Raw genomic sequence first — 57,671 nt, 5'->3', positions numbered from 1 at the left:
GGAGTCCGCCCGGACCGAGTAACGCACCAGGTTGCGCACCCGGGGCAGCAGCTGCGCCACCAGGGCCTCGGCGTCTTCTCGCCGTCCTTCCATCACCGCGCGGAGGCGAGGCTCCTCCACATGGACCATCACCGGACGACGACCAGGGACATTGGCTCTCATCATTTGCATGGCGGGAACAGGACGGTGGGGGGTGGGGGTCTTGAACTGAAAACCTACGACGAAGGCCGGTGAGGGCATTCATCCCCCCACCGGCCAGTGACAGACATTCAAGGGAGCGCGAGGCGCTCCTACTTCAGCTTCTGGTACAGCGTGTCGAGCAGCGTGCCGTCATCCGAGCTCAGCTCCCAGGCCATCGCGCCGCCCAACCCCTTGCTCAGGATGTAGTCCGCCTTGGCCGACATGGACTGCGCGTCGTCGTAGGCGATCCAGATCTTCGTGTTGGGGTTGTAGACGTAGGCCTCCTTGGCCTCCGCGTGGAAGTACTTGGTGTAGCCGTTCTTGCCCTCGTACTTGTTCTTGATGTCCTTGAAGTCGAACACGCCCGTCGGCCCGGAGGTGCCATCATCCCAGGTGCCCACGGTCGGGGTGCCGCTCTGGAAGAGGCCGTTGTTCGTGGAGGGCACGTTGCCCCAGCCGCGGCCGTAGAAGGGCACGCCCACGACGATCTTGTTGGCCGGCACGCCCAGCTCGAGCATCTTCGCCACGGAGCCATCGGTGTAGAAGCCGGAGCTCGCCGCGGGGTCACCCGTGACGCGGTTGAGCGCGGACTGGAAGTTCGTCGAGCTCTCGAAGGCCCCGTGGTAGTCGTAGGACATGACGTTGATCCAGTCGAGCACGTTGGCCAGGTTCTTCGTCTCCTGCTTGTTGGCGAGCAGGTCCGGCGAGGCGCCCGAGGCGATCGTGAGCAGGTACGACTTGCCCGTCTGCGAGGAGACGGCGTTGAGCTGGTTGCGGAACTCCTGCATCAGCAGCGTGTAGTTCTGCTTGTCCGCGGGGCTGGTGATGTTGCCGGGCAACCCGCCGCCCACCGGGTACTCCCAGTCGATGTCGATACCGTCGAAGACGCCCGCGCCGTTGGCCGCGTCGACCCCGGGGAACTGGCCCTTGATGTACAGGTCCACGCAGGACTTCACGAAGGCCGAGCGGGAGGCCGAGGTGGCCGCCACCTTGGAGAAGTACGTGGACCAGCTCCAGCCACCCACGGAGATGAGCAGCTTGAGGTTGGGGTAGCTCTTCTTCATCTCCTTGAAGGCGCGGAAGTTGCCGCGCAGCTGGCCGGGGTCCCACTCGTTCGGGTAGCCGCCGCCCTTGTCGATGTCGGCGTAGGAGTCACCGAGGATGCACTTGCCGTCCGCGGAGATGTTGGAGAAGGCGTAGTTGAGGTGCGTCAGCTTGCCGGCGGGGACCTGGGACGGCTGGTAGTTGCGGCCGTAGATGCCCCACGCGGTGAAGTAGGCCACGATGCGCTTGCCGCCAGGAGGAGGGGGCGGCGTGGTGCCGATCGCCACGGTGACGGTGACGGTCTGGGTGCCCACGTTGCCCGCGGCGTCATAGGCCTTCACCGTATAGGTGTACGTGCCATTCTGGCCCGAGGCGAAGGTGCGGCTGTAGGTCTTGCTCGAGGAGACCACGGCGCCGTTCTGGAGGATCTCCACCTTCGTCACGCCCACGTTGTCCGTGGCGGTGGCCGTCAGGTTCAGCGTGCCCGCGGCCGTGAAGTACGTGGAGCTGGCGCTCAGGCTCGTCGTGGGGGCCGTCGTGTCGCCGCCCGTCGGGGGAGGATCGGTGGGACCCGTGGAGACCGCCAGCCAGAGCGCCGGGACCGCCGGGGGCTCCCAGCCCAGCAGCGAGGTATGGGCCTGACGGCACTCATAGGAGCTGCCACCGTAGGAGACCCGCGCGCCCTGCGCGTAGGCCACACCCGGCGCCCAGGCCGGATCCGCGAGCGGGGCCTTCATCACACTGCCGACGCCCCCCTCCACCGCCGACGACACTTCCGAACCACATCCCGCGGACAGCGCGGAAAAGACCAGACCCACGGCCCATTTGTTGAGACGCATGTTCGAACTCCTGGTTGCTTGGAATGAAGCGGGGCGAAGCGCGCGTCCACCGCGCGCTCGCGATGCCCCGCGCCGGAATCGCGCGGGTTCATCTTGATAGAGTGGGCATTCTATAAATCCGGGTCAACACGTCCAAAACCCAGATTCATTTTTTTCTCACTCTTCCCAGTCCAGCAGTTCTGTCGGGTCTGGATATTCGATTGTTACTTCAGCGTGGCGACGCGGCTCGTGCGGCCGTCGCTCGCGCGGGCCCGGACGGAAACCGCGCCCGAGACGGCGACGGGCTCCTTGTATTCCTTCCAGGTGGCGCCCGCGTCCGTGGAGTACTCGATGACCAGGCCGGGAAAGAGAACGTTTGCATTCAGCTTTCCGTCGATGAGCTTCGCGCCCGGCAGCGGGATGCGGTAGTTCACGCCCACGCGGCTCGGAAACTCCGAGCGCAGGTCCACCGCGCGGTAGCCGTCCAGACGCGGCAGTACGAACTGGCCCAGACTGTTGGTGAAGTGGGCCCAGAGGGCGGGCATCTCACTCACGTCGGGGAGCTCCGGGTTCCAGGCCCGCTCGGCCACGCCGAGCATCTTCGGGAACGCGAAGTACTCCAGGAGGGCGGGGCTCTTCTGGTTCTCGGCCCAGAGCAGGCCGTGCATGCCGAGGATGTTCTTCTTGCCCTCGGCCGTCAGGCGAACCTTGTCCTTCCAGGTCGACGCGTCGAGGGCGTTACCCATCCGGTCCTGGGTGGCGATGGCGTAGACGTCGAAGGGCCGGTACTCGAACGTCTTCTTCGTGTCGACGAAGTTGGCCCAGTAGTAGCCGGGCTCGTCCGGATCCTTGTTGTACGCCAGGTCCAGGTAGAGGTTGGTCGAGTGGGAGAGGATGACCTTGTAGCCCTGGTTGGCGAACTTGTAGGCATCATCCTCGCGGCCCCAGCCCCACACGTTGCTCCAGGGCATGGGGAGGAAGCCGGGGAGATCCTGACCGTTGTGGATGATGTCATCCCAGCCCGTCATCTGCGTGCCGCCCGTGGTGGCGATGATGCCCTGCCACTTCTTGAAGAAGTGGTTGAAGAGCTGGATGTCGGTCAGCTCGCGCGTCTCGGGGTTCTGCTTGCACAGCGGCGAGCCCTGCCACCACACGTGACCGTTGTTCAAGGAGGGCAGCTCGTCACCGCCGCCGTGGATGGCGTAGAGCGGGGCGCCCACCGCGTCGAAGCGCGCCTTGATCTCCTGGACGACCTTGGTCAGGAAGGCATACGACGTGTCCAGGCAGGGGTTGATGAAGTTGTCCGTGTACATCTGGACGCTCTCGTGCTTGGACGTGTCCGCCGGGTCCACCAGCCGGTAGGCGGCGGCCTGCGCGGGGTCCGAGTCCTTGAGCTTGCGGTAGCGGTACTCCATGGCCTTCACGGCGGCGCGCGAGTGGCCGGGGACGTCGACCTCGGGGATCACGTCGATGTGCCGCTCCTTGGCATAGACGAGGATCTCCTCGAAGTCCTTGACCGTGTAGTACCCGCTGCCCTTGCCCAGGAAGTTGACCGTCTCGGGAATGTAGCCCTGCGGGGCGTCCTTCACCGGATCCGCGTTGGAGGGCGCGGGCGGCTTGAGCGAGATGCGATCGCCCTCGGCGAGATCGTTGGACGAGCCAAACCCGGAGTGGAGCATCTCCTCCTCGGTCGGGTCGAAGCCGCGGCGGGAGCCGTAGCTCGTCAGCTCCGGGATGCCCGGGATTTCCAGGCGCCACCCCTCGTCATCGGTCAGGTGGAAGTGGAACTTGTTGATCTTGTAGTGCGCCAGCACGTCCAGCAGCCGCTTGACGGTGTCCTTCGTCTGGAAGTGACGCCCCACGTCCAAAGCCATACCGCGGTAGGTGAAGCCCGGAGCATCGGCGATGTGCACCCCGGGCAGGATGATCTCCTGGGGACGCGCGCCCTTCTTCGCGGCGGTATAGACCTCCGTGGGGATGAGCTGCCGGAGCGTCTGGATGCCATAGAAGACCCCCGCGGCGTCCTTGCCGCGAATGGTCACCGAGCCATCCTTCACGTCGAGCTCATAGCCCTCGGCCGTGGCCAGGTCGGGCTTGAACTCCAGGCGGATCTGCTCGCCGCCCCCCGTCGCCCGCGAGGTGATGTTCGCCGCCAGCACGTCCTTCAGCGCGGCGGCCAGGTAGGAGGCCTCGTCCTTCAACCCCTCGACGAAGCCGATGGCGAGGTCGCCCTTGAGCGACACCTGACCTGCGACCGCCTCGATGGTGCGAGGAGCGGGCAGCAGCCGCGCCTTGAGGTCCAGCGTCTGGCGGGCCGGGTTCTCGTCGTAGCGCAGCCCGGGCGTCTGCACGGGCATCACGTCGCCCTCGAAGCGCGTGGTCTGCTTCGGGTCGTTCGCGTCCAGCTTGACCGTCAAGGGGACGGCGAACGCGGTCTTGTCGGAGAACTTCTCCCCGGTGAAGACGATGTGGAAGCCCGCCGGCGCGTCCGTCTTGAGGATGGCCCAATCACTGGCGAGCACGTCGATCGCGCGCCGCTCGCCCGGGGCGATGGGCTTGAAGTCCGGGAGGGGCTCGATGACGTAGTAGTCGCCACTGGCCGGCTTGGAGATCTTCACCCCCTGCTTCGCGAGGGCCTGCACGCCCGTCGCGTCACCCTCGCCCTCGTTCAGGATGCGCCGCACGAAGTTGAAGTAGAGCTTCCAGCCCTGGTTGCCCAGCTCACCGGGGCCCTTGTTCTCCAGGGTGAAGGTGGAGCGGAAGAACTTCCAGCTTCCCACCGAGTTGTCCGTGGGCTCCCACTCCACCGCGAGCGCGGCCGGAACCTTCGTGGTCGGCTCCGTGGGGGGAGGGTTGCCCGGCCCAGGCGCCGGCGGATCATTGGGGTCGGTGCATCCCGAAGAGAGAATCGCCATGAGAGGAAGAGACGTCAGCAAACGTTTCATGTTGCCTCCGAAAGGAAAACCCACCCGTGGGTGGTACTCGAGACAGCCCTCCCCCTACCCCGGGGAAATGGCTGGCGCCAATTTCCCCAGGACACCTGGACGGAGTGCTGTGAAAGAAGGGGCCGTGCGTCAGCGCAGCAGCGCACGCAGCTCATCGGCCACGCGTTCCGCCGTGGGTCCGATGATCACCTGGATGGAACCCGCGGAGGGCTTGGCCACCCCCCGCGTTCCGAGCCCCTTCAGGGCCGTGTCGTTGACGCGCTGATCATCGACGACGATCAGCCGCAGGCGGGTGGAGCAGCAGCCCACCTCACGCACGTTGGAGGCCCCTCCCAACGCCTGGAGCACCCCCCGGGCCAGCACCTGTTCGGCGCTGCCGGAAACCGGGGCGCCCTCCCGGGCACCGCCGCCGCGCAGGACCTCCTGAATCTCGGAGGAGACCTGATCCGCTTGCGGCCCGATGATGACCTGGACGCTGCCGGGCGACGGACGGATGACGCCTCGCGAGCCAAGCGACTTGAGCGCCGGCTCGTCGATGCGAGCGTTGTCCGCCACGGTCAAGCGCAACCGCGTGGTGCAGGCGTCGACGGTCTGGATGTTGCTCGCGCCGCCCAGCGCCTTGAGCCAGGCCTCGCCCCGGGTCAGGGCGGGAGCCGACAAGCCGCCATCGAGGGAGGCGGCGCCAGCGGCCGGAGCCGGAGCCTCGTCCTCCCGGCCCAGGGTCTTCAGGTCGAAGCGCGAGATGCAGACGCTGAACAGCCCGTAGTAGAGGGCGAAGTACGCCGCACCCACCGGCAGGAGCAGCCAGGGCTGGGTGGACTGCTTGAAGTTGAGCACGTAGTCGAACAGACCCGCCGAGAAGCCGAAGCCGAGCTTCACCCCCAGGATGTCCATGGCCACGAGCGCCACGCCCGTGAGCACCGCGTGCAGCAGGTACAGCGGCGGCGCGAGGAACATGAAGGCGAACTCGATGGGCTCGGTGACGCCGGTGAGGAAGGACGTCAGCGCCATGGACGTGAGCAGGCCGCCCACCTTGGCCCGGTTGTGCGCGGGCGCCGCCCGGTACATGGCCAGACACGCCGCGGGCAGGCCGAACATCATCACCGGGAAGAAGCCCGTCATCATCGCGCCCGCGGTGGGATCACCCGCGAAGAAGCGCTTCAGGTCTCCCGTCACGCCGTTGTAGTCGCCCAGGAGGAACCAGGCGACGTTGTTGAGGATGTGGTGCAGGCCCGTGACGAGCAGCAGGCGGTTGAAGAAGCCATACAGGAACAGCCCGAACCGGCCCGCGCTGAACACCGAGCGGGTCACCGCGTCCAGAGCGCCCTCGATCACCGGCCAGCCAAACCCGAACACCAGCGCGAGCACCAGACAGGCCAGGCCCGTGATGATGGGGATGAAGCGGCGCCCGCCGAAGAACGCCAGGTACTCCGGCAGCTTGATGTCCTTGTAGCGGTTGTACAGCATGCCCGCGAACAGGCCGGACAGGATGCCGGCCGGCATGCTGATCTTCGACTCCAGGCGCGCCTTGTAGCCCGACACCGCCAGGTCCCGGGCCGCTCCCACCAGCCCCTCGAGCACCGCCGGAGGCACCTGGACGAGCGCCTTCGTGCCCTCGATGGTGATGAAGAAGCCGACGGCGCCCGCGAGCCCCGCCGCGCCATGGTTCTCCCGGGCGAAGCCCACCGCCACACCCACCGCGAACAGCAGGCCGAGGTGGTCGAAGATGGCGCCGCCGGCGGCCGCCATGAAGCTGATACCCAGCAGGTCTGGCTGTCCCAGACGCAGCAGGAGTCCCGCGATGGGCAGCACCGCAATGGGCAACATCAGGGCGCGCCCTAGCTGTTGGACTCCCGCGAACTTGTTGCTCACCATGCTTCTCTCTCCGTTGAGGCAATGCGACCGGTCACAGGCCCGGCCAGGTATTCGTCACGAGGGCACGCACTTCGTCACCGCTCTCCAGCTCCAGGGCCTTGCGCGCGACTTCCGCGCACGCGGAGAGCGACAGGGTGCGGATGAGGGCCTTGTGACTGGGAATCACCGAGGGAGCCACCGACAGCTCGGTGACACCCAGGCCGATGAGCAGGGGCGCCGCGCGCGCGTCCGACGCGATGCCGCCGCACACCGCCACCGGGCGGGAGTGCTTGCGCGCGCCCTCCACCGTCTGCGCCACCAGCCGCAGCACGCCCGGGTGCAGGCCGTCGAGCTGCGCCGCCACGTGCGGATTGCCCCGGTCCATGGCGAGCCCGTACTGCGTCAGGTCATTGGTGCCGATGGAGAGGAAGTCCGCCTCGGCCGCCAGGCGCTCGGAGAGCACCGCGGCCACGGGCACCTCGATCATCGCGCCGAGCTGCACCGGCGTGGAGACCCCCAGCGCCCGGCGCTCGTCCTCCAGCATGGCGCGCACCGCGCGCAGCTCGTGCGCGGAGGTGACCATGGGCACCAGCACGCGGCAGACGCCCTCGGGCTTCACCCGGAGGATGGCGCGCAGCTGGGTGCGCAGCAGCTCGGGGTAGCGCAGCGACACGCGCACGCCGCGCAGGCCGAGCACCGGGTTCTCCTCGCGCGGCAGGGGCAGGTAGGCCAGGGGCTTGTCACCGCCCACGTCGAGCGTGCGGATGACGAGCGGCCTGCCGGCCAGGGCCGTGGCGATCGTCTGGTACTGCGCGGTCTGCTCGGCCTCGCTCGGCGCGGTGGTGCGCTCCAGGAAGAGGAACTCGCTGCGCAGGAGTCCGCACCCCTCGGCGCCCTGGCCAGCGGCGGCCGCCGCGTCACCGGGACGCCCGAGGTTGGCGAAGACCTCGATGCGGGCGCCATCCAGCGTGTGGCACCCCTCGTGCGCCTGGGCCAGGTAGGCCTCGCGGCGGGTGGCCCGCTCGGCGAGCGCCCTCAGGGTGGCCTCCTGCTGGGCGGCGCTGGGGTGGACCTGGACCTCGCCCCGGTCTCCGTTGACGATCAGCGTCGCGCCCGTGGGAATGCGCAGGGCCGCGTCGCCCGCGGCCACCACCGCCGGAATGCCCAGCCCCGCGGCCAGGATGGCCACGTGCGAGGTGGGGCCGCCCTTCGCGGTGCAGAGGGCCGCCAGCCGGCCCGCCGGCACCTCCGCCAGGTCCGAGGGCAGCAGCTCATCGGCGACGAGGATGGCGTTGGAGGGCAGCTCGGTGGGAACGCGCGAGCCGTTCTTGCCCGTCAGCAAGGCGATGACGCGCCGGCCGATGTCGCGCAGGTCCCCGCCACGCTCCGCCAGCAGCTCGTTCTCCAGCTCCTGCAGCATCCCCACGTGCAGCTCGGTCGCCGAGCGCCACGCCCACTCGGCGCTGTGTCCGGCCGACAGGGAGCGGCCCGCGGCATCATTGAGTTCGGGGTCGTCGAGCAACTCGAGGTGCGCGCGGAAGATCTCCGTGTGCGCCCCGTCCGCCGTGGACCGCTCGATCATCAGCTCGATCTCGTGGCGCACGCCCGCGAGCGCATCGGAGAGGCGGCGCTGCTCCTCCGCGAGGCCCCGGCCCCGCTGGTTGAGCTCCACCTGATCCTCGAGCACCCGGATGGCGATGCCCACCGCGACGCCCGGAGCGGCCGACGTGCCCTGGAACAGGGCCGGACGGTCGGACGGGAAGAAGGACGCCGCGGCGGACGCGGACGCGGTCACGGGCGCCTCGACGGGCGCGGAGGACTCGGCGATGGGCTGGAGGGTGTCACCCAACCCGCTGGTCACCAGGTCCACCAGGGCCTGGACGCGCTGCTCGGCCTGCGCTCCCTCGACGGAGATCGTCAACGTGTCGCCATGGCGGGCGCCCAGGCTCATCAGCCCCACGACGCTCTTGCCATTGACGGTGCGCTCGCCACACGCCACGCGCACCACGCCCGGGTGCATCGTGGCGTGACGGCTGAACACGGCGGCGGGACGGGCATGCAGACCATGGGGGATGAGCAGCCGCACCCGCCGCGCGGACGAGTCTCCCGCCACCTCGGCCACCGGTTGCGCCGTGCCCCCCTCGACCTCCAGCAGGGGCTCGCCCACCGCCACCGCGCGATCCTCCACCTTCTGCTTGACCGTGTGCGTGTCCCCGTTGACCACCACCATCACCGTCAACAGGCTGCGCGCCTTGCGGGCCACCAGGTCCATGTCGAAGCCGATGAGCGGCTCGCCCACCTGCACCCGCTGCCCCTCCTGGACGTGGGCGATGAAGCCCTCGCCGCGCAGGTTCACGGTGTCGATACCGATGTGCAGGAGCACTTCCGCGCCCGTCCCCGTGCGCAGCGTGCAGGCGTGACGCGAAGCGTGCACCGACACCACGACGCCCTCGCACGGGGCGCGCAGCTCGGACGAGGTCGGGTCGACCGCGATGCCATCTCCCACCATGCGCTGGGCGAAGGCGGGGTCCGGAACCTCTTCCAACGGGGTCGCCCAACCGGCGATCGGCGCGACGAGTTTCAACGAGGACAAGGCTTGTGTCTCCACGGGTGAGCTCAGCGAGGACATGGTTCGCCCTTCTCCTTGGATGCGCTCTCCAGAGCGGCGCGCAGGTTACCCCCCGAGCGAACGAGGGCGTGATCGGCATCGGCCGGGGACAGGCCCGCGAGCCCGAGGACGGCGCGGGGGATGTCTCCGTGGCGGGCGAGCGCGTCCGCGGCGGCGGGCTCGCCGACTCCGGCGATACGGGAAATGATGGTGACGCAGCGCTGGCGCAGCTTCGCGTTGTCCGGCCGCACATTGCACATCATGTTGTCGAAGACGAGGCCCAGGCCCGTCATGACGGCCGTGGAGAAGAGGTTGAGCACCACCTTCTGGGCCGTTCCCGCGCCCAGCCGGGTGGAGCCGGCGATCACCTCCGCCCCCGTGTGCACGACCACCGCGTGCTCCGCGGCGGCCACCAGCGGCGAGCCCTCCACGCTGGCGATGGCCACCGTCAGGGCGCCCCGGCGCCGGGCCTCTTCCACCACGCCCACGGTGAAGGCGCTGCCGCCACTGGCGGAGACCCCCAGCACCACGTCCGCCGGACCGGGGTGCAGCTCCGCCACCCGGGCGCGGCCCGTGCCCGCGTCGTCCTCGGCCCCCGCGTCCAGGCCCCGCGCGAGATCCAACCCGCCGGCCAGCAGGACCGAGAGCCGGGTCGACGGCCAGCCAAACGTTCCGGGCAGCTCCAGCGCATCCAGCGCCGCGAGCGCACCCGCCGAGCCAGCTCCCGCGTAGATCAACCGTCCCTGGGTGCCCGCCAGCCGCTCCCGGGCCGCGTCCACGGCCCGTCCCAACGCGGGCAGCGCGGGCAGGCAGGCGGCCATCGCCCGCGACTGACCGCTCCACAGCGTCTCGAGCACCTCCGCGGTCCCCCAACCATCCAGCCCCTGGAATCGCCGGGCCGCCGCTTCCGTCTCCTTCATCAACGTGGCCTCCCCCGGATCAACTGGTATTAGATTGGACTGCTGCACCATACCAGCACGATTCCTGATTTCAACGTCGAAGTTGCCATTTCGGCAGGCGAGCAAGCTCGACACAGGTGGATTTTCCCAAAACTACCCGTGATTTCAAGAACTTAACTTGTCTAATAGAACCTGGAAGTCGTGTTTCAGGCTTGCGTCATGGTCTTAAAGTGGTATCTTCGTGGTATTACGAGCCCAAGGAAGAAGGAGTCATGTCGATTCATCAGAGCGGAGTGGAAGCCCTTGACCGGGACGCGCTGTCCAACGATCTGCCACTGCCGCTCTACCTCCAGCTCGCGCGCTACCTGCGGGGGCAGATCGTCAGCGGCCGGTTCGGCCACCGGGACGCGCTGCCCGGCGAGCGGGAGATGGCGGAGCGCTTCAGCGTGTCGCGCGTCACGGTGCGCAAGGCCATCAAGGAGCTGCTGGACGAGGGCCTGCTGCAACAGCGCCAGGGCGTGGGCACCTTCGTCAACCGCGGCACCAGCCCCTATGTGGAGCAGCGCCTGTCCACGCTGACCAGCTTCTCCGAGGACATGACCTCGCGAGGCCTCACCGCGGGCTCGCTGTGGCTCAACCGCACGGTGACGGCGGCGAGCCCCGAGGAGGCCCTGGCCCTCGGGCTGAGCCCGGGCGCCACCGTCAGCCGCATGCAGCGCCTGCGCACCGCCAACGGCAACGCCATGGCGCTGGAGATGGCGGTCATCCCCACGCGCTTCCTGGCCGACCCCCTGGAGGTCCAGGGCTCGCTCTATGACACGCTCCGGCGCAAGGGCTTCACGCCCCACCGCGCCCTGCAGCGCCTGTCCGCCATCCAGCTGCCCGCCGAACAGGCCGAGCAGCTCGGCGTGCCCGAGGGCTCTGCCGCCCTCTACATCGAGCGGCGCACGCTGCTCGAGGACGGCACCCCGCTGGAGTTCGTCCGCTCCCAATATCGGGGCGACGCCTACGACTTCATCGTCGAATTGAACCTGGCCGCCCCGGCCCGAGAGGTGAACCGATGAGCCTCACTCCCCAACCCGTCCATCCCATGGCCCCGCAGGTCCCCGCCATGGCGCGCGAGGCCGCCCAGTCAGCGGATGCCGCACGCCAGCAGATCACCCGTTGCTCGGGCACCTTCGCCGAGCTGGGCGCGCGGCTGCGTCAGCACCCGCCCCGCTTCATCATCACCTGTGCGCGCGGCAGCTCCGACCACGCGGCCAGCTATGGCAAGTACCTCATCGAGACCACGCTGGGCCGCGCCGTGGCCTCGGTGGGGCCGAGCGTGGCGTCCGTCTACAACACCCCGCTGGACTGGAAGGACAGCCTCTTCATCGCCGTGTCGCAGTCGGGCCGCAGCCCGGACCTGCTGCGGCTGACGGAAGCGGCGCGCGAGGCGGGCGCGCTCGTCGTCGGCTTCGTCAACCACGAGGACTCCCCGCTCATGCGCATGTGCGACGTGGGCGTTCCGCTGTGCGCCGGCCCCGAGCAGAGCGTGGCCGCCACCAAGTCCTACCTGCTCTCCGGCCTCGCCTTCCTGCAGCTCGTGGCGCACTGGTCCGGTGAGCCGGAGCTGCGCGACGCGGTGACCCGGCTCCCCGAGGCCCTGGAGGCAGCGCGCGCGCTCGACTGGTCTCCCGCGCTGCTGCGGCTCGCCGAGGCGCGCGGCCTGTACGTGCTCGGACGCGGCATCGGCCTGGGCGCCGCCCTGGAGATGGCGCTCAAGTTCAAGGAGACGTGTCGGCTGCACGCCGAGGCCTTCAGCACCGCCGAGGTGCTCCACGGCCCGCTGGCCCTGGTGGGCCCCGGCTTCCCCGTGCTGGCGCTCGGCCAGGAGGACAACTCCGCGGGCAGCACCCGGGACGTGGTGCGCCGGCTCGTCGAGCTGGGCGCCGAGGTCCGCTCGGTGCTCGACGTGCCCGGGACGGAAGCGCTGCCGACCGTCCCCGGCATCCCCACCGCCATCGCCCCCCTGTGCCAGGTGCAGAGCTTTTACATGGCGGTGCACCGGCTGGCCGTGGCGCGCCGGCTCGACCCGGACGCGCCCCCCCACCTGCGCAAAGTGACGGAGACCGTGTGATGAAACGCGTGCTGAGTGGGGCCCGGGTCTTCACGGGCGAGCAATTCGTGGACGGCCACTGCGTGGTGCTCGAGGACGGGCACGTGGCCGCCGTGGTGCCGGCTCCGGCCGCGCCCACCAACGCCGAGCTGGTCCGGCTGCCCGGGGACGCCCTCCTGGTGCCCGGCTTCATCGACACCCAGGTCAACGGCGCGGGCGGCGTGCTGTTCAACGACACGCCCACCGCCGAGGCGGCGCTCGCCATCGCGGCGGCCTCGCGGCGCTCGGGCACGACGGGACTGCTGCCCACCTTCATCACGGACGAGCAGGCGAAGATGCAGCGGGCGTGCGAGGCCACCCTCGAGGCCATGGCCCGTCCCTCCAGTGGCGTGCTCGGCATCCACCTGGAGGGCCCCTTCATCAGCGGCGACCGGCCCGGCGTGCATGAGCCGCGCTTCATCCGCACGCCCGATGCCCGGGACATCGACTACCTGATGGCACTGCCGGGGCGTCTGGCCCCCCGCTCGGGCCGGCTCTTGATGACGCTGGCGCCCGAGCGCGTGGAGGACGGCCTCCTCACGCGGCTCGCCTCGGCGGGAGTGCTGCTCGCGGCGGGCCACACGGCGGCGCCCTACGAGCGCACCCGCGATGCCCTGCGCGCGGGCGTGCGCGGCTTCACCCACCTGTTCAACGCCATGCCTCCCTTGACCAACCGCCAGCCAGGCCCCGCCCTGGCCGCGCTCGAGTCAGAGGAGGCCTGGTGCGGCGTCATCGCCGATGGCGTCCACGTCCACCCGTCGCTGCTGCGCCTGCTCGTGAAGAGCAAGCCGGCCGGCAAGGTGTACCTGGTGACGGACGCCATGCCACCGGTGGGCACCGACGCGCGCTCCTTCACCCTCTATGGGCAAACCATCCTGCGCCGGGACGGGCGGCTGGTGACGGAGAACGGCACCCTGGCCGGCGCCGACATCGACATGGTGACGGCGGTGCGCAACTGCGTGCGCCTGCTCCGGCTACCCCTCGAGGACAGCCTGCGCATGGCCTCGCTCTACCCGGCGAGCTTCCTCGGACTGGAGGGTCAGCTCGGGCGGATCGCGCGGGGCTACCGCGCGGACCTCGCCCTGCTGCGGCCGGACCTCACCGTGCTCGCCACGTGGGTGGCGGGTCAGGCGCAGTGGTACTGAGAGCCCCGCTCAGGGGCTCGAGCACCTGAGCTGGAGCGGGTAGGACTCCATCAGGACACAACTGGCGCCGTCCGAGCACGACAACAGCTCGGAGCAGGCGCTCGTCGCGTCGAGGCAGCGCGCCTGCCGCTCCCCTTCCAGGGTGAAGGCGATGCAGCTCTTGCCCTCGGCGCACGCCGGAAGCTCCGCGCCACACACGGGTGCTTGCTCCAGTGAGGCCCCCGACCGCACGGACAGACTCGCCTCGCGCGACGCGCCCTCCCGCGGCGCGCCCTCCTGCGTGGTCCGGCATGCGCCCAGCAGCCCCAACATCAACAGACCGCCCATCAGTCTCGACACGCTTGAAACTCCTCTCGACAAGGGACGGGTTGCTCCGCCCTCACGAGTCTCGAAGCTACCAGCGCGCTCGCGGAGCGGACGCATGGAGTGAGGAGCCCCTCCGAGCCACTGTCCTGGAGGCGTCACGAGGAGGCCCGGCGGTCAGAACGTCTGGCTCGTGGGCCGGACGACGAGTTCATTGACGTCGACGTCCGCGGGCTGGCCGATGGCGAAGGCAATCGCGCGGGCGATGGCGTCCGCGGGGATGATGCTCTTGCGGAGATCTTCAATCGCCGAGCGCTTCATCTCTGGATCTGAGATCGACTCCGCCAGCTCCGACTCGGTCACGCCGGGAGCCACGAGCGTGACGCGGATGGAGCCGCCGACCTCCTGACGCAAGCCCTCGGAAATGGCCCGGACGGCGAACTTCGTCGCGCAGTACACCGTGGAGGTCGGCACCACCACGCGGTCGCCCACGGAGCTGATGTTGACGAACTGCCCCGAGCCCTGCGCCTTGAACAGCGGCAGCGCGGCGGCGATGCCGTAGAGCACGCCCTTGATGTTGACGTCGACCATCCGCTCCCACTCCTCGACCTTGAGGTGCTCCATCAGGGAGAGCGGCATCACGCCGGCGTTGTTGACGAGCACGTCGAGCCGGCCGAAGCGCTCGACGGCGAACCCCACGAAGCTCCGCACGTCCTCCCGGCGGGTCACATCGAACTGCCGGTACGCGGCCTCGCCCCCCTGGCGGCGGATGTCCTCGACGAGCGCCTCGAGACGCGCGGTGCGCCGTGCGCCAACGACGACCCGTGCTCCCTGCGCGGCGAGCCTGCGCGCCGTGGCCTCGCCAATCCCACTCGACGCCCCCGTGATCGCAACGACCTTGCCTTGGATTTCCATGACGCTCTCCCTGGGTGTGGACCCATTCGCCGGACGTCGTCGTGACGTCCAGACACGCGAAACATAGAAGTCGACCCCCCATGCCACCACCTCATAGGATTCAGTCCTTGGATGACGAGGAGTCATGCATGGCCGTCGATGGAAAACTCCTGGGAGGCATGGGTGTCCTGGCCGCGGTGGTGGACGCGGGAAGCTTCATCCGAGCGGCGGAGAGCCTCGGCATGACGCAGTCGGGAGTGAGCCGCGCGGTGGCCCGGCTGGAGCAGCGTGTCGGGGTGCGGCTGTTCGATCGCACCGCGCGAGCCGTCAGCCTGACCGACGAGGGACGGCGCTTCTACGAGCAGGTGGCGCCCCTGCTCGCGGGCATCGAGGACGCCGCGGCGACGGTGTCCGACGCGGCGGGCGCGGTACGGGGCCTGTTGCGCGTGAACGTCGATTCCGCCTTCGGGCATAACGTGCTCGCCCCCCGCCTGGGCGAGTTCCTCGCGCGTTACCCGGCGCTGTCGGTGGAGCTGGTGGTGCGCGATCGCATCGGAGACCTGGTCGCCGAGGGATTGGACATGGCGGTGCGCTTCGGCGAGGCCGAGCCCTCGGGCCTCATCTCCCGCCAGCTCGCGCGCTCCCGGGTACTGACGTGTGCCTCGCCCGAGTACGTGGCGCGGCATGGACGGCCAAAGCATCCGAGCGAGCTGGCCCAGGGCCGCCACGAATGCATCCGCGTCCGCAATCCCTTCACCGAGAGCCACTTCGAGTGGGAGTTCCAACGCGGGGAGGAAGTCATTCCCGTGAACGTCCAGGGACGGCTCGTGGTGAATGACTCGGGCAGCCTCATTGGCGCCATGCTGAGCGGCCATGGCATCGGCCAACCCTTCGAGTTCAGTGTGCGGGACCTGATCGATTCGGGACGGCTGGTGAAGTTGCTGCCCGCCTGGTCGGACGAGAAGTATCCGGTCTACGTGTACCACCGCTCCCGTGAACTGCCCGCCGCCCGGGTGCGGGCCTTCATCGACTTCCTGCTGGAGATCGCGAAGTAACCGGGCGGCCTGATAGTTACCGGAGCGATGGACACCGCCCACTCTCTCGAGGAACACCGCGCCGCGCTGACCGGCCACTGCTACCGCATGCTCGGCTCAGCCGCGGAAGCCGACGACGCCGTCCAGGAGACGATGGTTCGGGCGTGGCGCAACCTGGACCGGTTCGAGCAGCGCGCGTCCCTGCGCACCTGGCTCTATCGCATCGCCACCCGCGTGTGCCTCGACGCGCTGAGTGAGAACTCGCGCCGCATGCGCCCGATGGAGACGGGTCCCGTGGGCACGGTGAATGACACGCTCACCACGAGGCCAGGCTCTTACTGGCTCGAGCCCATTCCCGACGCGCTCGCCGTGCCCGCGGATGCGGACCCCGCTGAGCGCTTGATGCTGCGCCAGAGCATCCGTCTGGCCTTCGTGGCCGCGCTCCAGCACCTGCCGCCCAAGCAGCGCGCGGTGCTGCTGTTGACCGAGGTCCTCGGTTGGTCCGCCGCCGAGACCGCCGAGAGTCTCGACACCTCGGTCGCCTCGGTGAACAGCGCCCTTCAGCGAGCGCGGGCGACACTCGCCACCCATGATCTCACCCAGGCCCGCGCACCCCTGTCCGACGCGCAGTCCACGCTCGTGGACCAGTACGTCGAGGCCTTCGAGCGCTATGACGTGACCGCGCTCACGCAGTTGCTCCACCAGGACGCGACCCTCTCGATGCCGCCCTATTCGCTGTGGCTTCGCGGTCACGAGGCGATCAGCGCCTGGCTATTGGGGCGGGGCTCGGGCTGCCGTGGCTCCCGATTGGTGCCGACCTTGGCGTGTGGTTCGCCCGCCTTCGGACAGTACCGGCCGGGGAGTGAGCCGGGGCAGCCTCATCAGCCGTGGGCGCTCATCGTGCTCGAGCTCTCGGGCGACCGCATCACCGCGATGAACTCGTTCCTGGACACGGCGGCGCTGTTCCCACGCTTTGGCCTGCCCAAGGAACTCGCACCGTAGGCCGCGCGCGATGACGTCAAGCAGCCGCGTTTCCAGACGACGGCGAAGGTTCGAAGTAGTGACGCTCGGCGAGATCGGCGAGCAGGCCTGGGTGCGTCGGCTGCCAGCGCAGCAGTTCCCGCGTGCGCGTGCTGGACGTGGGGTTGTCGAGCTGCGCGAAGGTGGCAAGGAAGCCAAGGTGCTTGCTGGCGTCGTCCGCCGAGATGCTGGCCACCGGTAGCCCGAGGCCACGGCCAATGGCTTCAGCGATGTGGCGGAACGGGACGCCCTCGTCGGCGGCACCGTGGAGACGTGAACCCGCCGGCGCCGCTTCCAATGCCAGGCGGAACAGGCGCACCGCGTCGAGTGTGTGCAGCGCGGGCCAACGGTTGGACCCTTCTCCGACGTAGGCAGCAAAGCCGTTCTTACGCGCCATCGCGATGAGCGACGGGATGAACCCGTGGAGATCCAATGAGCTATGCACCGTCGGTGCAAGACGGATGACCGAGGAGCGGACACCGCGCCGACCGAGCGCGATGACGGCGTTCTCCGAATCGACGCGCGGTCCGCTCTCGAGGACGTCGTCTTCGGTGCCGATACGACCGCGCACGCCAAACGCCAGCTGGAGCGTTCCCCCCGTGCCCACGAACGGTTTGCCGGAGCCCTCGAGCGCCCCACCGACGGCCTCGATGGCACGGAGATCGGCCGCCGCCGCCCCCGCGTAGTCACCGGTGAAGGCCACGTCGTGCTTGAACGCGAGGTGGATGACGCCATCCGCGGCGGCGGCGGCCTCTCGGAGAGCATCGAGGTCGTCGAGGGTGCCTCTGCGCACCTCGACGCCGGCGGACGCCAATGCGGCGGCCGAGGTGTCGGAGCGAGCGAGGGCGACGACCTCGTGCCCCGCGGCGAGCAGCTCGGGAACGAGAGCGGAACCGATATGACCGGACGCACCGGTGACGAAGACGCGCATGGAACCTCCTGATGTCAGGGTCTGACATCACATCTAGCAGCTGATGTCAGTTCCTGCAATCAGATGATGTCAGTTCCTGAAATCAGCTAGGCTGGAGCGCATGAGCCGCTGGGAACCCAACGCACACGAACGGCTGCAGCAAGCCGCGATGGAGCTCTTCCAAGAGCGCGGGTACGACCGCACGACCGTGGAGGAGATCGCCGCGCGCGCCGGGCTCACCGAGCGGACCTTCTTCCGCTACTTCGCCGACAAGCGCGAGGTCCTGTTCTCGGGCTCGAAGGATCTCGAGAAGCTCATCGTCGATACCATCACGGGTGCTCCACAAACGACGGCACCGCTCGACGCCGTCGCCACCGCTCTCGAAGCCACGGCGCCAATGTTCGAGGAGCGCCGTGCGCGGTCGCGCACACGGCAGGCCCTCATCGCGGCGCATGCCGAGCTTCGAGAACGCGAGCTGATCAAGCTCTCATCGCTCGCATCGGCGATCGCCGAGAGCCTGCGAGGGCGAGGCGTCGCCAGGCCGGCCGCCAGCCTCATCGCCGAGACGGGGATCGCCATCTTCAAAAGCGCGTTCGAGCGCTGGCTCGAAGACCCCCAGGAGCACGACCTCTCACATCACGTCCGCGGGGCGCTCGAGGAGCTCCGACTCGTCACGGCCGCAACGGGCGCGGCGTCTTCGGCCCGGCCCCAAACGAAAGCGACGCAACGCAGTCGACGGAGTTCCCCGTAGAGCCGAAGCGCGCGAAAACCTCCCGAGGTCGCTCGGCGATGACGTAGCGCTGCGTGCGCAACCTCGGCGTGTTCCCCCGGGCTCGTGAAGGGCGGCGCGCACACTGCGGAGCGGCGGGTCACTTCCAGTGGAAGCGGCGGGAATCGAACCGGCCGCCGCGCGTGCGCACCAGCGCCTCGCGTACGGCCAGCTGCGCTTTCATGTGCCTCTTGGCGTCCGAGGTACGGTGCGCCGGCCGGTACGCTCCCAACTTGCACGCCTCCGCCAGGCTGCGAGCATCCCTCTTGTCTGTCTTCACCCGACGGCTGCGCGTGGCGTACATGGGCGCGAAGTTGGGGTCGGCCACCACCACCTCGTGGCCCATCTCCTCCATGCACCGCGCCACCCATTCGCTCTCGGTGGACGCCTCCACCAGCACCCGCGCCCTCGGGCGCTTGCTCAGCAGCTCGCCCAACTGCTCCCGTTGCGTGCGGATGCGCTGCTCCAATACCACCTCGCCACCCTCGGCCAGGATGCACACCTGGATATCCCGCTTGTGTACGTCGATGCCGATTATTCCATCGCCCACTCCCCCTCCGGCGGTCACGTCCGCGTCGCCGCAATGTAGGGCTCGGTGGGCCTCCACGCCCGTGGCGCCCGGCCGCTTCATCTCCTCTATACGCCAGTTCATACCGAGAAGAGATAGCCGCGCTTTCTCGGACAAGGAATGATGGGCCTCTCGACAGGACTTCTATTGCAGAACTGGGCCTGGGCGGCTCTGCGCGGCGCTTCTGCGAGGGCCGTGGAGGCTTGCAGTTCCATCGCTTCGTCCTGAGGGCCATCTCCTGCCTGGGAGAGGCGCTCCGAAGCAAGCTCACAAAGCCGCTCCACTTTCTCGGAAGTGGTCCCGGGGCTCTCCTTCCCGAGGACCTGCATCACCCACGGGGAGTGGGCGTCCACATCGACCCCCTCGCCCAGGGCACACATCGCGCAAATGAAGAGGCAGACATCCTTCTCGACAGTGAGGCCATGGGAGGTCGCACGCCGAATTCCACCCTGTACCATGCTGCGGAGGCTCGAGGCCCCCATGGCCGCGCAACGCAGAGGGAAGAGCTCGCCAAGGTGGTGGACCATCCGCTCCTCGAAACCGCGGATGCGCGACTCAGCGAAGCGGAGCATCTGCTGTTCGTTGATCTTGAGCATGGAGCTTCCGACAGGGTTTCAGAGAGCGATCCTAGCACGGAGAGTGTGGCCCGTCCAGGGACCTGAGAACTCCTGGCCCGCCAGAGGGCTCCACTTTCCGTGAACAACCCGGTGTACTCAGAATATCGGAGGCGTTATTCTCGGGCTCGCGCATCGACTTCTTTACCGGCACGAACGTGGCCGCGGGTCGGCGAAGGCTCGTTCTGTCCGAGGACAGATCTTCATGTTGATCAGCTACCCTCTCCTGTCTGCCTCCCAACGCAATGCCAGTGAACAAGCTCGGCTGCAGCACATGCTGAACCAGACGCGCAGCGACGAGGGGATCTATCCCGTCACCGTGGGTAATCGCTGGCATGGCGGCATCCACCTGGAACCCGAGAGTGAAAACGAACCGATCCGGGCCATCGCCGACGGCGAGGTGATCGCCTACCGTGTCGCGGCGGACGTCGAGACCTATGCTCAAGCGCAGGACAGCGTCGGCGCCCGTTCCCCCCAACAAGAGCAGGACCGCTTCGACACCAGTTTCGTCCTGCTCAAGCACACCACGAACTCCGGCGAAAACACGCGCGTGGTGTTCTACTCGCTGTACATGCACCTGCGCTCGAGAGGCCAGCTCACCGCCGCCCAGCTCGCCCAACTGCCCGCGTTCCTGCGCAACTCGACCCCTGGCCCCAATGCGGTGAGCGCCCCCGCTAATACCCGTGTGTGGCGCAAGGAGGTGCTCGGTTTCGCCGGTGTGCTCTACGGCCAGCGCCGGGTTCACTTCGAGATCTTCGCGACCGATAGCGACTTCTCGGAATTCTGGCGCGACCGCACCACGATCGCGCAAGGCGGGCACGGTTCGGATGATGTGTTTGGCGACATGCACTTCATCATTCCGGCCGATCGGACCTTCGCCGCTCGCCATCCGCAAGCCGTCGCGCCACACCGCATCAACCTGGGCGGCAACGTCTTCTACAATCATCTACCCGTGGGCCAGGCGGGCCAGAACACGGGGCAGGCCCTGCATGTCGTGGTCAACCTCTCCGAAGGCCGCCGTACCGCCACGACCTTTCGTGTGCTCGCCGACGGGAGGCGGGAGCAACTCGGGCAACCGGTCGTCCAAGACGACTATGAACACGAATTATATCGGCTCGCCTCCGCGCTCTACGTCGGCTGCGTGAGTGCCGGCTTCGAGTACCTCCGCTTCGGACGCGTGCTCGGCCCTGATCGCACCACCCGCACGGAGAACTGGCAACTCATCCGCTACTCCGACACCGCGATGGGCTATATCAACCTGGCCGCCGCGGCCAACAACGTCTCGGTGCTATCCGATGCTGACTTCGCCCTGCATTGGCAACGGCTGGACGAGGGACAGACCGCCAGGACGAGCGATGGCATTTGTGATGTCCCCACGTTGCTCAACCTGATCGGACAACCGCCCGATACCAACAATGATGGCGAAATCGACAAGAATGAGTTTGCCAACCATGCCAGCCGCGAGGACATCGCCGAGACGCTGCGGTTTCTCATCTGCAAGCACCCCAGCGAATGGGACGCCAGCGACCTAGCCACGCGCTACGCCCGGCAGCGAGAGGCCGGAGGTCCCTTGCAGGAGCAGTCCGATTGGGACCAGTTCGAGGCCCATGTCAACCGGATGGCCTTCTGGTCTCAGACACCTCTGGCCACCGACCGCTCGACCTGGCACTTTCATCCGCTGCAGTTCATCCACCATTACCGGAAGTGCCTGTGGCTGAATGAATCAGAAGCCGTTCAGTGCCTGCCCAGGTCTTTCGTCGCGGAAGACCACAGAAGCCGAACGATCTACCGCTCCACCATTGGCTACGGCACCGCACGGACCCGCATCAACAACATTCTCGCGGATCTCAACAAGATGATGCGGAAGCACGCCATCACGTCGACACATCGCATCAGTTGCTTTCTCGCCAATGCGATCGTCGAGTCGCAGTACCTGAATCAGTACTACGAAGGCGGGCGCGGAGCCGGACATACCTACGCAGATTGGTATGGCCGGGGGATCATCCAATTGACCCACATGGACGGCTATCTCCGCTATTTCGAGTGGCGAGGAAGACAGATCAACAACGCTCAGCAGAATATCGTCTGGCGGGACGCAGTCGAGACCAACAACTACGACCGCACCGAGAGCGCGGGGTATTGGTGGTCGAAGAATCGCGCCAACCGCACGTGTGGCAGCCCACAGCCAAACGTCCAGTGGAGTATTTCCATCTGCAACAATTTCGATTTCCGACAGCATCGTTGCACGTCGGCAATGGTCACGGAAACCCACCTGTCCAACCCGGCCCTCGATCTGGTGGGCCGTCACGTCAATACAGGATCCCCCACCACGACCAACAGGATGAATGGCCTGCCGGAAAGGCGTGATGTCTTCACGAATGTGCAGGCCGTCGTCACCGACACGCTCTATCCAGACGCACAAGGAACGGATTCACTGGCATTCCCCTCGTTCATGACCCGCCAAATCCGATGAAGAACTACACGCTCGCAGCCTGGATGGTACTCACGAACCTGGCCACGTCTTGCGCCACGTCAGCGCCCGCTGTTTATCCCGAGCAGGAAAGGCCGACCAGTTCCCGCGCTCCTGAGGACGGCTCCGCGGGGGGACAGCACGAAACCCCGCCTCCTCCATCATCCCCATCACTCACCTTCAAGGCGGGTGACTGCGCCTTCGGCCTTCCTCCCTCCGAAAGGTGGCGGGTCTCGAGAGAGCAAGGAAACCGCGCGGTCATCGAGTATCAGTACGATTCTGGCTCCGGCATCAAAACCGCGAACGTCGACATTTCTTGCGCTGACGTGGATTACGACGCCTATGTCGCCGAGAATTTCGAGGAGCACGATGGCCAACCCCGGTTCCTGACGGGAAGCGGCGCCGCCAGCACCACGGAAATCTCCGGTGAGAACTGGAAGGGCCTGCAGACGGAGTACTTCCTGGGCAATACGTGCTTCAACGTCATCGGTCGAGCGAATGCCGAACATGCGTTCGTGCTCGATTTCTGTGATGAAGAGGCTTCCTTCGGACGGCAATTGCCCGTCCTCCGAGGCCTCCTGCGGGTGCTGCGGGTGCGCTGAAGCATCGCCGGACGGGCGGCAGAGCGCTCCCCCCAGCGGGGCGGAGCCGAGCCCATCGCCTGAGGCAACGCCGAGAAGGGTGTCAGACGACTCGTAGGAACGACTCGGAGAGCGAGAGGTGTCGGAGTCGGGTAGACCGGGGCAGTTGCCCACCCCGGCCCCCCACAGATCCGGACGTGCAGAATTCCCGCATCCGGCTCCTCGGCTCATGGTTTCGCTGCGAGTCGGTGACACCCCTTCTCGCACCCTGCGCTGGATGAGCTGCTCGCCAGCGTCGCTATCCGTTGGAGTTTCGTTGAGACGGTTGTAGGGGCTCGGTGTCCCCGCCATCTTTCCCTCCCTCGATTCCATGTTCCGGTGTTCCCTCCACAGGGTCCGCCCGGGTGCGTTCCCCTGCTTCAGCGGTACTACTCCCAGGTTCCTGGTGGACCCTCTTGTGTGCGTGCCCCGCTCTCAGACCCCGGCGAGACCCCAGGACCTGGCCTGTTTCGGCCCTGGGCTGCTGCCTTCCGCTACTCGTACGGCGTCGGCTCTCGCGACGATTCAATTCTTTCAGGGCTCAATCACGCGGCCCACCCACTCGCTGTCTACGCTTCGCAGCCCGGGTCTCCCCGGCACCACGCAAGACTCGCTTCCGGCTGGTGGCCTCCTCTGCGGGGCGGGGTTTGAACCCGCAGGGTCCCTTCGTGAGGTTTCCACTCTCTACATTGCTTCCTCCTCACCCAGGCTTTGCCTGGCGCACACGAGTTCTTTGACACCTTCTCTGGGAAGCACCTGGAGGTGACGAAGTAGTCACCCTCCTCTTGGAACATCCTCAGCGGCCAGCCCATCCCCTTCTCCCCGCGTGCGTTCCGCCAGGCCGGATGCACCGTGCGCGCCAACTCGCAAGTCCGCGGAAGCATTTGAAGGGGGTGGGTTCAACCGTCCACGCCGAGTCTCGTTCTGGTTCGGGTCTCTCGTTTCAAATCCTTTGACACCTCCGGCGGGACACCTCCGGCGGGTACCCGGGCCGCATGAGCGCTGCTCTCCGCTCGCGCGCCGGCTTGTCCCAATCAAATGATGTGGACCATGCTGCGCTCCCATGCCGGCCACGAGCAGGAGAGGGCGCAAGCCGCCAACGCGCCATGAGCGCACGAGCCGAGCCCTTCAAGGGCTGCGCCCGTGGGCAGTGACGCTGGTACTGGCCTTGGCCGCATGCGCAACGGACGATGGAATGCGGTGGGAGCAGGAGCCCGCCAGAGCGGTGGCGGAGGAGTCCTGCGAGTCGGTGGCCGGGCCCGCGCGGGTGGTGCTCGAGGCGGAAGGCCGACAGGTGGTGCTCCCCGCCCTGCCCCAGCGCGCGCCCGTGCATTTCTCCCAGGCCGAGTTCGAGCACGCCATGCGGTTGCTGGTGGCGCAACTCCCCGGCCCGCCCCAACCCCTCTTCCACCGGCCTGGCAAGATTCCGAGGCTCTCTGCGGCTTGGCGAGCCTCGCGCTCCTCGCAGCTCGCCTGGTCGAGTTCGTGCTCCCAGCACGAGGCCCCTTCGCGCCGCGGGACTGTCCGAGAGCCAGAACTGCATCTGGACGAGGAGGAGCGGGCGGACCTGGCGCTCATGTTCGCGTTCGAGAGCCTCTGGCCCGGTGTTCAGTCAGTAGGAGAGGCCTCGGTAGACCCGGAGCAATTGAAGATTGCTGTCTACACCTCGCTCTCCATCTACCTCGGCATGCTGCTACTGCCCGAGCCAACCTCCAAGCTGATCGCCTTGGGGATGACGGTGACGCTGGTCGCGTACCTGGGAGCGAACACGCTCTTCAACGTAGTAGAGGGCTACCGGCAATTACAGGAGGCGGTCCGGAGCGCTCGCTCCCTGGTGGAGTTGAGGAGCTTCGGAGAGCGCTACGGACGAGTGCTGGGCGAGCAGGTGGGGCAGGTGCTGGTGCTGGTGGCGACGGCGGCACTGGGGTGGACGGCGCACGGGATGATGAAGGGCCCGGGGCTGCCGGGCTTTGGCCGGGCAGCGCAACTGCTCAAGGCGGAGACGGAGCTGGACTTGTTGGCGGTGGCCCGCCAGGTCCAAGCAGTGGTGGTGGCCCGGCCTGCGGTGACGGTGACCCTGACGCCAACGGCCGCGTACATGGCGCAACAGGGCATGAGCAGCAGCCAGGACGTGCGCGCCTCGGCCCCTGACTCCTCCAAGGGAGGCCCGGCCCCGAAGCGCCACCTCATCGAGCGCGTGGAGGAGTGGCGCAAGCCCAGGCTCACCCAGGACGGCCGAGTGCTGCCCTACAAGGGGACAAGGCAGCCGCCTCAACCCATTGCCATTCTCGGACGCAACCGTGCAGGCAAGACGGTGACGAACGGGAGGGAGACCGTCCGCTTCGACAAGCACGGCTTCGCCGAGTTCGAGACGAAGTTCGAGACGCTCATTGATGACGTCCACATCGGGAGCAGCAGCCACAGGATGCATTTCAAGGCGGCCAACCAACGACTGCATGAGGCGGTCACGGCCGATCCCCGTCTGGCAAAAGAGCTGAAGCTCTCTCCAGGAGAGATTGAAGCGTTGCCGACGAGCACGACTGCTCCAAGTGGTTATACATGGCATCACCACCAGGACGTAGGCAGAATGCAGCTCATTACGGATGGCGCACACCAGCTTGCGAGACCGCACACCGGAGGGATGTCCATCTGGGGAGGCGGATACCAATAGATTTTCGGATGGAGGAGTTCAAATGAGTGTTCACTGGAGACCGCACGTCCTGAAGGCGCCAGGGTCCGTCAGTCCACATGAATTGGAGCGGATCGAGTCTGCATGGAGAGTCAAACTTCCCGATGACTACAAGCGGGTTGTATCCATGTATCAGGGCATGGCCCCCGAGCCCAATGGGTTCAGGGTTGGAAGAGGCGACAATGCATTGGGTGTGCTACTGACAGTCTCCGAACACGAGGGGAGGGAGAGCTACTGCATCATCAATTCATACGAAGTCATTCGCTCCCATGTCCCATCGGGCATCTTCCCCTTCGCCAGAACCCCTGGTGGAGAGGACCTGTGTTTTGACTACCGAGGCTCGCCCGAACAGCCTCGTATCGTCCTCGTCTCCGTCGAGGGCTCCGTCCACCCCGTCGCCAACAGCTTCCAGGAGTTCATGGACGGGTTGTACGACGACTGAAACTCTACTGGAGGCGGCGGAAATCGAACCTGCCGCCGAGGGAAGAGGTCTGCGGGAATCCGAAGCGGTCGGAAGTAAAGCGCCTCTACTCAGCCCCCTTCACCGCGACGTCGGCGGAGTGGTGAGCGCGAACGCGGCGCCCTGCGGATCCATGAGCTGCACGACGCGCTGGCCACCGGGGACCTCCATCGGGCCGTTGAGCACCCGCGCACCCTTCGCCGTCGCGCGGGCAAGCGCGGCGTCCAGATCCTCGACCGTGACGTAGTACATCCACGACGGCGGCACGTCGCGCCCGTCGGGCGTCTTCATCCCCTTCGGCAGGGTCAGCATGCCGCCGAGCTGCTTGCCGTTGCGGCCCCACAGCAGGTACTTGCCCATCGCGCCCATGTCGAACTCGCCGAGGCGCTCCCAGCCGACGATGCGCGCATAGAAGGTGAACGCGGCTTCGTGGTCGGTCGTGTACAGCTCGTGCCACGAGAACTCGCCCTGCTTCGCGACGTCGTGCGACTGAACGTCAGCCGCGGGCGTGAAGACCGCGATGACCGCCCCCTGCGGGTCCGCAATCACCGCGAAGCGTCCCACGGAGGGGACGTCCTCGTTCACGTAGACCTGGCCGCCGAGGCGCTTCACCTCCGCGAGGGTTTCGTCGACGTTCGCGACCTGCACGTTCGCCTGCCAGTAGGACGGCGCGCCCAACTTCTTCGCGGGCTCGGGCAGCGCGGTCACGCCGCCGAGTGGCCCCTGGCCGCCGACCCACATCCTGTAGTCCCCGTCCCCGCCGACTTCGAACGGCTGCGTCTTCCATCCCACGACCTCGGGATAGAAGGCGAGAGCGCCCCGCGGGTCGGTCGAGAGGAGTTCGTACCAGACGAAGCGGCCAGTGTCGTTCTTGCTCTTCGGCTCGGTCATGGCCCGTGAGGCTACCGCGCCGACATCGATGGGTCTATCGCCCGTCTTTCCTCCGTCCGGGGTGACGTCCTATGACCGGCGTCGCCATGAGCCCTCCTTCCTTTTCCTTCCGTGTACTCCCCTCCCCCCGCCTCCTGCTCGCCGCCGCGGCGCTGCTGCTTCCCGCGCCCGTCCTCGCTGATCCGCTCGCGGAACAGATCAAGGCCGACCTGCCGGGCCTGCTCGCGCTCTACCGCGACCTGCATGCCCATCCCGAACTGAGCCTCCAGGAGAAGGCGACCTCGGCCCGGCTCGCCACGGAGGTGAAGAAGCTCGGCTTCACCGTGACTCCCGGGGTGGGGGGCCATGGCGTGGTGGCGGTGCTCGAGAACGGACCCGGCCCGGTGCTCCTGGTGCGCACCGATCTGGACGGGCTCCCCGTCGAGGAGGCCACGGGGCTGCCCTACGCCAGCCAGGTGAAGGCCGTCACGCGCGAGGGCGCGCAGACGCGGGTGATGCATGCCTGTGGCCATGATCTCCACATGACGGCCTGGGTGGGCACCGCGCGCCGTCTGGCCGCCCTGAAGGCTCGCTGGTCCGGCACGCTCGTCATGATCGGACAGCCGGCGGAGGAGGTGGGGGTGGGGGCCCGGGCCATGCTGGCGGACGGGCTCTACACGCGCTTTCCCAAACCCCAGTTCACGCTCGCCCTCCACGACGTCGCGGATCTTCCCGCGGGCACCGTGGGCTACTCGCGGGGCCACATGTCGGCGAACGTCGACTCCGTCGACATCCTGGTGAAGGGCGTGGGAGGCCATGGTGCCTCGCCCCATACGACGCGGGATCCCATCGTCCTCGCCTCGCGCATCGTCGGGACGCTCCAGACACTCGTCAGCCGGGAACTCGCGCCCCAGGAGACGGCGGTGGTGACCGTGGGCAGCTTCCTCGCGGGGAGCAAACACAACATCATCCCCAGCGAGGCCCGGCTCCAGCTCACCGTGCGCAGCTACTCGGCGGAGACGCGCCGCCATCTGCTCGAGGGCATCGCCCGGATCGCGCGCGGCGAGGCCATCGCCGCCGGCCTCCCCGAGGACCACATGCCCGTCGTGACGACGAAGGAGGAGGAGTTCTATCCCTCCGTCTTCAACACCGGGCCCCTGACGGATCGGCTCGTCGACGCCTGGACCCGGCGCTTCGGCGCGGAGCGCGTGGTGGAGGTGCCGCCCACCACCGGAGGGGAGGACTTCAGCCGCTATTCCCTGTCCGACAAGTCCATCCAGAGCATGCTCTTCGTGGTGGGCGGCGTCCCACAGGCCCGGTGGGACGCGGCCGGAGGAGACCCCACGAAGCTGCCCTCGCTCCACAGCCCCCGGTGGGCCCCCGATGCCGAGCCCACCCTCCAGACCGCCATCGAGGCGATGAGCACCGCCGCGCTCGATATCCTGACGAAGAAGTGACCCCCGCCCCGCTCGCGCATCGGGGGTTGTGAGGGATTAACGGCAATGAACCCCCACAAGCCCCACGGTCGGGCTTCAATTCGCTGTGACTTCACGGTCACGAGGCGATCAGCGCCTGGCTGCTGGGACGGGGCTCGGGCTGCCGTGGATCCCGGCTGGTGCCAACCTCCCCCTGCGGCTCGCCCGCTTTCGGGCAATACCGGCCAGGAAAACCGGGGCAACTCCACCCACCCTCCGGGCGGGTACCACCTGCGTTCGACCGTTGTTATAACGAAGTGGCGAGGTGCTCCATGCGGAAGACCCTGACGACCATCGGTAACAGCCTCGGACTCATCATCGACCGTCCGATTCTCGAGCTTCTTCACATCGACAAGGACACGCCCCTGGAGATCGAGACCGATGGGAAGTCACTCATCATCCGCCCCGTCACTCCCGAGGCGCGGAAGAGCCAGGTGCGTGACGCGACGAAGCGGATGATGGACGCTCATGACGAGACCCTGCGCAAGTTGGCGAAATGAGCCCGGTCTTCCTCACTCTCGAGGATGTACTCGAGATTCATCACGTCCAGCTCGAGCGGTACGGTGGACCTCCAGGACTACGCGAGCCGGGCCTCCTCGAATCCGCGCTCGCACAGCCGATGGCGACCTTTGCTGGTGAGTTCATCCACCCGGATCTGTTCACCATGGCGGCCGCGTACCTCTTCCATCTCGTCTCGAACCATCCGTTCGTGGACGGGAACAAGCGGATCGGCCTTCTCGCCGCCCTCGTCTTCCTCGACCTGAACGGCGTGTCCATCGTCACCTCCTCGGACGCGCTCTATGACCTCACGATGGAGGTCGCGCAGGGACAAGCAGGCAAGGAACGGGTGGCCTCCAGGCTCCGGCAGCTCGCAGGAGAAGACTGAGCATCACGCCGCTGGTGCTGAGTTCTAGACTACTCCCTCCATGCCCTCACCTGCCGAGCTCCTCTCACTTGGTGTCCCGTGGCACTCGTGACCCCGGGCGGTCTCAAGCAGCTTGGTATTGACTGATGGCCAGCCACTATCCGCGCCTTCGTCTTCGTGGCACGGCTTCGGACCGCTGGAAGCTCTACGACGGGGAGCCTCCACGTCCGCCAAGAGAGTTGCTCGCGCGCGAAGTCATCCGTATCGCGTTCTACATGCCGTACGAACACCCTGAACTCGCTTTGGGGGTAAGCCACGCCATTGATAGCTATATGCGCGCGGTAGGACAGGGGCCCAAGACCATCAACTACGTTCATTTATCTCATGATGAAGGATCCCGCTTGACCGCAGAGCGATGGAGTTGGGTGCACCGCATTCTCCAGGCGACGAAGCGATGGTCCTTCCCTGCCGATTATGAAGCCCCATATCGAAGGGAGATTGAGAAGCGAGGCTTCGAGAGGGGTCTACTATTCACTGGAGGCGACAACAGCCGGAACGGCTACCAACTCGAGTACCAGGCTCGCATTCCGTGGCGACCTGAGCCCCAGGAGACGATTTCGAGCCTGCTCACCGCGACGCTTCCCATTGAGTACCTCGAAGAACACGGGCCAGCGCGTGTGCGCGGGTTGGCGCTCGACATGGCCTCCAAGCTGATGTTCGCCTCCGGGCACGCGGGACTGGCCCTTCACCTCTACCAGAACCTCCGGGTCAAGGATGTCGGCTTTCGCTCCGAGGTCATGCGCCATCCCGGCATCGATCTCCGGCCCGCCTGGTTCAATGAGCGGTGGGTGGGCCTCCGGGTGGATGGAGTCCATTGGCTCAACTTCCTCGGACCGCCTGTTCTCACGCAACTCGGTGGCGCGACGGCCCTCCGTTCCCGGCTGCACTCATCCGGAACAACCCTGGTGGAACTCGCCGAGGATCGCGTCGTTGTCTCTCTTGGGGAGCGGCCGGAGGCCGGAGACCTCACCACCGGCGAGACCCTTCCCGCGTACCGTGAGTTCGCCCGGGTGATGGAACCCTGGTTCGAGCCACTGTTCCTGCCGCGAACCACGGTGTCCGTTGATCCGCCCCGGTACACCACGCTTCGTGTCACCGAGGACGAGGCCCGGCTCTGGTGGAGACGATTCCTCGACTAAAGGGCAACCGAGAGATCGCGCCCCAGTACGCGGGAGGATCCATGGTAGCCTGCCCGCCTTCACGACAGCGGTTCAGGAGACGAACGATGCTGTTGCAGACGAAGTCCTCGTTTCAAGGGAGCAGCCGGTTCGAGCTCCGTCGCCCCTTGGGTTCGGGAGCTTTTGGCTCCGTGTATGAGGTCTGGGACAGCCATTACAACACCGTGGTGGCCCTCAAGCTGCTCCACGAGACCCGCCCGTCCGCCGTCTTTCGCTTCAAGCACGAGTTCCGGCTGCTCGCGAACCTGGTGCACCCCAACCTGGTCACCCTCTACGAACTCCACTCCGAGGGAGACCAATGGTTCTTCACCATGGAGTACATCGAGGGGCGCCACTTCAACGCCTACGTCTCCAATACGAGCGACGCCCGGGCCAACATCAGCAACCCCCTGCTGTTGTCACTCAAGCCCGAGGTCACGGCGCTGTCGGAGGCTCCCACGGAGACCCAGCAACGCCTCTCCGCATCCTCCAGCGACGAAACCGTCAGCCTCGTGCAGCCAGCGGCCGTCGCGTCCTCCTCTTCGTCCTCCGCCCAGCAGGAGCCCCGGTCCGAGCCCGGCACCTTCACCGGAGATCCCGAGCGCCTGCGCTCCGTCTTCTTCCACCTCGTCCAGGGCGTCCACACCCTGCATACCCAGGGGATCGTCCACCGCGACCTCAAGCCTTCCAACGTCATCGTCACCTCGAGCGGCCGTGTGGTGGTGCTCGACTTCGGGTTGGCCAAGGAGCTCGCGCCGGCCCCGCTGGACACCACCCCCGAGGAGTTGGCGGGCTCCCCGCCCTACATGGCACCCGAACAATGGTCCGGGGAGCAGGCCTCGCCGGCGAGCGACTGGTACAGCCTGGGGGTGATGCTCTTCGAGGCGCTCGTGGGCAGGCGGCCCTTCCAGGGCCAGGTGCACGAACGCCTCGCGCAACAGCGGGTGGGCGCTTCGCGTCCCTCCACCCTGCTGCAAGGCATTCCCCCGGATCTGGACGAGCTCTGCGTGCGTCTGCTCGACCCGGATCCCAGCCGCCGTCCCGGCCATGCCGAGCTGGTGGCGATCCTCCAACCCCAGGGGGGAGACACCCAGCCGGGCGTGCGCGCCACCTACTCCGGGCAGGAGTTGATCGGCCGCGAGGCCGAGCTGAAGCTGTTGACGGAGGCGTTCCAGCGGACCGAGGCGGGGACGCTCTCCCTCGTGAAGCTGGAAGGTGAGCCCGGCATCGGGAAGAGTACCCTCCTGCGTCACTTCACCCACTCGCTGCACGCGCGCGGCGCCGTGGTCCTGTTCGGGCGCTGCTACGAGCGCGAGTCCGTGCCGTACAAGGCCCTGGACGACTTGATGGACTCGCTGGGGCGTTACCTGCTGCAACTGCCGCGGGAGCAGGCCCGGGAGCTCATTCCCCCGCGGATGCACGAACTCACACGCCTGTTCCCGGTGCTGGTGCTGAGCGCGGAGCTGCAGCCAGAGACGCCGCCCGCGGCCCCTCCCGCGGAGCCATTCCAGGCACGCCAGCTCGCGGTGTCCGTGCTCCAGGAGTTGCTGCTCCGGATCTCCCAGCACGCGCGGGTGGTGCTCTGCCTGGACGATCTGCAGTGGGGCGACGTGGACAGTGCGCGCTTCCTGGCCGAGCTGCTGTCGCCGCCCGGGGCGCCTCCGCTGCTGCTCATCACGAGCTACCGCGCCAGCGAGGCCCGGAGCAGTGCCTTCCTCGTCGAGTTCGAGCAACTGCTGGCGGGCTCCACCTGGCAGATGGCCCGGAGCGAGCTGCGGCTCGAGCCCCTGCCGCCGGAGGTCTCCGCGCAGCTCGCGATGCGTCGCCTGGGGACCTCGTCCCTCGAGGCCCGGACGCGGGCCGAACACATCGCCCGTGAGTCGCGGGGCAACCCCCTCTTCATCGAGGAGCTCGCCCGTGCTCCCATCACCGAGGCGGCCCGGGGGACGGGGGTCTCCGGGGCCGTCTCGCTCGGGGACGTCCTCCGGCGGCGCCTCCACGGCCTGCCCGAGGAGGCCCGCCATCTGCTGGAGTTGCTCGCGGTCTCCGGGCGGCCCACCAGCGAGGAAGTGCTCGTCGAGGCGTTGGGGAACTCGGGCTCGGCCCTGTCCTCGCTCATCCTGCTGCGGGCCCACAACCTGCTGCGCTTCCACCTGGGTGGGCACACCCGCCTGGAAATCTCCCACGATCGGATTCGAGAGAACGTGGTGGGGCAGCTGGGCGCCTCGGAGCTGACCACGCGTCACCGCCGGCTGGCCGAGGTGCTGGAGACGCGTGCCGAAGCGGATCCCGAGCAACTGGCGGTGCACTTCCATGGGGCGGGGGAGCCGCGCAAGGCGGCCCTCCATGCCCTGCGCGCGGCCGAGCGCGCCCAGCAGGCGCTCGCCTTCCATCGCGCGGCGGAGCTCTTCGGGGCGGCGATCGACTGGAGCGGCGGCGCACCGGAGCCCGCGCTCGGGACCCTGGGCTCGCTGAAGCGGCGCCGCGCGGAGGCGCTCGCCAATGCCGGCCGGTGTCGCGAAGCCGCGCCCCTGTTCCTCGAGGTGGCGGGCCTGGGTGGCGCCCCCGAGGAGGTGCTGGACAACCAGCGCCGCGCCACCGAGAGCTACATGCTGGGCGGCCAGATCGACGAGGGTCTGGCGCTGGTACGGCCGATGCTCTCCCAGGTGAAGCTCGCCTACGGGGACACCCATCGAGGCGCGCTGGCGAACATGCTGTGGCACAGGAGCCGGCTCCAGCGCAGGGGGACGACATTCCAGGAGCGGCCCGCCCTGGCGATTGCGCCCGAGCGTCTCCACCGGGTGGACCTGGGCTGGTCGCTCGGCAAGGCGATGGCGAACGTGGAGTGGATCCGCGCCTCGGGCTTCCAGCTCCAGAGCCTGCGGCTGGCACTGGAGTGCGGAGAGGCCTCCCGCATCGCCCGCTCGCTCATCGCCTTCGGTCCCGTCATGGTGTGGGAGGGCAGCCACGCGGCCCTGGAGAAGGGGTCCCGCTACCTCTTGGAGGGGGCGGCCATCGCCGAGCGGCTCCAGCAGCCCGCCCTGATTGGCTTCGCCGAGGTGTATCAGGCGGCGTGTTCGCTGGTGCGGGGAGAGTTCGCCAGCGGGCGGGCCCATGTCGACAAGGGAATGCGGCTGCTGCAACAGCACGGGGTGGATGTCATCTGGGAGCTCAACGTCGGGCGCAGTCTGGGCTGCAACCTGCACGATGCGCAGCGGAGCATGCACGGGCTGGGGCTGCGTGCGTCGGAGTGGCACCGCACCGCCACCGAGCTCGGCGATTCCTTCTCCCGGGTGATGTCTTCCTTCTACTCGGCCTTCTGCCTCGTCGCCCGGGATGAGCCGGACAACGCCCGCGAGCTCGTGGACGAGGCCATCTCCGGCTGGTCCCGGACGGGGGCCATCCAGCAGTACCACGCGTTCCTGAGGACCTCTCAAGCGGACCTCTATCAAGGCAAGCCGGAGAGTGCCTGGGCGCGGCTGGAGAAGACCTGGCCCATGCTCACCGCCGCGCAGATCTTCCGTGGCCAGCCCAGCCGGATCGAGAGCCATGCCCTGCGCGCCCAGCTCGCGCTGGCGATGGCGGCCGAGGCGCCAGGGCGCCGGCCGGAGCTGCTCCGGCAGGTCGAGGAGGATGCGCTCCAACTGGAGAAGGAGATTCGCAAGGACTGCCCCTTCCTCGCCCAGCTTCTTCGCGCGGGAGTGGCCCGGCAGCGGGGGCAGCCCGAGCAGGCACTCGTGCACCTGTCCTCGGCCATCGAGGGGTACCGGGCCCTGGGAATGCCCAACCTCGAGGCGTGTGCACGCTGGTGGAAGGGCGAGCTGGTGGGCGGAGAGGAAGGCCGTGCGCTCGTGCAAGAGGCCACCACCCTGCTCACGGCGGACGGCATCCATCGCCCGCGCCAGTGGGCGGCGATGGTGCTCCCCGGTTGTGCGCCGTAGCCCCGCTCGCCGCGTCACGCACGCGTTGCTGTCACGGCAGCCATTGGATAGCGTCACGAGGGTTTTCTCCAGAGAGGGAAGCCCTTGCTCGTCAAGCTCATCGCGGATCTGTTGAACAATTCCGACGTCCAGCAGCAGTTCAGCCGGGATCCTCCCGGACTCATGGACTCCTATGAGCTGTCTCCCGACGCGCGACAGGCCCTGGAGCACGGGGACCGGCAGAGGCTCCTCGAGCTGATCGGACAGGAAATCTCACAGAGCGCGCTGTTCGGGGCGCTCTGGAGCAAGCCCGGGGGCATCGTCATCCACTCGGTGTCACCGACCACGGGCGAGGCCGGGACGCAGCTCGAGCTCACCCTCACCGGGGACTACTTCGCCTCGACCGCGTTCGTGACCTTGCAGCGGGAGGATGGCAATTACCTTGCCCAGACCATCCGGGTGACCCAGCCGGATGCCCAGGGCTCCACGCTGACCGCGCGGCTCCACCTCCCGGCGAGTGCCAGCCCCGGTGTGTACTCGGTCACCGTGTCGAACCCGAGCGCGTGGTTTTCCATCCTCGACAACAGCTTCACGGTCGTCACGAAGTAGCCAGGGGCCGCCGGTGATCGTCCACGTCGATGAGTTGCTGCGCCCGTTGAGCACCCGCATGCCACGGGAGCTGGTCTCGAAGGAGGCGCTGGCCACCGTGAGCGAGGTGGCCCACCTGCTTCCGCGCATGTCGGGTGGAATCTCCCTGGAGTGCCGGTTGGAGGAAGGGGCCTCCCAGGTGGACTTCATGGCCTGCGGCATGCTCAGCGATGGGAGCGCCCAGGCGCTCGCGGACATGCTCGCGAGCGCGGGCGAGCGCTTGCGGGGTCCACTCTGGGAGGGCGTGCGCGCGTTCTCCCGGGAGTGGTTGGATGCGCGCTCCCCCCTGGCGAGAGTGCCCTTCCTGTGGCTCGAGTACGATCTGCCCAGGCCGCTGGGCGGCGTTCCCCAGCCCTTCGCCTTCCTGTGTGTCGAGCCCGAGTTCCTCAAGCCGCCCGGGCGCGCGTTGGAGCACCGCAAGGCAGTGGACGCGGCGCTCCAGTTGGCATCGCGGGGCCTGGAGGTGCTGCGGGGCAAGCCGATGACGCCGGCCCTTGCCCGCACCGTCGCTCGTTGCTTCGAGCTGCTCCCCGAGGGGGGCGTGATCGAACACGTGGCTCCGCTGGACTGCCGGGGCCGGGATGCGGTGCGCCTGGTGATGGGGGTGCCGAGGCCCCAGCTGGTGGACTATGTGGAGCGGCTCGGTTGGCCGGGACCGCGCGCGCAGCTGGAGGAACTCACGCGAACGTGGCTCTCCCCCCTGAGCTTCGCGGAAGTGAACGTGGATGCCGGACCCGAGGGCCTCGGCCCCACGATTGGCTTCTCGCTGCCCCTGCCCGACGAGCCTCGCAAGAGCTGGGCGAGCGAGGTGCTTCAACGGATGGTGGAGCAGAAGCTGTGTACACCCGCGAAGCGTGACGCCGTGCTGGACTGGCCGGGCTCGGACCGGGTCACCCTGGAGGGGTACCGCTGGCCCAGCAAGCTGTGCCGGACCATCGGGCTGAAGCTGGTGTGCCGGCCCAACGAGCCCCTCTCCGTGAAGGCCTACCCCTACTTCGAGTGCCGTTTCTCGCTCTGGATGTGAGCCGCCGGGCCTATCCCTGGGAGAGCTCGAAGAGCTGCATCCCATCGAAGTCGTAGGAGACCCCTCGTGGGTCGGTGACGAAACCGAAGTAGCCGACCCGCACCCGGGTGACCTCCGCCGAGGGCACGAACAGCTGGGTGGAGCCACTCACGTTCAGGCTGGCACCCGCGGGAGGCGGGGTCGCGTAGTTCTGGATGACACACGGGTTGAGGTAGATGTTCCCCGTGGTGGGATCGTCCACCCGCACCAGGAGGAGCGAGATCGCGGACGAGGGATCCGTCGGCACCACCTCACAGCGCACCACCAGCGCCCTGCCCGAGTAGCTCGCCTCCAGGGTCGTGACCCGATGCCTGGGAACCGCCGTCTTCATCGCCATCTGCGCTCGCCTTCTTCCTGTTGCAGCGGGAACCTTCGGAGTCTGGGGCAGGCTAACGGGCCGTGCCCAGGATGAAGCTGAAGTCCGCGGACCCGCCGGCCGAGTTCTTGGCCGTGGCGTGACACTTCATGCAGCTGGAGCTGACCTGGGTGGAGAAGGGCTTGTAGGGCAGCTTGCCGTGAGTGGGCGGCTGAGGCCCCTGGTCGAAGGTCTCCAACGTGGTGTTGGCGGCGAACTCCGGCGTGGTGTTTCCCTGATGGTCCACCCACTGGGTGGACACCAACTCGTAGTTCTCCCATACCGAGCCCTTGAGCAGCGTTTGGAACTGCTTGTTCACCAGGGCATTGGAGATGGGCAGGACGCGCGTGACCTGCGTGGGGCGGTTGAGTGGCTCGCCCGCCGGGCTCAGCTCCACGTAGGTGTGGGTCTTCGGGTCCTTGGCCGCCGTCTGCGAGTTGGGAGGGCAGCACGTCTGGGTACAAGGCACCGGCGCGTTCGGGTTGTAGGCGGGCGTCTGGGGGCAGCGCGGGTTGTTGAAGAGCTTCGTCACGTTGTCCACGTGCTCGAAGGAGGCCCAGATCCACTTCTCCTGGGTGGGAGTCTTGTGGGCGATGTGCAAGCCCACCAGCCCCAGCAGGGCGGGCTGAGAGACGTCGAGGAGCTGGGCCTGGAGGGTATAGAAGCGGCTCTTGTCGTCGTTCGCGCCCAGGACCTTCCAGGACGCCTTCACCATGATGGCGCCCGTCGAACCGCAACACTGGCCGTCGCACAGCAGGTCCTTCGGACCGGTCGGCAGGTCGATCCGGGCATCGCGCTGGCCGGCCTTGTTCCAGAGATTGTTGGTGACGAGGTAGTTGTACACATCCTCGTTCAATCGGGTCTCGTGGCGGGAGAAGCGGCCGTTCTGGTCGATCAACACCCCGCCCACGGACAGCACGGTGTCCCTGACATCGAAGGTCTGGGTCTCCTTCGTCCGCGAGTCCGGGCACCAGGCAGAGGGCTTGGAGCCGTTGGGAACCATGACCTCCGAGCCCAGCAACCAGGTCTGCCAGACCCGGGGGCCCGAGCTGTCGAGGATTGTCTTGTCGAGATCCGCGCCGCACGTGCTGGGATTGGCGGGCCAGTTCAACGCGATGAATTCACGCCATGCGTAGAAGTCGAGGTTTGCCTGGACTGGCATTGCGCAGTAGTCCGGAGACAACTGGGCGAGGTCGCTCGTGATCCTGGTGGCGAAGTTGGGATTGCACTTCGCGGCCTGACACGAGATCCGCGGGGTGACCGTCACCCCGGAGGCGTACTGGATGGACGCGTCCGCGAACGCCGGGGAAGACGCACAGAGGGTCACGGCACCCATGAGCACGCCAACCCAAGTGTGACAGGACTCGAGCATGAAACAGACCCCCAGGGAGACAGGAATGTGAAGCGTTACCATCGGAAGATACGTCTTCCGCGAGCCGCTGGGAGTGAATGACTTCACACCTTCCTGGTGAAGTCGCTCACAGTGGCGAAGTCGGACGGCCGACGGGATTCATTCCAGACCAGACCGATAGCCTTGCATCCCCGGCTCTGTCTCCCATCCGCCCGATGCCGGGGAACCACATGAAGTGAGGGAAAGCCATGAAAACGTGGCAGTCTCGGATGACGTAGACCGTCTGGCCCTACGCATCGGATTGCCCATGCGCTTCGCGGGCAAAAAGAAAGGGCGTCAGACCGAAGCCTGACGCCCTCGAACTTTCTACTCTGTGCCCAGGGGCGGAATCGAACCACCGACACGGGGATTTTCAGTCCCCTGCTCTACCGACTGAGCTACCTGGGCGTGCCGCGCAACCGCGTGAAGCGAGGGCCGATTTACGGGGACTTGGCCTCCACGTCAAGCGGCTTCTTCACTCCCCCCTCTCCTTCCCTCTCTTCTCCCTCGCCCGCCCGCCTTGCTTCTCCCTCCCCACCGCCCACACGCTCGCCCCCTCCCGCCCCCTCCACCCGGCAGGTCCCTCCCGTGAGCTGGCTCAACTACCACCACCTCCTCTACTTCTGGACCGTCGCCCGCTCCGGCTCCATCGCCAAGGCCAGCCAGGAGCTCCACCTCGCCCAGCCCACCATCAGCGCCCAGCTCAAGCTCCTCGAGGAGTCCCTCGGGCACAAGCTCCTCGAGCGCCAGGGCCGCCGCCTCGTCCTCACCGACGTCGGCCGCACCGTCCTGCGCTACGCCGATGACATCTTCCGCCTCGGCAACGAGCTCAAGAACGCCATCCACGGCCTGCCCTCCGGCCAGCTGCGCGTCGCCGTCGGCGTCACCGACGTCGTCCCCAAGCTCGTCGCCGAGCGCCTCCTCCAGCCCGCCTTCGACGCCTTCCCCGACATCCACATCACCTGCCGCGAAGGCTCCCTCCCCCAGCTGCTCGCCTCCCTCGCCCTGCACGAGCTCGACGTCGTCCTCGCCGATACCCCCTCCTCCGAGCCCGTCAGCATCCGTTCCTTCAACCACCTGCTCGGCACCTGCGGCCTCTCCTTCTTCGCCGCCCCCCGCCTCGCCCACCTCGCCCGCGGCTTCCCCCGCTCGCTCGAGGGCGCCCCCCTGCTGCTCCCCTCCGAGGTCTCCTCCCTCCGGCGCGCCCTCACCGCCTGGTTCGACGCCCAGGGCATCCACCCGCGCGTCGTCGGCGACTTCGACGACAGCGCCCTGCTCGAGGCCTTCGGGCAGCGCGGCCACGGCGTCTTCGCCGCCCCCTCCATCATCGAGGCCGAGGTCTGCCGCCAGTTCAATGTCTCCGTCCTCGGCCGCACCCAGGACATCGAAACCGGCTTCTACGCCATCTCCGTCGAGCGGCGGCTGCGCCACCCCGCCGTCGTCGCCATCGCCGAGAGCGCTCGCGCCCAGCTCTTCGGCTGAGCGCCCCCGCGTCACCGCTCCCGGTACACCTCGCGGCCATCCACCACCGTGGCCACCACCCGCGCGTCCACCAGCGCCCGCGCCTCGTCCTCCACCGGGTCCACCGACAGCGCCGTGAAGTCCGCCTCCATCCCCACCTTCAGCCGCCCCCGGCGCGCTTCCGCGAACGACGCCCACGCCGGCCCCACCGTGAAGCCCTCCAGCGCCTCCTGCGCCGTCAGCCGCTCCTCGGGCCTCCATCCGCCCGCGGGTTGGCCCCTCGCGTCCTGACGCGTCCTCGCCGCGTACAGTCCCGCCAGCACGTCCGGGCTCTCGATGGGGAAGTCGCTGCCCAGCGCCAACACCGCCCCCGCCTCCTTCAGGCTCCTCCACGCGTACGCGCCCTTCAGTCGCTCCGCCCCCAGCCGCGCCTCCGCCCACCCCATGTCGCTCGTCGCGTGCGTCGGCTGCACGCTCGCCACCAGCCCCGCCGCCCCCAGCTTCTGGATGTCCTCGGGCCGGAGAATCTGGGCGTGCTCCACCCGGTGCCGCAGCCCCTGCGTCTTCGTCTCCGCCGCGGCGCGAATCAGCGTGTCCACCACCAGCGTGTTCGCCCGGTCTCCAATCGCGTGCACGCATACCTGGAAGCCCCGCTCCATGAAGGCCCGCGCGCGCGCCTCCAGTTCCTCGGGCTCCATCAACAACAGCCCCGTCTCCCCCGGCGCGTCGCTGTAGGCCGTGTGCAGCGCCGCGCCCCGCGAGCCCAACGCCCCGTCCAGCAGGAACTTCACCGACTTCATCTCCAGCAGCCGCCCGCCGTACGTCCCCAGATCCAGGTACGTCCGCCGTGCCTCCCCCTGCCCGTCCGCCATCGCGTACACCCGCACCGGCAGCCGCCCCGCCATGTCCCACTGCTGAAGCAGCCGGAACGTGCGCGGATCCATCCCCGCGTCGTGCACCCCCGTCAGCCCCACCTGGGCGCAGCGCTCCAGCGCCGCCGCGAGCCGCGCCTCGAGCTGCTCGTCCGTGGGCGGCGACACCCGGGGCGCCACCAGCTCCATGGCGTTGTCCACCAGCACCCCCGTGGGCTCGCCCGCCGCGTCCCGGAGGATTCGTCCCCCGGCCGGGTCCGGCGTGTCCCGGGTGATGCCCGCGCGCCGCAGCGCCTCGCCATTCACCCACGCCGCGTGGTGGTCCACCCGCGTGAGGTACACCGGCGTCGTGGGAAAGCGCGCATCCAGCTCGGCCCGGCCCGGGAACCCGCCCCCCGGCCACCCGTTCTGATCCCACCCCTTGCCGATGAGCCAGTCGCCCTGGAAGCTCGTGGCCGGTGCGTCGGCGAGCCGCTGCACGGCCTCGTCCACCGAGCGCGCGCCCTCCAGCCGGGCCACCGTCAGGCTCAGGCCCAGCCCCGCCAGGTGCGCGTGCGCGTCCACCAGCCCGGGCACCACCACCGCCTTGCCCAGGTCCACGACGCGAGCCCCCTCGCCCGCCGCCTCCAGCACCTCCCGCTTCGTCCCCACCGCCACCAACCGCCCCCGGCGCACCGCCAGGGCCTCGGCTTCCGGCCGCTCCGCGTCCAACGTGCGGATGCGGCGTGCCACGTAGACTGTCGTCTCCACTCGCGCGTCCTCGGGCACCCGGCGCGCACAGCCTGCCCCCAGCGCGAACAGGACCGCCCCCAGGAGGGCGAGCCGTGCCGCGCCTCGGGCCCGGGCACCATCATCAATGTGTTGGGATGACTCTCCCCGCATCGGCGGGCCTGCTTTCCCTGCGTGAAACAGCGCGGCGCACCGTAGCCCCGCCGCCCCCACCCCGCCCACTCCCTCTCGCCTCCTCGCTCCCCGAGCCGCCCTCCCGGGCAACGTGACAGTGGCGAATCGACAGCGGCATCTTGACACCAGACGTGTCGAGTTCTACTGTCATGTTCGTGAGTCAGGCGAAAACATCCCGGGAGTGGAAGCTCTCGGAGCTGGCCGAGGCGGTGGGGGTGACCCCGAGGACCGTGCGCTACTACGTGCAACGCGGCCTGCTGCCCGCTCCGCCCTTCAAGGGTCCCGACACCGTCTATGGCGAGGAGCACCTGCTGCGCCTCAAGGCCATCCGCGTCCTCCAGGCCCGCTTCCTTCCCCTCGATGCCATCCAGGTGGAACTGGCGCGGCTCACCCCCGAGGCCCTCCAGGCACTCGCCGAGGCCGAGCCCTCCGCACCGCCCCCCGTGCCTTCCCCGGCGGCGCCCGCGCCGGCTCCCGTTTCCCCGCCCGAGTCCGCCGCCCCTTCCGCCGCCCCGACGAGCTGGCGACGATGGGAGCTGGCACCGGGACTCGAGCTGCACCTCGCCGACACGGCGGATGCGAAGACCCGGGCGCTCGCGGAGCACCTGCGCGCCCTCCTCCAGCAGTCCCAGGAAAGGTAGAGCCATGCACGACGAGAAGGCGGGGCTGTACACGCGCGGCGGCACCCAGGTGGCCTTGCAGGGGGTGGAAGTCACCGGAGAACTGCTCGGAGGCCATGCCCGGGTGCGCGTATGCCAGCGCTACCGCAACACCGAGCCGCGTCCCATCGAGGCCGTGTATGTCTTTCCGCTGCCCTCGGACGCCACCCTCACCGCCTTCTCGCTCGAGTGCGCCGGGCGGCGCGTGCAGGCCGTGCTCCAGGAGCGGGAGAAGGCCTTCCACACCTATGACGACGCGGTGACGGCCGGCCATGGCGCCGCGCTGCTCGACCAGGAGCGCCCCAACGTCTTCACCGCCCAGGTGGGCAACCTGCTGCCCGGGGAAGAGACGCGCGTGGAGGTGGAGTTCCTCCAGGTGCTCCAGGTGGAAGAGGGCAGCCTGTGCTGGGTGCTGCCCACCCTCGTCGCGCCCCGCTACATCCCCGGCACGCCCACGGGAGACCGCACCTCGCACGGCGTGGCCGAGCCGACGAGCCGGGTGCCCGACGCGGACCGCATCACCCCGCCCGTGGGCGACGCGCCCTATGGCCTCACGCTCGAGCTGCTCGTGTCCCTGGGCCGCGAGGTGGTGGTGGAGAGCCCCTCGCACGCGCTCCAGCTCACGCGCACCGGGAGCGGCACGCGCGTGACGCTCTCCCAGCCGGGCGTGGTGTTGGATCGGGATCTCGTGCTGAACATCCGGAGCCCAGATACGGACGCGGCCTTCACGCCGCTCGTCACCCACCGCCAGGGCGACGCGCCGGGCACCTTCGCCCTCACCGTGGTGCCGGACCTGCTGGGCATGGCCGGCGCACCCCGGCGACAGGAGGTGGTGTTCGTGGTGGACACCTCGGGCTCCATGGACGGCGAGAGTCTGCCCCAGGCCCAGGGCGCGCTGCGGCTGTGCCTGCGCCACCTGCGCGAGGGGGATCGCTTCAACATCATCGCCTTCGAGAATGCCTTCCATCTCTTCTCGCCCCAGCCGGTGCCCTTCACCCAGAAGACGCTGGAGCAGGCGGACCGGTGGGTGGCGGCACTGCATGCCCACGGGGGCACGGAGCTGCTCGAGCCCCTGCGCGCCGCGGTGGAGGCCATGCCGGAGGGCGTGGTGGTGCTGCTCACGGATGGGCAGGTGGGCAACGAGTCGGAGATCCTCCAGGCGGTGCTGGCCGCGCGGCGAACGGCGCGCGTCTACTCCTTCGGCATCGGCACCAACGTGAGTGACGCGCTGCTCAAGGACCTGGCGCGGCAGACGGGCGGCGCGGTGGAGTTCATCCACCCCGGCGAGCGCATCGACGACAAGGTGGTGGCCCAGTTCTCGCGGGCGCTCGCCCCGCGCGTCACGGACGTGGAGGTGCGCTTCGAGGGCGTGGAGGCCACGGAGCTGGCGCCCGCCGAGCTCCCGCCGCTCGTGGATGGCACGCCCTGGAGTCTCTTCGGCCGGTACACCACGCCGGGCACGGGCACGGTGGTGCTCAAGGGCCGCGCGGGGGCGGAGTCCTTCTCCCTCGCCATTGCCGTGAACTTCCCCGCGACGAGCGACCGGCCCGCGGTGGAGAAGTTGTGGGCCGCCGAGCGCATCCGCGGGTGGCAGGCCGCCGCGCTCGTGGGCCGGCGGGCCGAGGCGCTCAAGGAGCGCATCCTCCAGCTCGCGCTCGCGCACGGCCTCGTGACGCCCTACACCTCCTTCGTCGTGGTGGAGGAGCGCACGGGCGAGCGCCGGGCCTCGGCTCAACCCGAGACGCGCGTCATCCCCGTCCACGCCCCCGCCGGCTGGGCCATGTTCGGCACGGCGGACCAGGACACGGCGAAGAAGGAGCTGAGCAAGCCCGCCCCGCGCCGAGCCATCAACCCCTCCGCGCTCCTGTCCGTCGACCGCATGCGCGCGGCCCCGGCTCCTGCGGCGGCGCCTCCACCGCCCCCGCGAGCCCCCGCGCCGGCCGCGCCCCTCGCGTCCCGGCCCCTGCTCAAGGGCTCGGCGAAGAAGAGCCGAGGCGGCGCGGTCTACGGCCCGCCCGGAGAGGAAGAGGTGACGGGTTCCAGTCTCGCGCGTGTGGAGGACGCGGCCGCCTCCCTCCAGGAGGCACTGCGTTCTCCTCCGTCCATGCCGGACATGGCGCTGGACGACGAGGGGGCAGTGGACGGGGCCACGTCCCGGGAGGCCCGGGTGGATCTGCTCGGCCAGCAGCTCGCCAGCGGGTTGTGGGCGGGCACCGGCCCGGGGAGCGAGCCCGTGCGGCAGGCACGCGCCACCGCGCTCGCCCTGCTGGAGTTGCTGCGCCAGGGCATCACCAGCGGCCATGCGCTCCATGGCGGCCAGGTGAAGAAGGCCGTGGAGGCGCTGCTCGCGCTGATGCCCTCCCTGGGCCAGGCCCCCGAGGTGGCCGAGCTCGCCCTGGGCGTGGCGTGGCTCGTGTCCGCGGGCCCGCGCACCCGGGGGCGCATCTCCCAGGCGGCGCGGCCGCTCGCGGGGCTCAGCGCCCGGCTGGAGGACGAGGGGAAGTTGCGCCAGCACGTGGACACCCTGGCCACGCGCTGACGGCGCTCCCCGTGAGAGGACGGACCCTCCGCTTCAGCGCTGGCCGAGCGGAGGCGTGCCCGTGCGAGGCACGTCCACCGGCGTGGGCCACCCCATGGGCTCGGGCCGGTAGTGCTCCAGCTCCCGCTTCATGAACCAGGCCACCCCGGCCAGCACCCCGAGGTCGTCCAGCCAGCCCAGCAGGGGCAGGAAGTCCGGCACCACATCCACGGGGAAGAGGAAGTAGGCCACGGCGAACAGCCCCAGCAGCCGCCGCCACCGCGGCACGCGAGGATCTCGCACGTAACGGAAGAACCGCGTTCCCATGACTCGAAGACCGGCGACGTTCATGTCCCTGCTTACGAAAAGGGGCGTGAAATCATTGCGAGGCCCGGTCGTAGCGAGGGCGGGCCGCTCGTCCACCGAGCAGCCCGCCCTCACGTTCATCCAGACGCCGACGCCGAGGCTCAGCCCTGCTCGGGCTCGGAGCCCTCGGGCGACTCAGTGCCCTCGGGCGACTCGGAACCCTCGGGCGACTCGGCGGCCGTGGACGGCGCGGCGGCCGCGGACTCGCTCGCCAGCGCCTCGACCGTCTCGCCCTCGTCCTCCTCGGACTCGGGCAGCTTGGAGATGCCCGTCACCTTCTCCTCGGCGCTCTCCAGGGCGATGAGCCGCACGCCCTGCGTGTTGCGGCCGATGACGGAGATCTCCTTGGCCTTCATGCGGATGAGCATGCCGCCGTTGGTCACCAGCATCACCTCGTCCTTGTCCGTCACCGGCACGAGGCCCACCACCTTGCCGTTGCGCTCGGTGGTCTTGATGTCGATGATGCCCTTGCCGCCACGGCCCTGCTGCCGGTACTCGGCCTCCTGGGTGCGCTTGCCGTAGCCGTTCTCCGTCACCGTGAGGATGGTGGTGTCCTTCTCCACCACGTCGGCGCCCACCACCTCGTCGCCCTCCTCCAGGGTGATGCCCTTCACGCCGTAGGCCTGGCGGCCCATGGAGCGCACTTCCTGCTCGGGGAAGCGGATGCTCATGCCCGTGGCCGTGGACAGGAGGATGTCCTTGGAGCCGTCGGTGATCTTCACCGCGACGAGCTCGTCCCCCTCGTCGATGCCCAGCGCGATGATGCCGCTGGAGCGCACGTTGGCGAACGCCGACAGGTCCGTGCGTTTGACGACGCCCTTCTTCGTCACGAAGAAGACGAACTGGTTCTCACCGAACTCGCGCGTCACCAGCACCTGGGCGAGCCGCTCGCCCTCGCCGAACTGCACCAGGTTCACCATGGCCTTGCCACGCGAGGTGCGGCCGGCGAGCGGCAGCTCGTGCACCTTGAGCGAGTAGAGCCGGCCCTTGTTGGTGATGGGCATGAGGAAGGCGTGGGTGCTCGCCACGAACATGTCGGTGACGAAATCGTCTTCCTTCGTCGTGGCCCCCGTCTTGCCGCGGCCGCCGCGCTTCTGCGCCCGGTACTCGGACAGCGGCGAGCGCTTCACGTAGCCGGTGTGCGAGAGCGTCACCACCATGGTCTCCTCGGCGATGAGGTCCTCGCTGGTGATCTCCTCCACCGCGCCGGTGATTTCCGTGCGCCGCTTGTCGCTGTAGCGCTCGCGGATCTCCTTGAGCTCCGTCTTGATGACGTTGAGCAGGCTCGTCTCGTGGGCGAGGATGTCCTCGAGGCGGAGGATCTCCCGCACCAGGTCCACCAGCTCGCGGAACAGCTCCTCGCGCTGCAGGCCGGTGAGCCGCTGCAGGCGCATCTCGAGGATGTTCTTGGCCTGATCCTCGCTGAAGCCGGAGCCCTCGTAGCGGTGCTCCAGGCCCGAGTAGTTGGGCTCCTCGGCGCGCGCGCGCGACTCGAGCAGCGCCATCTGCGCCTTGGCCTGCGCGTAGTCGATGCGCTGCAGGTTCTTGAAGCGCTCCTGCTCGTAGAGCTCGGGCGACAGGATGTGCATGAGGCCCCAGCGCGCCTCGTCGGGGTCCTTCGAGGCGCGGATGAGGCTGACCACCAGGTCGATGAGATCCTGCGCGACGAGCAGACCCTCGACGATGTGGCGGCGGGCGCGCGCCTTGCGCAGCTCGAAGCGGCTGCGGCGCGTGACCACGTCGCGGCGGTGCGAGATGAACCGGTCGAGCAGCTCCTTGAGGGTGAGCGTGCGCGGCTGGCCGCCGTCGATGGCGAGCATCACCGCCCCGAAGGTGGTCTCCATGGGGGTGGTGGCGAACAGGTTGTTGAGCACCACGCCGGAGATGGCATCTCGCTTGAGCTCCACCACGATGCGCATGCCCTGGCGGTCGCTCTCGTCGCGGATGTCGCTGATGCCCTCGAGCTTCTTGTCGCGCACCAGGTCGGCGATCTTCTCGATGAGCCGCGCCTTGTTCACCTGGTAGGGGATTTCCGTGACGATGATGCTCTCGCGGTCGCCCTTCTTGGAGGTTTCGATCTCCGTGCGCGCCCGGATGGTGATCTGCCCGCGACCCGTCTCGTAGGCGCGGACGATGCCCTCGCGGCCGGTGATGATGCCGGCGGTGGGGAAGTCCGGACCGGTGATGAACTGCATCAGGTCGCGCACGGTGGCGGTGGGGTGCTCGATGAGGTGCAGCGTGCCGTCGATGACCTCGCCCATGTTGTGGGGCGGCACGTTGGTGGTCATGCCCACGGCGATGCCGGAGCTGCCGTTGACCAGGAGGTTGGGGAACTTGGTGGGCAACACGAGCGGCTCGAGCAGCGAGTCGTCGTAGTTGGGACCGAAGTCGATGGTCTCCTTCTCGATGTCGGCGAGCATCTCCTCGGCCAGCCGCTCCATGCGCACTTCCGTGTAGCGCATGGCCGCGGGGGAGTCGCCGTCCACCGAGCCGAAGTTGCCCTGGCCGTCCACGAGCAGGTAGCGCAGGGACCACTCCTGCGCGAGCCGCACCATGGCGTCGTAGACGGAGGAGTCGCCGTGGGGGTGGTACTTACCGATGACGTCACCCACCACGCGCGCGCTCTTCTTGTAGGCGCGGTTGTGGAGGTTGCCCAGGTCGTTCATCGCGTAGAGCACGCGGCGGTGCACGGGCTTGAGGCCATCGCGCACGTCGGGCAGGGCGCGCCCGATGATGACGGACATCGAGTAGTCGAGATACGAGCGGCGCATCTCGTCTTCGATGTTGACTTGGATGAGTTCTCCCACGGCGCCCGAAGGAGGCGCGGGGGGCGTTGCCGGCTTGTCGGTGGTGTCGTCGGCCATGAATTCGTGGGTCAGGGGAAAGGCCCGCCCGAGGGGGCCTCTCCGAGGGATTGGGAGTACGTAACCCCCGGATTTTCCAGCGTCAACAATGCTGATGCCCGGGACGTGGAGGGGAGCCAGAAAGAGGACCCGGAGTCCGCCCGGTTGGCGGGCATTGAACTCAACCCAGGACCTCGCGGGCCCGTTGTACCAACTGGGTCAGACGAGAGGGCGCCCACCATCCGCGCGACACCCGCGTGCCCACGCCATGCCGTTGGATCAACTCCCGGAGTGCCTCGCACACGTGCTCGCCGTCCGGGCCCTGACGGCCTTCATCCGCCCGCCCGGCGAGCTTGTCCAGCCGGGCCCAGCGCGCGGGCGTCCAGCGCTCGTCCTCGGGAATATCCGGCCGCTGCGCGTCCCAGAACTCGTAGGCCACCTCGAACAGCGCCGCCCGGGCGTCCTCCAAAACCCCGGGGGCGTGCAGGCGCACGTGGGGCGCGTATTCCCGCTCGAAGAGCCACCACATCACCGCCAGGCACTCGGCCGGATCAGGCTCGAGCGGGGCGAGCCGCAACCGCGCCATGTGCAGCAGCCGGCTCCGGGCCTCCTGGTACCAGTACTCCGCGTGAAGCAGACGCTCGGTGCCGGTGCCCGGCGGGCGGCGCGGCGCGAGGGCGGCCCGCTCGCGCAGCTCCGCCACCATGAAGCCCCGCGCATCCACCCCGGACAGGCGGCGCCAGAGCGCGGCCAGCGCCGCCTCGCCCCGGGCCCACCCCAGGGCCAGCTCCTCGCGCTGCCGGCTCGAGAAGGGCAGCCGCCCGGAGAGCAGCACCGGGTGCGCGAAGAGCGGCTCGAGCCGAGCGGCGAACAGCACGGCCTCGCGCAGCGCGGGCAGTGTGTCCGGCAACAGCTCCGCCGCGGTCTGCTCACGCAGATGGGCGGGCACCTCGCGGGGCAGGGTGATGAGCCAATCCTCCAGGGAGCTCATCAGACCGCCCAGCGACTCCTGGGCGCTGCGTCCGAGCTTGCGCGCCACGTCCCGGGCGAGCTGCTCGCGCAGCGAGTGCACTTCCCACAGGGTGCGCACCGTCGGGTGGCTCGTGGGCCAGTTCTCGGCCTGGGCGCGGCGCAGCGCGGGGCCGAGCAGGGCGTCCAGCGCGTCTTGATGGGCCCGCACCTCGCGCAACAGGGGCAGCTCCTGCCGCAGGCGCTCCTGCCACCGGGACTCGGCCAGCGCGAGCACCAGGCGGTAGTAGCGCTCCCGGGCGGGCGCGAGCAGCGCGGACTGGCCCTCCAGACGGACCTGGAATTCGTCGTCGATGGGCGCGGCCATGGGGCGGAAGTATACCTCCGGATTCACGCCGTCTGGGCGGTGTCCTTGGGCCGCAGTGGGGCGGCGAGCCGCTCGGCCTCGGCGCCCAGGGGGCCCTCGGGGTCCAGCGCCTTGGCGCGCTCGAAGGCGGCGAGCGCGGCCTCGCGCTCTCCCTTCAGCTTGAGGGCCACGCCCACGTTGAGGTGCGCGCCGCCGTTGTCCCGGTCCATGGCGAGCGCCTCGCGGAAGGCGGCGAGGGCCTCGTCCAGGTCTCCGGCGAGCAGGGCCTCCTTGCCGGCCTGCACGCGCTTGTCCGCGTCATTGACGAGCTCCACCTGGAGCAGGCTGCCCCCGGCCACGGTGACGATGAGCGCGCGCAGGATGCCGCCCCAGTAGAAGGTGAGGCCCTCGGCGGCGGCCACGGCGGCGATGGGCAGGTCCGGCAGCAGTTGCTTGCCGCGGAACTTGAAGCGCACCTTCGTGTAGCGGCCCTTGTTCGCCCAGTGGATGACCTCCCCGCGCAGCTTGTTCAGGCCCTCCTCGATGCGCTTGGGATCGATCTCGAAGGGGAACGCGGCGCCGCCCACGGGCTCGCCCGCGGGCAGGGACTTCTGCTCGATCACGGGCTCGGCCACGAGCTCGGCCTCGGGCTCGGGGAAGGAGGAGGCGGGGGGAAGCACGTCCACCGGAGCGGGGGGCGGCGCCGGGGTCTTCTTCTTCGCGGCGGCTGGCCGCGCCTCGGCCACCGGCTTCTTCACGGACGAGGGGCGCTTCTTCGCGGCAGCGGCGCTCTTCTTCGGAGCCGCGACGGCCTTCTTCGGGCTCGCCGGGGCCTTGCGGGGTGAGGTCTTCGCCATGGTGACGGGACTCTAACCAGTCGCGAGGCAACACGCTCGCGGGGGGCGCCCCTCACCCGGGCAGCCGCCAATCCACGGGCGCGCGCCCGCGCTTCTCCAGCTCCGCGTTGGCGTGGCTGAAGGGCTTGCTGCCAAAGAAGCCCCGCTTGGCCGACAGCGGCGAGGGGTGCGGGCCCTTGAGCACCGCATGCCGCCGCTCGTCGATGAGCGCCTGCTTCTTCTGGGCATAGCTGCCCCACAGCACGAACACGACCGGCTCCGGCTGCTCGTTCACCGCCCGGATGACCGCGTCCGTGAAGGTCTCCCAGCCGTGTCCCGCATGGGAGTTGGGCTCGGCCTCGCGCACCGTCAGCACCGCGTTGAGCAGCAACACGCCCCGCTCGGCCCACGGCACCAGCGAGCCGTCCTTCGGCCGGGGCAGACCCAGGTCCGACTGGAGCTCCTTGAAGATGTTCACCAGCGAGGGCGGGGGTTTGACGCCCGGCCGCACCGAGAAGGCCAGCCCGTGCGCCTGTCCCGCCCCGTGATACGGATCCTGCCCGAGGATGAGGACCTTCACCTGGCCGTACGGCGTCAACCGGAAGGCCGAGAACAGATCCTCCTCGGGCGGATACACCGTGTGTCGCCGGCGCTCCTGCGCCACGAACGCCTCCAGTTGCCCGAACCCCGGGCTCGCCAGGACGTCCCGCAGCGCCTCGTGCCACTCCTCCGGCAGCAGGCTCTTCAACGAACTCATCGTGCCTCCGCGACTCGCGTGTCGATGAGCCCCCCTCTACCCGACTCACGCGGTCAACTCGCGTCCGAGTGCCTGAAAAGTCGGATGGAGGACCCTCGGTGCCCCGGGTGGGGCCGAAAACACGACGGGCCCGGAGAGGATATCCTCCCGGGCCCGCGAGTGCGAGTGCTGGCGTCTGGCTTACTGCAGCAGCATCTGGGCCATGCGCTGGGCGGCGAGCTCCGTCGCGTTGTTCAGGCCGAGCTGGCTCAGGCCCTTCTGGGCGAAGTTGCCCATCAGCTGGCCCAGCACGTCCGTCACGCCCTTCTTGCCGGTGGCCAGGTTGAGCGCGGAGCTCAGGATGCTGTTGCCGCCCGCGCCGTCCAGGAACCCGGCGGCCCCGCCGAACTTGCCCAGGAGGTTGCCGAACACGCCACCGGCTCCGCCACCACCGGGGATGAGGCCGGACGCCGCGCTGAACAGCGACTGCGTCAGGCTCTTGCCGCTCGCGAGGTTGCCCGCGAAGCTCAGGGCCGCGCCCGCCAGCGGGTTGACCATGGAGACGATGGGAGCCGCGAAGCTAGCAACCTTGCCGAGGGCCTTACCGATTCCGCCGAGGAAACCCATGATGAAATCCTTTTCGAGGGGCCGCCGCGGCGGCCGTAAGTGCTACTGACAAAAGGATTCTCGCACGCCCCGATTATTTGTTTCCTGATCCCCCGAGAATTTCGCCATTTTTGAAAATGCCCGGGAAATCAAGGGGATGGGCGCGCTCGCGCGAGAACCTCAGGGCTTGAACTTGGGTTTCGGGCGCTGGAGTTCCAGTTCCTGAGACAGTTCCTTGGAAGAGGCATCGGTCTTCGGGGGAACCTTGTAGGGGACGGAATCCTCGCCGCCGAGCGTCCGCTGGTACTGCGCCGGCGTGGGGCCCTTGCTGAAGCCATCCTGCGACTGGCCGGGGATGATGGGGATCTCCCCATTGACCATCCGCTGCAGGTGGGTCTCGACCTCGGCGACGGTCGGGATGCTGGGGTCCTCCTTCTTGAGCGCCTCGTCCGGGACGATCATGATCGCGGGCGGCTTCTCCGGATGGGAGGCGTAGTCGAGGATCTTCTCCACGTACTGCTCCACGGGGATCTGGAGCAGACGGGCCTGCTCCTTCACGTCCGGATCCTTCAACAGCTCGTCGCGAACGTCGTCGATGGGGCGCCGCAGCTTCTTGCCTTCGGGCTTGCTCTTCTCTTCGGACATAACGAGGTGCTCTCCAGAGGGAATGAGGGCCAGAGCAGGGTCGAGCGTGAATCGCCGGTCCAGGCCCGGGCGGAGGGCCGTATTGCTAGCCCAGTCGCCCCCAGGATTGCAAAAAGGCAGCCCTCGGCCATCCGCGAGGTGGGGGGGTGCGCTACGGTTTCGGTTCGCGCGGAGACTGCAATGCGTCGCTTCGAACTGGTCGAGGGCTCGTCGAGGAAGTTCTGGGAGATCGAAGCCGAGGACACTGGCTTCACCGTGCGCTGGGGCCGCATCGGCACGAGCGGGCAGAGCCAGCAGAAGTCCTTCCCCACCGCCGAGAAGGCCCGGGCCGAGCAGGACAAGCTCATCGCCGAGAAGCAGAAGAAGGGCTACGCGGAGGTGGGCGACACCGCCAGCGCCGAGGCACCGCCCCCCGCGAGCCCGCCTTCGCCCGCGCCCGCCAGGAAGACCAAGGCCCCCGCCGCCCCCGAGGCACCTGTCGCCCCTCCCGAAGCACCCGTCCCGCCCCGGCCCACCGCTGACCCGGATGCCCCCATCGCCTGGACCGAGTCCCTCCTGCGCCGCGTCCATCCGCGCCGGGGTGGCGTCGCCGTGCCGGTGCGTCCGCTCGCCCCCGTGAAGAAGTCCTGGGCCCTGGTGCGCGAGGACTTCCTCGAGCGCGTCCCCCCCGGGCTCATCCCCGAGGACACGCACGAGAGCCACCTCACCGCCGAGACCCGCGCCGTCGCCGAGCGCATCGGGCGCACCGAGCCCTCCCTCGGCACGCCCGAGGAGGACGCCGTCCTGGTCATCTTCCTCCAGTACCAGGAGTCCTGGAACAAGGTCCCCCGCCCCGAGCCCATCATCGATCTGCTCTTCGCCCTGGGCGGGCCCGTCCACGCCACGCGCGCCGCGCTCCTCTCCCTGGACCTGTATCTGGCGGGTGACAAGGCGCTCCATGCCCGGCGGGGCGTGAACACCAACCCCCATCACCAGCACTACAACCTGCTCTCGCGCGGCCACTTGCGCGGCCTGCCCCGCCTGCGCGCCCTGCTCGCCACCCAGACGGATGACGCGGGCTACCAGGCCGCTCGCGACGCCGCCGCCCTCCTGCGCGACTCCGAGACGCGCCGCGCCGCCTCCGCCTTCCTCTTCCCCACCGAGACCGCCTGGGTGCGCGCCCAGGCCGAGGAGTTCGTCGCGGCCCAGGAGCCGGGCTTCCCCTTCATCCTGAGCAGCGTCTCGGAGCCCGACACGCTCGCCCCGCTCATCCCCCATGTGGACGTCTGGAATCTGCTGCGCGAGCCCAATGGCCACCTGGCCTCGCTGCTCGATGGCATGGGGGTGCACGGCCTCGCGCTCCTGCGTGAACTCCAGCCCAAGCTCATGGGAGCCGAAGCGGTGCGGACCTGGGCCGAGCTCACCGCGAGCATCAACGCGGATGAGGCGATGCAACTGCTGCTCAACGCCGAGAAGGAGGCTCTCCCGTTCCTCATCGAGGCGGCCGTGCGCTGGCCCCAGCGCGCACTGCGGCTCATCACCCCCCGGGCCGCCCTCCGGGGCAAGGAAGGCGATCAGGCGCGCTCCATCCTCGGCCACCTGCTGCGCCGCGAGCCCGCCGCCGTGCGCGCCGCCCTCCCCTCCCTGTCCGACGCGGCGCGCGAGGTGGTGGCCCGCCTCCAGGCCCAGGCCGGCCCGGACGTCCCCGACGCGACCCCCGAGCAGCTCCCCCCCGTCCTCGCCCGTCCCCCCTGGCGCTCGAGCCAGAAGCCCGAGGCGCTCCCCGTGCTCGACGGCGTGGTGCCCCCGGCGCTCCCCGATGCGCTCGTGTGGCGCGAGGGCGAACAGGAGGAATGGTCCCGGCGCATGGGCTGGGAGTACAAGCCCTACGGCAGCACGGTGCGAGAGCAGGAACTGCTGAGCGGAAAGGTGGACCCTACCTGCGTGCCCGAGCAGCTGGACATTCGTTTCTTCGTCTACGCTCCGGAAGCACTCGCCCTCAAGTACCTCGGCAAGCTCGAGCCCCGCCGGTACACGGGAGAGTGGCTCTGCGCCATCATCGCGCGGCTGGGGCTCGCGGTGCTCCCGACCCTCGTCGACGTCGTCACCACGTACGGCGCCGAGACCTACGCCCTGCTCGCGCCCTACGCCGTGACCCGGCTCGCTCCCCAGGTGGCCGAGGCCTTCCACCGCTCCAAGAAGGCCCGCCTCTCCGCCCAGGCGTGGCTCGTGCGCCACCCCGAGCACGCCACCGCCGGACTGCTCGTCCCCGCGCTCGGCAAGCCTGGCAAGGCCAAGGACGCCGCATGCGCCGCCCTGCGCATGCTCGCCTCCAATGGCCAGGAGGCCACCGTGCTCGACGTGGCCGGCCGCGTGTCCCCCCAGGTGCGCGAGGCCGTGCGGCGCGTCCTCGCCTTCGATCCGCTCAACCTCTTTCCCGCCAAGCTCCCCACCCTGCCCGAGACCCTCGGCCTCGATGGGCTGCCCCGCCCCCTGCTCCAGGACCGCTCCGCGAAGCTGCCCCTCGCGGCCGTCCGGGAACTCGTGACCCTGCTCTCCTTCTCTTCCCTGGATGCGCCCTACGCGGGCCTGGAGCAGGTGAAGGCCGCGTGCGACCCCGCCAGCCTCGCCCGCTTCTCCTGGGGCCTCTTCGAGTCCTGGATGACGGTGGGCGCTCCGAGCAAGGAGTCCTGGGCCTTCCAGGCGCTCGGCCCGCTCGGCGATGACGACACCGCGCGCAAGCTCGCCCCGCTCATCCGCGTGTGGCCCGGCGAGACCGCTCACGCCCGCGCCGTCATGGGGCTCGACGTGCTGGCCACCATCGGCACCGACGTCACGCTCATCTACCTCAACGGCATCGCCGAGAAGGTGAAGTTCAAGGGCCTGCAACAGAAGGCCCAGGAGAAGATCGAGCAGATCGCCGAGGCGCGCGGCCTCACCCGCCAGGAGCTGGCCGACCGGCTCGTGCCCGACCTCGGACTGGACGAGAGCGGCTCGCTCGCCCTGGACTTCGGCGAGCGCACCTTCACCGTGGGCTTCGACGAGCAGCTCAAGCCCTTCGTCAAGGACGCCTCCGGCACCCGGCTCAAGGACATGCCCAAGCCCGGCCAGAAGGATGACGCGGAGAAGGCGAACGCCGCGGTGGAGCAGTGGAAGGCGCTCAAGAAGGACGCCAAGACGGCCGCGAGCACTCAAATCCTCCGCCTGGAGCTGGCCATGTGCGCCCGGCGCCGCTGGAGCCCCGAGGTCTTCCGCCGCTTCTTCGTCGAGCACCCGCTGCTCATCCACGTGGTGCGCCGGCTGGTGTGGGGCACGTACTCGCCCGAGGGCGCGCTCACGGACACCTTCCGCGTCGCCGAGGACCGCACCTTCGCCGACCCGAACGAGGACACCTGGACGCTCCCCGAGGACGCCCTCGTGGGCCTGCCCCATGCGCTGGAGCTGGACGGCAAGACGGCGGGCGCGTGGGGGCAGATCCTCGCCGACTACCAACTGCTGCAACCCTTCGCCCAGCTCGGCCGCTCCACCCACGCGCTGGAACCGGCGGAGCGCGAGGCCACGAAGCTCGAGCGGGTGAAGGGCCTCAAGCTGCCCACGGGCAAGGTGCTGGGCCTGGAGGCGCGGGGCTGGCGGCGCGGGGCCCCCCAGGACGGCGGCGTGGCGGGCTGGATGGAGAAACCGCTGGGCGATGACCGCGTGGCCGAGCTCGATCTCGATCCTGGCCTCTACACGGGCTCCCTCGCCGACTCTCCCGAGCAGGAACTCGGCGTGGTGAAGGTGCGCCGGGCCCACTCCTGGGGCGACAAGGATCTCCAGGCCTGGGGCTCGCTGGATGCCATCCTCTTTTCCGAGCTGGTGAGGGACCTCGAGGGCCTGCGGCCCGCGTGAGGACGACGACCATGGCGACGACCCGAAGGAAGAACACGGCGGCGACGGCGACGGAGATCCAACGGCCTCCCGCGGAAGTGCTCCACGCGGAGGAGCTCGCGCGGCTGCGCGACGCGGACAACGCCCCCCGGCCCCCGGGCTGGAACCTGTCACTGCACGCCGTGCGCCGCTTCATCCTCGGCGACGAGGCCCTGGGCGTGCAGCGCAAGTTCGTGGGCAACCCGAGCCTCGTGGACCGGGCCATGGTGACGCTCGCCACCAACCGCGGGTTGATGCTCGTGGGCGAGCCCGGCACCGCCAAGAGCCTCCTGTCCGAGCTGCTCGCCGCCGCCATCTCCGGCACCTCCACCCTCACCATCCAGGGCGGCGCCTCCATCACCGAGGATCAAATCAAGTACTCGTGGAACTACGCGCTGCTCGTCTCCGAGGGCCCCACGCCCCGCGCGCTCGTGCCCGCCCCGCTCTACACCGGCATGAAAGAGGGCCGGGTGGTGCGCTTCGAGGAGATCTCCCGCTGCCCCATCGAGGTGCAGGACTCGCTGCTGTCCATGCTGTCGGACCGGGTGCTCGCGGTGCCGGAGCTCAAGGACGCGGACGCCATGGTGTTCGCCCGCGAGGGCTTCAACATCATCGCCACCGCCAACACGCGCGACCGGGGCGTCAACGAGATGAGCGCGGCGCTCAAGCGGCGCTTCAACTTCGAGACGGTGTTCCCCATCGGCGACTTCGCCACCGAGCTGGCGCTCGTGCGCGACGAGACGGCGCGGCTGCTCCAGCGCTCGGGCGTGCCGATGACGCCGCCGGAGGACTTGCTGGAGGTGCTCGTCACCACCTTCCGCGAGCTGCGCTCGGGCGAGACGCGCGAGGGCCAGGCCCTGGAGCGGCTCAGCTCGGTGCTCTCCACCGCCGAGGCCGTGTCCGTGGCCCACGCGGTGGGCGTGCGCGGCTACTACCTGCGCGGCGATGGCGGCTCGGCGGCGGACCTCGTCGAGTGTCTGGCCGGCACCGCGGCCAAGGACAACGCCGAGGACCTCAAGCGGCTGCGCGTCTACCTGGAGCAGCGCGTGTCCCGCCGCACCGGCCCCCACTGGCGCGCCCTGTACGACGCCCGCCACCTGCTGCCAGGGTGAGCGCGTGAGCGGGCGGAACGACTCCCGGCTCCACGTCGTCGGCGTGCGCCACCACAGCCCGGCCTGCGCCCGGCTCGTGGTCCACACCCTCGAGACCGTGCGGCCCCGCCACGTGCTCATCGAGGGGCCCGTGGACATGAACCCCCGGCTGGAGGAGCTGCTCCTGCCGCACGAGCCGCCCCTCGCCGTCTTCAGCGCCTGGCGCGACGAGGAGCGCACCCAGGCCTCGTGGACGCCATTCTGCGCGTACTCGCCCGAGTGGGTGGCGCTGACGCGGGGACACGCGGCGGGCGCCCAGGTGCGCTTCATGGACCTGCCCGCCTGGGACAAGGCCTTCGAGGGCGTGCGCAACCGCTACTCGGACGGGGAGCGCCGCACTGCCCGGGCCATCGAGGCGCTCTGCCAGAAGCTGGGCCTGGAGGGCATGGACGCCCTGTGGGATCACCTCTTCGAGCAACCGCTCGGCATGGACGTGCTCGCCGAGCGGTTGCGCGTCTACTTCGACTCCCTGCGCGGCGAGGAGGAGGCGTCCGAGCGCGACACCCAACGCGAGGCCTTCATGCTCACCCACGTGGAGGCGGCGCTCGCGCGAGACGATGGGCCCGTGGTGGTGGTGTGCGGCGGTTTCCATGCCCCCGTGCTCGCGCGGGCCCAAGCGAGGCCCGGGGCCGGCTTTCCCCCCGTGCCGAGCCACCCCTCCGCGAAGAGCTACCTCGTCCCGTACAGCTTCCGCCGCCTGGACTCCTTCGCCGGATACGAGTCCGGTATGCCCTCGCCCGCCTTCTATCAAGCGCTCTGGGAGTCCGGCGCCGAGGCCGCTCCCGGGCTCCTGCTGCGCGAGGCCGTCGGGCGGCTGCGCGGGCGGGGCCAGCACGTGTCGTCGGCGGATCTCATCGCCGCCTCCGTCATGGCCGAGGGCCTCGCCCGGCTGCGCGGCCACGCGGTGCTCTCGCGCACGGACCTGCTGGATGGGCTCGCCTCCGCGCTGGTGAAGGAGTCGCTGGACGTGGCCCTGCCGTGGACGGGCCGGGGCGTGCCCTCGCCCGACACGCACCCGCTGCTCGCCGAGGTGCTGCGTGCCTTCAGCGGCGAGCGCACCGGACGGCTCAGCCCCCTCACGCCCCGGCCTC

Annotated in this window: 45 protein-coding genes and 1 tRNA gene (2 of these 46 running past the window's edge); 23 read left to right on the top strand and 23 right to left on the bottom strand. The window is 68.8% G+C overall.

What is annotated here, in order from left to right; translation table 11 throughout:
- The 6 genes from D187_RS25040 to D187_RS25015 all read right to left on the bottom strand — a co-directional run.
- Positions 1-129, bottom strand: partial view of an RNA polymerase sigma factor gene (locus tag D187_RS25040; RefSeq protein ID WP_002621733.1) — the 5' end (the start) only. The gene continues 435 nt to the left of window position 1, outside the view; only the first 129 of its 564 coding nucleotides appear in the window; it begins with the start codon at positions 127-129; the stop codon falls past the left edge of the window.
- Between the two features lie 161 nt (positions 130-290).
- Positions 291-2,063: a glycosyl hydrolase family 18 protein gene (locus tag D187_RS25035; protein ID WP_002621732.1), complete on the bottom strand. Its 1,773-nt coding sequence runs from the start codon at positions 2,061-2,063 to the stop codon at positions 291-293.
- Between the two features lie 203 nt (positions 2,064-2,266).
- Entirely contained in the window at positions 2,267-4,987 is a 2,721-nt protein-coding gene (locus D187_RS25030) for a beta-N-acetylhexosaminidase (protein ID WP_043431377.1), read from the bottom strand.
- A 129-nt stretch (positions 4,988-5,116) separates the two neighbouring features.
- Complete coding sequence (nagE, locus tag D187_RS25025; RefSeq protein WP_002621728.1) at positions 5,117-6,862, bottom strand: N-acetylglucosamine-specific PTS transporter subunit IIBC; 1,746 nt, start codon at positions 6,860-6,862, stop codon at positions 5,117-5,119.
- Between the two features lie 31 nt (positions 6,863-6,893).
- On the bottom strand, positions 6,894-9,470 hold the full coding sequence (gene ptsP / locus D187_RS25020) for a phosphoenolpyruvate--protein phosphotransferase (protein WP_002621727.1): 2,577 nt from the start codon (positions 9,468-9,470) through the stop codon (positions 6,894-6,896).
- The gene (locus tag D187_RS25015; RefSeq protein WP_002621723.1) at positions 9,458-10,420 is read right to left on the bottom strand and encodes an N-acetylmuramic acid 6-phosphate etherase; all 963 of its coding nucleotides are present in this window, start codon (positions 10,418-10,420) and stop codon (positions 9,458-9,460) included. Before D187_RS25015 ends, ptsP begins: the two co-directional genes overlap by 13 nt.
- A 200-nt stretch (positions 10,421-10,620) precedes the next feature.
- Here D187_RS25015 and D187_RS25010 point away from each other — a divergent pair, with 200 nt between their 5' ends.
- The 3 genes from D187_RS25010 to nagA are packed head-to-tail and all read left to right on the top strand — an operon-like array spanning position 10,621 to position 13,630.
- Positions 10,621-11,412, top strand: a complete 792-nt coding sequence (locus D187_RS25010; RefSeq protein ID WP_043431374.1) for a GntR family transcriptional regulator — start codon at positions 10,621-10,623, stop codon at positions 11,410-11,412.
- Positions 11,409-12,467, top strand: coding sequence for an SIS domain-containing protein (locus D187_RS25005; RefSeq protein ID WP_002621719.1), 1,059 nt, complete (start codon positions 11,409-11,411; stop codon positions 12,465-12,467). Before D187_RS25010 ends, D187_RS25005 begins: the two co-directional genes overlap by 4 nt.
- The gene (gene nagA, locus D187_RS25000; RefSeq protein WP_043431372.1) at positions 12,467-13,630 is read left to right on the top strand and encodes an N-acetylglucosamine-6-phosphate deacetylase; all 1,164 of its coding nucleotides are present in this window, start codon (positions 12,467-12,469) and stop codon (positions 13,628-13,630) included. The genes D187_RS25005 and nagA overlap by 1 nt, the downstream gene beginning before the upstream one ends.
- Positions 13,631-13,639: 9 nt before the next feature.
- Here nagA and D187_RS24995 read toward each other — a convergent pair whose 3' ends face one another.
- Positions 13,640-13,969 carry a hypothetical protein gene (locus D187_RS24995; RefSeq protein WP_002621714.1) on the bottom strand — a complete coding sequence of 110 codons (330 nt, stop codon included), beginning with the start codon at positions 13,967-13,969 and terminating at the stop codon, positions 13,640-13,642.
- Positions 13,970-14,110: 141 nt separating this feature from the next.
- Complete coding sequence (locus D187_RS24990; RefSeq protein ID WP_002621712.1) at positions 14,111-14,848, bottom strand: SDR family oxidoreductase; 738 nt, start codon at positions 14,846-14,848, stop codon at positions 14,111-14,113.
- A gap of 128 nt (positions 14,849-14,976) precedes the next feature.
- On the opposite strand from D187_RS24990, the gene D187_RS24985 reads away from it, so the two are divergent.
- Together D187_RS24985 and D187_RS24980 are read left to right on the top strand one after the other, a co-directional pair.
- Positions 14,977-15,882 (top strand): LysR family transcriptional regulator, encoded by a 906-nt coding sequence (locus D187_RS24985; RefSeq protein WP_002621710.1) that lies wholly within the window; start codon positions 14,977-14,979, stop codon positions 15,880-15,882.
- A 27-nt stretch (positions 15,883-15,909) separates the two neighbouring features.
- On the top strand, positions 15,910-16,863 hold the full coding sequence (locus tag D187_RS24980) for a sigma-70 family RNA polymerase sigma factor (protein WP_002621708.1): 954 nt from the start codon (positions 15,910-15,912) through the stop codon (positions 16,861-16,863).
- Positions 16,864-16,879: 16 nt separating this feature from the next.
- On the opposite strand, the gene D187_RS24975 is transcribed toward D187_RS24980, so the two are convergent.
- Complete coding sequence (locus D187_RS24975; RefSeq protein ID WP_002621705.1) at positions 16,880-17,812, bottom strand: SDR family oxidoreductase; 933 nt, start codon at positions 17,810-17,812, stop codon at positions 16,880-16,882.
- 100 nt (positions 17,813-17,912) lie between these two features.
- Between D187_RS24975 and D187_RS24970 the strand changes: the two genes are divergently transcribed.
- Complete coding sequence (locus D187_RS24970) at positions 17,913-18,542, top strand: TetR family transcriptional regulator (RefSeq protein WP_002621704.1); 630 nt, start codon at positions 17,913-17,915, stop codon at positions 18,540-18,542.
- A 118-nt stretch (positions 18,543-18,660) separates the two neighbouring features.
- Here the strand turns inward: D187_RS24970 and D187_RS24965 are convergent, their stop codons facing one another.
- Positions 18,661-19,191 (bottom strand): IS110 family transposase, encoded by a 531-nt coding sequence (locus tag D187_RS24965; protein WP_043431370.1) that lies wholly within the window; start codon positions 19,189-19,191, stop codon positions 18,661-18,663.
- Positions 19,192-19,208: 17 nt separating this feature from the next.
- Positions 19,209-19,724 carry a hypothetical protein gene (locus D187_RS24960; protein WP_043431368.1) on the bottom strand — a complete coding sequence of 172 codons (516 nt, stop codon included), beginning with the start codon at positions 19,722-19,724 and terminating at the stop codon, positions 19,209-19,211.
- A 223-nt stretch (positions 19,725-19,947) separates the two neighbouring features.
- Here D187_RS24960 and D187_RS24955 point away from each other — a divergent pair, with 223 nt between their 5' ends.
- The 4 genes from D187_RS24955 to D187_RS24940 all read left to right on the top strand — a co-directional run bounded on the left by D187_RS24955 (position 19,948) and on the right by D187_RS24940 (position 25,963).
- Positions 19,948-22,215 carry a hypothetical protein gene (locus D187_RS24955; RefSeq protein WP_002621702.1) on the top strand — a complete coding sequence of 756 codons (2,268 nt, stop codon included), beginning with the start codon at positions 19,948-19,950 and terminating at the stop codon, positions 22,213-22,215.
- Positions 22,212-22,814, top strand: coding sequence for a hypothetical protein (locus D187_RS55435; protein ID WP_155893557.1), 603 nt, complete (start codon positions 22,212-22,214; stop codon positions 22,812-22,814). Before D187_RS24955 ends, D187_RS55435 begins: the two co-directional genes overlap by 4 nt.
- A 1,213-nt stretch (positions 22,815-24,027) precedes the next feature.
- Positions 24,028-25,503 (top strand): HNH endonuclease, encoded by a 1,476-nt coding sequence (locus D187_RS50285; protein ID WP_051256510.1) that lies wholly within the window; start codon positions 24,028-24,030, stop codon positions 25,501-25,503.
- A complete protein-coding gene (locus D187_RS24940; RefSeq protein ID WP_081713842.1) occupies positions 25,436-25,963 on the top strand; it encodes an SMI1/KNR4 family protein in 528 nt (175 codons plus the stop codon). The genes D187_RS50285 and D187_RS24940 overlap by 68 nt, the downstream gene beginning before the upstream one ends.
- 99 nt (positions 25,964-26,062) lie before the next feature.
- Here the strand turns inward: D187_RS24940 and D187_RS24935 are convergent, their stop codons facing one another.
- Positions 26,063-26,872, bottom strand: a complete 810-nt coding sequence (locus tag D187_RS24935; protein WP_002625852.1) for a VOC family protein — start codon at positions 26,870-26,872, stop codon at positions 26,063-26,065.
- 86 nt (positions 26,873-26,958) lie between these two features.
- On the opposite strand from D187_RS24935, the gene D187_RS24930 reads away from it, so the two are divergent.
- From D187_RS24930 to D187_RS24900, 7 genes are all read left to right on the top strand, one after another.
- Positions 26,959-28,308: an amidohydrolase gene (locus tag D187_RS24930; protein WP_051256531.1), complete on the top strand. Its 1,350-nt coding sequence runs from the start codon at positions 26,959-26,961 to the stop codon at positions 28,306-28,308.
- 290 nt (positions 28,309-28,598) lie between these two features.
- Complete coding sequence (locus tag D187_RS24925) at positions 28,599-28,826, top strand: AbrB/MazE/SpoVT family DNA-binding domain-containing protein (protein ID WP_002625854.1); 228 nt, start codon at positions 28,599-28,601, stop codon at positions 28,824-28,826.
- Entirely contained in the window at positions 28,823-29,212 is a 390-nt protein-coding gene (locus D187_RS24920) for a type II toxin-antitoxin system death-on-curing family toxin (RefSeq protein ID WP_002625855.1), read from the top strand. The genes D187_RS24925 and D187_RS24920 overlap by 4 nt, the downstream gene beginning before the upstream one ends.
- Before the next feature lie 125 nt (positions 29,213-29,337).
- Positions 29,338-30,390 (top strand): type VI immunity family protein, encoded by a 1,053-nt coding sequence (locus D187_RS50280; RefSeq protein ID WP_245591811.1) that lies wholly within the window; start codon positions 29,338-29,340, stop codon positions 30,388-30,390.
- Positions 30,391-30,431: 41 nt separating this feature from the next.
- On the top strand, positions 30,432-34,349 hold the full coding sequence (locus D187_RS24910; protein ID WP_081713841.1) for a serine/threonine-protein kinase: 3,918 nt from the start codon (positions 30,432-30,434) through the stop codon (positions 34,347-34,349).
- Positions 34,350-34,433: 84 nt separating this feature from the next.
- Positions 34,434-34,937, top strand: a complete 504-nt coding sequence (locus D187_RS24905) for an IPT/TIG domain-containing protein (RefSeq protein WP_002625859.1) — start codon at positions 34,434-34,436, stop codon at positions 34,935-34,937.
- Between the two features lie 13 nt (positions 34,938-34,950).
- Positions 34,951-36,000, top strand: a complete 1,050-nt coding sequence (locus D187_RS24900) for a hypothetical protein (RefSeq protein ID WP_002625860.1) — start codon at positions 34,951-34,953, stop codon at positions 35,998-36,000.
- 10 nt (positions 36,001-36,010) lie between these two features.
- Here D187_RS24900 and D187_RS24895 read toward each other — a convergent pair whose 3' ends face one another.
- The 3 genes from D187_RS24895 to D187_RS24885 all read right to left on the bottom strand — a co-directional run bounded on the left by D187_RS24895 (position 36,011) and on the right by D187_RS24885 (position 38,192).
- Positions 36,011-36,376 carry a hypothetical protein gene (locus tag D187_RS24895; protein ID WP_002625861.1) on the bottom strand — a complete coding sequence of 122 codons (366 nt, stop codon included), beginning with the start codon at positions 36,374-36,376 and terminating at the stop codon, positions 36,011-36,013.
- A gap of 52 nt (positions 36,377-36,428) precedes the next feature.
- On the bottom strand, positions 36,429-37,730 hold the full coding sequence (locus D187_RS24890) for a hypothetical protein (protein WP_155893556.1): 1,302 nt from the start codon (positions 37,728-37,730) through the stop codon (positions 36,429-36,431).
- 389 nt (positions 37,731-38,119) lie between these two features.
- A tRNA-Phe gene (locus D187_RS24885) sits at positions 38,120-38,192 on the bottom strand.
- A 180-nt stretch (positions 38,193-38,372) separates the two neighbouring features.
- Here D187_RS24885 and nhaR point away from each other — a divergent pair.
- Positions 38,373-39,266 carry a transcriptional activator NhaR gene (nhaR, locus tag D187_RS24880; protein ID WP_002625864.1) on the top strand — a complete coding sequence of 298 codons (894 nt, stop codon included), beginning with the start codon at positions 38,373-38,375 and terminating at the stop codon, positions 39,264-39,266.
- Between the two features lie 11 nt (positions 39,267-39,277).
- On the opposite strand, the gene D187_RS24875 is transcribed toward nhaR, so the two are convergent.
- Positions 39,278-40,867, bottom strand: a complete 1,590-nt coding sequence (locus D187_RS24875) for an amidohydrolase (RefSeq protein ID WP_043431484.1) — start codon at positions 40,865-40,867, stop codon at positions 39,278-39,280.
- 302 nt (positions 40,868-41,169) lie between these two features.
- Between D187_RS24875 and D187_RS24870 the strand changes: the two genes are divergently transcribed.
- Positions 41,170-41,661, top strand: coding sequence for a helix-turn-helix domain-containing protein (locus D187_RS24870; protein ID WP_002625866.1), 492 nt, complete (start codon positions 41,170-41,172; stop codon positions 41,659-41,661).
- A gap of 4 nt (positions 41,662-41,665) precedes the next feature.
- Positions 41,666-44,218 (top strand): VIT domain-containing protein, encoded by a 2,553-nt coding sequence (locus tag D187_RS24865; protein WP_002625867.1) that lies wholly within the window; start codon positions 41,666-41,668, stop codon positions 44,216-44,218.
- A gap of 33 nt (positions 44,219-44,251) precedes the next feature.
- On the opposite strand, the gene D187_RS24860 is transcribed toward D187_RS24865, so the two are convergent.
- The 7 genes from D187_RS24860 to D187_RS24830 form a co-directional block, all read right to left on the bottom strand.
- Entirely contained in the window at positions 44,252-44,524 is a 273-nt protein-coding gene (locus D187_RS24860; protein WP_043431364.1) for a YkvA family protein, read from the bottom strand.
- A 140-nt stretch (positions 44,525-44,664) separates the two neighbouring features.
- Positions 44,665-47,427, bottom strand: coding sequence for a DNA gyrase subunit A (gene gyrA / locus D187_RS24855; RefSeq protein WP_002625869.1), 2,763 nt, complete (start codon positions 47,425-47,427; stop codon positions 44,665-44,667).
- Positions 47,428-47,587: 160 nt separating this feature from the next.
- Complete coding sequence (locus D187_RS24850) at positions 47,588-48,769, bottom strand: hypothetical protein (RefSeq protein WP_043431360.1); 1,182 nt, start codon at positions 48,767-48,769, stop codon at positions 47,588-47,590.
- A complete protein-coding gene (locus tag D187_RS24845) occupies positions 48,766-49,578 on the bottom strand; it encodes a tetratricopeptide repeat protein (protein ID WP_002625871.1) in 813 nt (270 codons plus the stop codon). The genes D187_RS24850 and D187_RS24845 overlap by 4 nt, the downstream gene beginning before the upstream one ends.
- A 52-nt stretch (positions 49,579-49,630) precedes the next feature.
- Complete coding sequence (gene ung / locus D187_RS24840) at positions 49,631-50,314, bottom strand: uracil-DNA glycosylase (RefSeq protein WP_002625872.1); 684 nt, start codon at positions 50,312-50,314, stop codon at positions 49,631-49,633.
- 180 nt (positions 50,315-50,494) lie between these two features.
- Positions 50,495-50,920: a hypothetical protein gene (locus tag D187_RS24835; RefSeq protein WP_043431354.1), complete on the bottom strand. Its 426-nt coding sequence runs from the start codon at positions 50,918-50,920 to the stop codon at positions 50,495-50,497.
- A gap of 159 nt (positions 50,921-51,079) precedes the next feature.
- Positions 51,080-51,544 (bottom strand): hypothetical protein, encoded by a 465-nt coding sequence (locus D187_RS24830; protein WP_002625874.1) that lies wholly within the window; start codon positions 51,542-51,544, stop codon positions 51,080-51,082.
- Positions 51,545-51,724: 180 nt separating this feature from the next.
- Here D187_RS24830 and D187_RS24825 point away from each other — a divergent pair, with 180 nt between their 5' ends.
- The 3 genes in view from D187_RS24825 to D187_RS24815 are tightly spaced (at most 11 nt apart) and all read left to right on the top strand, a layout consistent with a single transcriptional unit that may run on beyond the window.
- On the top strand, positions 51,725-55,411 hold the full coding sequence (locus D187_RS24825; protein ID WP_002625875.1) for a WGR and DUF4132 domain-containing protein: 3,687 nt from the start codon (positions 51,725-51,727) through the stop codon (positions 55,409-55,411).
- An 11-nt stretch (positions 55,412-55,422) separates the two neighbouring features.
- Positions 55,423-56,541 (top strand): AAA family ATPase, encoded by a 1,119-nt coding sequence (locus D187_RS24820; RefSeq protein WP_002625876.1) that lies wholly within the window; start codon positions 55,423-55,425, stop codon positions 56,539-56,541.
- A gap of 4 nt (positions 56,542-56,545) precedes the next feature.
- Positions 56,546-57,671: the beginning of a DUF5682 family protein gene (locus D187_RS24815; protein WP_002625877.1), read on the top strand. 1,202 nt of this gene lie beyond the right edge of the window; only the first 1,126 of its 2,328 coding nucleotides appear in the window; it begins with the start codon at positions 56,546-56,548; its stop codon lies off the right edge, out of view.

It is taken from the genome of Cystobacter fuscus DSM 2262 (assembly GCF_000335475.2).
GTDB lineage: Bacteria > Myxococcota > Myxococcia > Myxococcales > Myxococcaceae > Cystobacter > Cystobacter fuscus.
Note: the sequence above shows the minus strand (reverse complement) of the source record. Positions and strands in the feature narration are given on the sequence as shown.

Bases quoted from the DNA above. Each gene is read 5' to 3' on its own strand.
- D187_RS24820 (WP_002625876.1), top strand. From the start codon at position 55,423: ATGGCGACGACCCGAAGGAAGAACACGGCGGCGACGGCGACGGAGATC.
- D187_RS24990 (WP_002621712.1), bottom strand. From the start codon at position 14,848: ATGGAAATCCAAGGCAAGGTCGTTGCGATCACGGGGGCGTCGAGTGGG.
- D187_RS24825 (WP_002625875.1), top strand. From the start codon at position 51,725: ATGCGTCGCTTCGAACTGGTCGAGGGCTCGTCGAGGAAGTTCTGGGAG.
- D187_RS24910 (WP_081713841.1), top strand. From the start codon at position 30,432: ATGGTAGCCTGCCCGCCTTCACGACAGCGGTTCAGGAGACGAACGATG.
- D187_RS24895 (WP_002625861.1), bottom strand. From the start codon at position 36,376: ATGGCGATGAAGACGGCGGTTCCCAGGCATCGGGTCACGACCCTGGAG.
- D187_RS24970 (WP_002621704.1), top strand. From the start codon at position 17,913: ATGAGCCGCTGGGAACCCAACGCACACGAACGGCTGCAGCAAGCCGCG.
- gyrA (WP_002625869.1), bottom strand. From the start codon at position 47,427: ATGGCCGACGACACCACCGACAAGCCGGCAACGCCCCCCGCGCCTCCT.
- D187_RS25035 (WP_002621732.1), bottom strand. From the start codon at position 2,063: ATGCGTCTCAACAAATGGGCCGTGGGTCTGGTCTTTTCCGCGCTGTCC.
- D187_RS25010 (WP_043431374.1), top strand. From the start codon at position 10,621: ATGTCGATTCATCAGAGCGGAGTGGAAGCCCTTGACCGGGACGCGCTG.
- D187_RS24865 (WP_002625867.1), top strand. From the start codon at position 41,666: ATGCACGACGAGAAGGCGGGGCTGTACACGCGCGGCGGCACCCAGGTG.
- nagA (WP_043431372.1), top strand. From the start codon at position 12,467: ATGAAACGCGTGCTGAGTGGGGCCCGGGTCTTCACGGGCGAGCAATTC.
- D187_RS24925 (WP_002625854.1), top strand. From the start codon at position 28,599: ATGCGGAAGACCCTGACGACCATCGGTAACAGCCTCGGACTCATCATC.
- D187_RS24985 (WP_002621710.1), top strand. From the start codon at position 14,977: ATGGCCGTCGATGGAAAACTCCTGGGAGGCATGGGTGTCCTGGCCGCG.
- D187_RS24890 (WP_155893556.1), bottom strand. From the start codon at position 37,730: ATGGGTGCCGTGACCCTCTGTGCGTCTTCCCCGGCGTTCGCGGACGCG.
- D187_RS50285 (WP_051256510.1), top strand. From the start codon at position 24,028: ATGCGGTGGGAGCAGGAGCCCGCCAGAGCGGTGGCGGAGGAGTCCTGC.
- D187_RS55435 (WP_155893557.1), top strand. From the start codon at position 22,212: ATGAAGAACTACACGCTCGCAGCCTGGATGGTACTCACGAACCTGGCC.
- D187_RS24955 (WP_002621702.1), top strand. From the start codon at position 19,948: ATGTTGATCAGCTACCCTCTCCTGTCTGCCTCCCAACGCAATGCCAGT.
- D187_RS24830 (WP_002625874.1), bottom strand. From the start codon at position 51,544: ATGTCCGAAGAGAAGAGCAAGCCCGAAGGCAAGAAGCTGCGGCGCCCC.
- nagE (WP_002621728.1), bottom strand. From the start codon at position 6,862: ATGGTGAGCAACAAGTTCGCGGGAGTCCAACAGCTAGGGCGCGCCCTG.
- D187_RS24860 (WP_043431364.1), bottom strand. From the start codon at position 44,524: ATGGGAACGCGGTTCTTCCGTTACGTGCGAGATCCTCGCGTGCCGCGG.
- D187_RS24930 (WP_051256531.1), top strand. From the start codon at position 26,959: ATGAGCCCTCCTTCCTTTTCCTTCCGTGTACTCCCCTCCCCCCGCCTC.
- ptsP (WP_002621727.1), bottom strand. From the start codon at position 9,470: ATGTCCTCGCTGAGCTCACCCGTGGAGACACAAGCCTTGTCCTCGTTG.
- D187_RS24870 (WP_002625866.1), top strand. From the start codon at position 41,170: ATGTTCGTGAGTCAGGCGAAAACATCCCGGGAGTGGAAGCTCTCGGAG.
- D187_RS24975 (WP_002621705.1), bottom strand. From the start codon at position 17,812: ATGCGCGTCTTCGTCACCGGTGCGTCCGGTCATATCGGTTCCGCTCTC.
- D187_RS24965 (WP_043431370.1), bottom strand. From the start codon at position 19,191: ATGAAGCGGCCGGGCGCCACGGGCGTGGAGGCCCACCGAGCCCTACAT.
- D187_RS25015 (WP_002621723.1), bottom strand. From the start codon at position 10,420: ATGGTGCAGCAGTCCAATCTAATACCAGTTGATCCGGGGGAGGCCACG.
- D187_RS24935 (WP_002625852.1), bottom strand. From the start codon at position 26,872: ATGACCGAGCCGAAGAGCAAGAACGACACTGGCCGCTTCGTCTGGTAC.
- D187_RS24940 (WP_081713842.1), top strand. From the start codon at position 25,436: ATGGCGCACACCAGCTTGCGAGACCGCACACCGGAGGGATGTCCATCT.
- D187_RS24980 (WP_002621708.1), top strand. From the start codon at position 15,910: ATGGACACCGCCCACTCTCTCGAGGAACACCGCGCCGCGCTGACCGGC.
- D187_RS24835 (WP_043431354.1), bottom strand. From the start codon at position 50,920: ATGGGTTTCCTCGGCGGAATCGGTAAGGCCCTCGGCAAGGTTGCTAGC.
- D187_RS24960 (WP_043431368.1), bottom strand. From the start codon at position 19,724: ATGCTCAAGATCAACGAACAGCAGATGCTCCGCTTCGCTGAGTCGCGC.
- D187_RS24920 (WP_002625855.1), top strand. From the start codon at position 28,823: ATGAGCCCGGTCTTCCTCACTCTCGAGGATGTACTCGAGATTCATCAC.
- ung (WP_002625872.1), bottom strand. From the start codon at position 50,314: ATGAGTTCGTTGAAGAGCCTGCTGCCGGAGGAGTGGCACGAGGCGCTG.
- D187_RS24845 (WP_002625871.1), bottom strand. From the start codon at position 49,578: ATGGCGAAGACCTCACCCCGCAAGGCCCCGGCGAGCCCGAAGAAGGCC.
- D187_RS25030 (WP_043431377.1), bottom strand. From the start codon at position 4,987: ATGAAACGTTTGCTGACGTCTCTTCCTCTCATGGCGATTCTCTCTTCG.
- D187_RS50280 (WP_245591811.1), top strand. From the start codon at position 29,338: ATGGCCAGCCACTATCCGCGCCTTCGTCTTCGTGGCACGGCTTCGGAC.
- D187_RS25005 (WP_002621719.1), top strand. From the start codon at position 11,409: ATGAGCCTCACTCCCCAACCCGTCCATCCCATGGCCCCGCAGGTCCCC.